This is a genomic window from Amycolatopsis sp. NPDC104775, from assembly GCF_055583325.1.
In genome coordinates, this window is sequence record NZ_JBVJOE010000002.1 from 738955 (window position 1) to 793182 (window position 54228).

The 54228-nt window shown below is 69.0% G+C and carries 55 protein-coding genes (2 of these 55 cut by a window edge); 28 read left to right on the forward strand and 27 right to left on the reverse strand.

Annotation, left to right across the window (positions count from 1 at the left end):
- Together trxA and ACZ63D_RS12340 are read left to right on the forward strand one after the other, a co-directional pair.
- Window positions 1–183, forward strand: partial view of a thioredoxin gene (gene trxA, locus ACZ63D_RS12335; protein ID WP_465354350.1) — the 3' portion only. The gene continues 126 nt to the left of window position 1, outside the view; only the last 183 of its 309 coding nucleotides appear in the window; the start codon falls outside the window, past its left edge; its stop codon occupies window positions 181–183.
- Between the two features lie 82 nt (window positions 184–265).
- Window positions 266–898 carry a DUF998 domain-containing protein gene (locus ACZ63D_RS12340; protein ID WP_465354351.1) on the forward strand — a complete coding sequence of 211 codons (633 nt, stop codon included), beginning with the start codon at window positions 266–268 and terminating at the stop codon, window positions 896–898.
- Here the strand turns inward: ACZ63D_RS12340 and ACZ63D_RS12345 are convergent.
- Window positions 880–2010 carry an MAB_1171c family putative transporter gene (locus tag ACZ63D_RS12345; protein ID WP_465354352.1) on the reverse strand — a complete coding sequence of 377 codons (1131 nt, stop codon included), beginning with the start codon at window positions 2008–2010 and terminating at the stop codon, window positions 880–882. The genes ACZ63D_RS12340 and ACZ63D_RS12345 overlap by 19 nt on opposite strands.
- Window positions 2011–2263: 253 nt before the next feature.
- Here ACZ63D_RS12345 and ACZ63D_RS12350 point away from each other — a divergent pair, with 253 nt between their 5' ends.
- Window positions 2264–3205 carry an NAD-dependent epimerase/dehydratase family protein gene (locus tag ACZ63D_RS12350; RefSeq protein WP_465354353.1) on the forward strand — a complete coding sequence of 314 codons (942 nt, stop codon included), beginning with the start codon at window positions 2264–2266 and terminating at the stop codon, window positions 3203–3205.
- 106 nt (window positions 3206–3311) lie between these two features.
- The gene (locus ACZ63D_RS12355) at window positions 3312–6725 is read left to right on the forward strand and encodes an aminotransferase class I/II-fold pyridoxal phosphate-dependent enzyme (RefSeq protein WP_465354354.1); all 3414 of its coding nucleotides are present in this window, start codon (window positions 3312–3314) and stop codon (window positions 6723–6725) included.
- A gap of 264 nt (window positions 6726–6989) precedes the next feature.
- Here the strand turns inward: ACZ63D_RS12355 and ACZ63D_RS12360 are convergent, their stop codons facing one another.
- The 4 genes from ACZ63D_RS12360 to ACZ63D_RS12375 all read right to left on the reverse strand — a co-directional run bounded on the left by ACZ63D_RS12360 (window position 6990) and on the right by ACZ63D_RS12375 (window position 9866).
- Window positions 6990–7532: a toxin gene (locus ACZ63D_RS12360; RefSeq protein WP_465354355.1), complete on the reverse strand. Its 543-nt coding sequence runs from the start codon at window positions 7530–7532 to the stop codon at window positions 6990–6992.
- On the reverse strand, window positions 7529–7978 hold the full coding sequence (locus tag ACZ63D_RS12365; protein ID WP_465354356.1) for a helix-turn-helix domain-containing protein: 450 nt from the start codon (window positions 7976–7978) through the stop codon (window positions 7529–7531). The genes ACZ63D_RS12360 and ACZ63D_RS12365 overlap by 4 nt, the downstream gene beginning before the upstream one ends.
- Before the next feature lie 367 nt (window positions 7979–8345).
- Window positions 8346–8900 carry an Rv1733c family protein gene (locus ACZ63D_RS12370; protein WP_465354357.1) on the reverse strand — a complete coding sequence of 185 codons (555 nt, stop codon included), beginning with the start codon at window positions 8898–8900 and terminating at the stop codon, window positions 8346–8348.
- A 543-nt stretch (window positions 8901–9443) separates the two neighbouring features.
- Window positions 9444–9866, reverse strand: coding sequence for a hypothetical protein (locus ACZ63D_RS12375; protein WP_465354358.1), 423 nt, complete (start codon window positions 9864–9866; stop codon window positions 9444–9446).
- Window positions 9867–10172: 306 nt separating this feature from the next.
- On the opposite strand from ACZ63D_RS12375, the gene ACZ63D_RS12380 reads away from it, so the two are divergent.
- A complete protein-coding gene (locus tag ACZ63D_RS12380; RefSeq protein WP_465354359.1) occupies window positions 10173–10778 on the forward strand; it encodes a GNAT family N-acetyltransferase in 606 nt (201 codons plus the stop codon).
- A complete protein-coding gene (locus tag ACZ63D_RS12385) occupies window positions 10711–11226 on the forward strand; it encodes a TetR/AcrR family transcriptional regulator (protein ID WP_465354360.1) in 516 nt (171 codons plus the stop codon). Before ACZ63D_RS12380 ends, ACZ63D_RS12385 begins: the two co-directional genes overlap by 68 nt.
- Here the strand turns inward: ACZ63D_RS12385 and ACZ63D_RS12390 are convergent.
- Together ACZ63D_RS12390 and ACZ63D_RS12395 are read right to left on the reverse strand one after the other, a co-directional pair.
- On the reverse strand, window positions 11223–11957 hold the full coding sequence (locus tag ACZ63D_RS12390) for an enoyl-CoA hydratase-related protein (protein WP_465354361.1): 735 nt from the start codon (window positions 11955–11957) through the stop codon (window positions 11223–11225). The genes ACZ63D_RS12385 and ACZ63D_RS12390 overlap by 4 nt on opposite strands.
- Entirely contained in the window at window positions 11958–13154 is a 1197-nt protein-coding gene (locus ACZ63D_RS12395) for a cysteine desulfurase-like protein (protein ID WP_465354758.1), read from the reverse strand.
- A 93-nt stretch (window positions 13155–13247) separates the two neighbouring features.
- Between ACZ63D_RS12395 and ACZ63D_RS12400 the strand changes: the two genes are divergently transcribed.
- Complete coding sequence (locus ACZ63D_RS12400) at window positions 13248–13880, forward strand: peptide deformylase (RefSeq protein ID WP_465354362.1); 633 nt, start codon at window positions 13248–13250, stop codon at window positions 13878–13880.
- An 87-nt stretch (window positions 13881–13967) separates the two neighbouring features.
- Complete coding sequence (locus ACZ63D_RS12405; RefSeq protein WP_465354363.1) at window positions 13968–14792, forward strand: isocitrate lyase/PEP mutase family protein; 825 nt, start codon at window positions 13968–13970, stop codon at window positions 14790–14792.
- A gap of 718 nt (window positions 14793–15510) precedes the next feature.
- Here the strand turns inward: ACZ63D_RS12405 and ACZ63D_RS12410 are convergent.
- The 3 genes from ACZ63D_RS12410 to ACZ63D_RS12420 are packed head-to-tail and all read right to left on the reverse strand — an operon-like array spanning window position 15511 to window position 18601.
- Window positions 15511–16002, reverse strand: coding sequence for a methylated-DNA--[protein]-cysteine S-methyltransferase (locus ACZ63D_RS12410; protein ID WP_465354364.1), 492 nt, complete (start codon window positions 16000–16002; stop codon window positions 15511–15513).
- Window positions 15999–17477, reverse strand: a complete 1479-nt coding sequence (locus ACZ63D_RS12415) for an AlkA N-terminal domain-containing protein (RefSeq protein ID WP_465354365.1) — start codon at window positions 17475–17477, stop codon at window positions 15999–16001. The genes ACZ63D_RS12410 and ACZ63D_RS12415 overlap by 4 nt, the downstream gene beginning before the upstream one ends.
- Window positions 17478–17527: 50 nt before the next feature.
- Window positions 17528–18601, reverse strand: a complete 1074-nt coding sequence (locus ACZ63D_RS12420) for a VanZ family protein (RefSeq protein WP_465354366.1) — start codon at window positions 18599–18601, stop codon at window positions 17528–17530.
- A 71-nt stretch (window positions 18602–18672) separates the two neighbouring features.
- Here ACZ63D_RS12420 and ACZ63D_RS12425 point away from each other — a divergent pair, with 71 nt between their 5' ends.
- Window positions 18673–19092 (forward strand): DUF5709 domain-containing protein, encoded by a 420-nt coding sequence (locus ACZ63D_RS12425; protein ID WP_465354367.1) that lies wholly within the window; start codon window positions 18673–18675, stop codon window positions 19090–19092.
- A 28-nt stretch (window positions 19093–19120) separates the two neighbouring features.
- Here the strand turns inward: ACZ63D_RS12425 and ACZ63D_RS12430 are convergent, their stop codons facing one another.
- On the reverse strand, window positions 19121–20005 hold the full coding sequence (locus ACZ63D_RS12430) for a DUF3800 domain-containing protein (RefSeq protein WP_465354368.1): 885 nt from the start codon (window positions 20003–20005) through the stop codon (window positions 19121–19123).
- 128 nt (window positions 20006–20133) lie between these two features.
- On the opposite strand from ACZ63D_RS12430, the gene ACZ63D_RS12435 reads away from it, so the two are divergent.
- The 3 genes from ACZ63D_RS12435 to ACZ63D_RS12445 all read left to right on the forward strand — a co-directional run bounded on the left by ACZ63D_RS12435 (window position 20134) and on the right by ACZ63D_RS12445 (window position 22524).
- Entirely contained in the window at window positions 20134–20370 is a 237-nt protein-coding gene (locus tag ACZ63D_RS12435) for a hypothetical protein (RefSeq protein WP_101438212.1), read from the forward strand.
- A 910-nt stretch (window positions 20371–21280) separates the two neighbouring features.
- Entirely contained in the window at window positions 21281–21820 is a 540-nt protein-coding gene (locus ACZ63D_RS12440) for a sigma-70 family RNA polymerase sigma factor (protein ID WP_465354369.1), read from the forward strand.
- Window positions 21817–22524, forward strand: coding sequence for an anti-sigma factor family protein (locus ACZ63D_RS12445; RefSeq protein ID WP_465354370.1), 708 nt, complete (start codon window positions 21817–21819; stop codon window positions 22522–22524). The genes ACZ63D_RS12440 and ACZ63D_RS12445 overlap by 4 nt, the downstream gene beginning before the upstream one ends.
- A 212-nt stretch (window positions 22525–22736) precedes the next feature.
- Here the strand turns inward: ACZ63D_RS12445 and ACZ63D_RS12450 are convergent, their stop codons facing one another.
- Window positions 22737–23420 carry an alpha/beta hydrolase family protein gene (locus tag ACZ63D_RS12450; RefSeq protein WP_465354371.1) on the reverse strand — a complete coding sequence of 228 codons (684 nt, stop codon included), beginning with the start codon at window positions 23418–23420 and terminating at the stop codon, window positions 22737–22739.
- A 4-nt stretch (window positions 23421–23424) separates the two neighbouring features.
- On the reverse strand, window positions 23425–24855 hold the full coding sequence (locus ACZ63D_RS12455) for a xylulokinase (protein ID WP_465354372.1): 1431 nt from the start codon (window positions 24853–24855) through the stop codon (window positions 23425–23427).
- 36 nt (window positions 24856–24891) lie between these two features.
- Between ACZ63D_RS12455 and ACZ63D_RS12460 the strand changes: the two genes are divergently transcribed.
- Together ACZ63D_RS12460 and ACZ63D_RS12465 are read left to right on the forward strand one after the other, a co-directional pair.
- Complete coding sequence (locus ACZ63D_RS12460) at window positions 24892–25713, forward strand: class I SAM-dependent methyltransferase (RefSeq protein ID WP_465354373.1); 822 nt, start codon at window positions 24892–24894, stop codon at window positions 25711–25713.
- A complete protein-coding gene (locus ACZ63D_RS12465; protein ID WP_465354374.1) occupies window positions 25710–26546 on the forward strand; it encodes a class I SAM-dependent methyltransferase in 837 nt (278 codons plus the stop codon). Before ACZ63D_RS12460 ends, ACZ63D_RS12465 begins: the two co-directional genes overlap by 4 nt.
- Here ACZ63D_RS12465 and ACZ63D_RS12470 read toward each other — a convergent pair.
- The 4 genes from ACZ63D_RS12470 to pdxR all read right to left on the reverse strand — a co-directional run bounded on the left by ACZ63D_RS12470 (window position 26518) and on the right by pdxR (window position 30462).
- On the reverse strand, window positions 26518–28053 hold the full coding sequence (locus tag ACZ63D_RS12470) for an FAD-dependent monooxygenase (protein WP_465354375.1): 1536 nt from the start codon (window positions 28051–28053) through the stop codon (window positions 26518–26520). The genes ACZ63D_RS12465 and ACZ63D_RS12470 overlap by 29 nt on opposite strands.
- An 18-nt stretch (window positions 28054–28071) precedes the next feature.
- Window positions 28072–28680: a TetR/AcrR family transcriptional regulator gene (locus ACZ63D_RS12475; protein ID WP_465354376.1), complete on the reverse strand. Its 609-nt coding sequence runs from the start codon at window positions 28678–28680 to the stop codon at window positions 28072–28074.
- A gap of 117 nt (window positions 28681–28797) precedes the next feature.
- The gene (locus tag ACZ63D_RS12480; RefSeq protein WP_465354377.1) at window positions 28798–28974 is read right to left on the reverse strand and encodes a CsbD family protein; all 177 of its coding nucleotides are present in this window, start codon (window positions 28972–28974) and stop codon (window positions 28798–28800) included.
- 90 nt (window positions 28975–29064) lie between these two features.
- The gene (gene pdxR, locus ACZ63D_RS12485) at window positions 29065–30462 is read right to left on the reverse strand and encodes a MocR-like pyridoxine biosynthesis transcription factor PdxR (RefSeq protein WP_465354378.1); all 1398 of its coding nucleotides are present in this window, start codon (window positions 30460–30462) and stop codon (window positions 29065–29067) included.
- Window positions 30463–30508: 46 nt separating this feature from the next.
- Here pdxR and ACZ63D_RS12490 point away from each other — a divergent pair, with 46 nt between their 5' ends.
- From ACZ63D_RS12490 to ACZ63D_RS12510, 5 genes are all read left to right on the forward strand, one after another.
- A complete protein-coding gene (locus tag ACZ63D_RS12490) occupies window positions 30509–30994 on the forward strand; it encodes a carboxymuconolactone decarboxylase family protein (RefSeq protein ID WP_465354379.1) in 486 nt (161 codons plus the stop codon).
- Window positions 30995–31349: 355 nt separating this feature from the next.
- Window positions 31350–32543 carry a non-hydrolyzing UDP-N-acetylglucosamine 2-epimerase gene (gene wecB / locus ACZ63D_RS12495; RefSeq protein ID WP_465354380.1) on the forward strand — a complete coding sequence of 398 codons (1194 nt, stop codon included), beginning with the start codon at window positions 31350–31352 and terminating at the stop codon, window positions 32541–32543.
- Window positions 32540–34222: a DUF2334 domain-containing protein gene (locus ACZ63D_RS12500; protein ID WP_465354381.1), complete on the forward strand. Its 1683-nt coding sequence runs from the start codon at window positions 32540–32542 to the stop codon at window positions 34220–34222. Before wecB ends, ACZ63D_RS12500 begins: the two co-directional genes overlap by 4 nt.
- 22 nt (window positions 34223–34244) lie before the next feature.
- Window positions 34245–34418 (forward strand): hypothetical protein, encoded by a 174-nt coding sequence (locus tag ACZ63D_RS12505; RefSeq protein WP_465354382.1) that lies wholly within the window; start codon window positions 34245–34247, stop codon window positions 34416–34418.
- A complete protein-coding gene (locus ACZ63D_RS12510) occupies window positions 34415–35683 on the forward strand; it encodes a glycosyltransferase family 2 protein (protein ID WP_465354383.1) in 1269 nt (422 codons plus the stop codon). Before ACZ63D_RS12505 ends, ACZ63D_RS12510 begins: the two co-directional genes overlap by 4 nt.
- A 6-nt stretch (window positions 35684–35689) precedes the next feature.
- Here ACZ63D_RS12510 and ACZ63D_RS12515 read toward each other — a convergent pair whose 3' ends face one another.
- Genes ACZ63D_RS12515 through pdhA form a run of 3 tightly spaced genes read right to left on the reverse strand, consistent with a single transcriptional unit; the run spans window position 35690 to window position 39065 of the window.
- The gene (locus ACZ63D_RS12515) at window positions 35690–36934 is read right to left on the reverse strand and encodes a dihydrolipoamide acetyltransferase family protein (protein WP_465354384.1); all 1245 of its coding nucleotides are present in this window, start codon (window positions 36932–36934) and stop codon (window positions 35690–35692) included.
- The gene (locus ACZ63D_RS12520) at window positions 36934–37968 is read right to left on the reverse strand and encodes an alpha-ketoacid dehydrogenase subunit beta (protein WP_465354385.1); all 1035 of its coding nucleotides are present in this window, start codon (window positions 37966–37968) and stop codon (window positions 36934–36936) included. The genes ACZ63D_RS12515 and ACZ63D_RS12520 overlap by 1 nt, the downstream gene beginning before the upstream one ends.
- Window positions 37965–39065 (reverse strand): pyruvate dehydrogenase (acetyl-transferring) E1 component subunit alpha, encoded by a 1101-nt coding sequence (gene pdhA, locus ACZ63D_RS12525; RefSeq protein ID WP_465354386.1) that lies wholly within the window; start codon window positions 39063–39065, stop codon window positions 37965–37967. Before pdhA ends, ACZ63D_RS12520 begins: the two co-directional genes overlap by 4 nt.
- A gap of 140 nt (window positions 39066–39205) precedes the next feature.
- Here pdhA and ACZ63D_RS12530 point away from each other — a divergent pair, with 140 nt between their 5' ends.
- Window positions 39206–39658 (forward strand): Lrp/AsnC family transcriptional regulator, encoded by a 453-nt coding sequence (locus ACZ63D_RS12530; RefSeq protein WP_199786023.1) that lies wholly within the window; start codon window positions 39206–39208, stop codon window positions 39656–39658.
- Between the two features lie 7 nt (window positions 39659–39665).
- On the opposite strand, the gene ACZ63D_RS12535 is transcribed toward ACZ63D_RS12530, so the two are convergent.
- Together ACZ63D_RS12535 and ACZ63D_RS12540 are read right to left on the reverse strand one after the other, a co-directional pair.
- Window positions 39666–40154 carry a GNAT family N-acetyltransferase gene (locus ACZ63D_RS12535; RefSeq protein ID WP_465354387.1) on the reverse strand — a complete coding sequence of 163 codons (489 nt, stop codon included), beginning with the start codon at window positions 40152–40154 and terminating at the stop codon, window positions 39666–39668.
- 42 nt (window positions 40155–40196) lie between these two features.
- Window positions 40197–40919 (reverse strand): VOC family protein, encoded by a 723-nt coding sequence (locus ACZ63D_RS12540; protein WP_465354388.1) that lies wholly within the window; start codon window positions 40917–40919, stop codon window positions 40197–40199.
- Window positions 40920–41067: 148 nt separating this feature from the next.
- Here ACZ63D_RS12540 and ACZ63D_RS12545 point away from each other — a divergent pair, with 148 nt between their 5' ends.
- Window positions 41068–41754: a GNAT family N-acetyltransferase gene (locus ACZ63D_RS12545; protein WP_465354389.1), complete on the forward strand. Its 687-nt coding sequence runs from the start codon at window positions 41068–41070 to the stop codon at window positions 41752–41754.
- Between the two features lie 163 nt (window positions 41755–41917).
- Here the strand turns inward: ACZ63D_RS12545 and ACZ63D_RS12550 are convergent, their stop codons facing one another.
- Window positions 41918–42580 carry an alpha/beta hydrolase gene (locus tag ACZ63D_RS12550; protein ID WP_465354390.1) on the reverse strand — a complete coding sequence of 221 codons (663 nt, stop codon included), beginning with the start codon at window positions 42578–42580 and terminating at the stop codon, window positions 41918–41920.
- Between the two features lie 157 nt (window positions 42581–42737).
- Here ACZ63D_RS12550 and ACZ63D_RS12555 point away from each other — a divergent pair, with 157 nt between their 5' ends.
- Genes ACZ63D_RS12555 through ACZ63D_RS12565 form a run of 3 tightly spaced genes read left to right on the forward strand, consistent with a single transcriptional unit; the run spans window position 42738 to window position 46127 of the window.
- The gene (locus ACZ63D_RS12555; protein ID WP_465354391.1) at window positions 42738–43508 is read left to right on the forward strand and encodes a thioesterase II family protein; all 771 of its coding nucleotides are present in this window, start codon (window positions 42738–42740) and stop codon (window positions 43506–43508) included.
- A complete protein-coding gene (locus ACZ63D_RS12560) occupies window positions 43501–45069 on the forward strand; it encodes an acyl-CoA carboxylase subunit beta (RefSeq protein WP_465354392.1) in 1569 nt (522 codons plus the stop codon). Before ACZ63D_RS12555 ends, ACZ63D_RS12560 begins: the two co-directional genes overlap by 8 nt.
- Before the next feature lie 38 nt (window positions 45070–45107).
- Window positions 45108–46127, forward strand: a complete 1020-nt coding sequence (locus ACZ63D_RS12565) for an acyl-CoA carboxylase epsilon subunit (RefSeq protein ID WP_465354393.1) — start codon at window positions 45108–45110, stop codon at window positions 46125–46127.
- A gap of 282 nt (window positions 46128–46409) precedes the next feature.
- On the opposite strand, the gene ACZ63D_RS12570 is transcribed toward ACZ63D_RS12565, so the two are convergent.
- Genes ACZ63D_RS12570 through ACZ63D_RS12580 form a run of 3 tightly spaced genes read right to left on the reverse strand, consistent with a single transcriptional unit; the run spans window position 46410 to window position 49455 of the window.
- Complete coding sequence (locus ACZ63D_RS12570; RefSeq protein ID WP_465354394.1) at window positions 46410–47063, reverse strand: response regulator transcription factor; 654 nt, start codon at window positions 47061–47063, stop codon at window positions 46410–46412.
- 23 nt (window positions 47064–47086) lie between these two features.
- Window positions 47087–48202 carry a sensor histidine kinase gene (locus ACZ63D_RS12575; RefSeq protein WP_465354395.1) on the reverse strand — a complete coding sequence of 372 codons (1116 nt, stop codon included), beginning with the start codon at window positions 48200–48202 and terminating at the stop codon, window positions 47087–47089.
- A complete protein-coding gene (locus ACZ63D_RS12580; RefSeq protein ID WP_465354396.1) occupies window positions 48193–49455 on the reverse strand; it encodes a nucleotide disphospho-sugar-binding domain-containing protein in 1263 nt (420 codons plus the stop codon). Before ACZ63D_RS12580 ends, ACZ63D_RS12575 begins: the two co-directional genes overlap by 10 nt.
- Before the next feature lie 233 nt (window positions 49456–49688).
- On the opposite strand from ACZ63D_RS12580, the gene ACZ63D_RS12585 reads away from it, so the two are divergent.
- Window positions 49689–50621 (forward strand): proline iminopeptidase-family hydrolase, encoded by a 933-nt coding sequence (locus ACZ63D_RS12585; RefSeq protein ID WP_465354397.1) that lies wholly within the window; start codon window positions 49689–49691, stop codon window positions 50619–50621.
- Window positions 50614–51573 carry an ACP S-malonyltransferase gene (locus tag ACZ63D_RS12590; protein ID WP_465354398.1) on the forward strand — a complete coding sequence of 320 codons (960 nt, stop codon included), beginning with the start codon at window positions 50614–50616 and terminating at the stop codon, window positions 51571–51573. Before ACZ63D_RS12585 ends, ACZ63D_RS12590 begins: the two co-directional genes overlap by 8 nt.
- On the opposite strand, the gene ACZ63D_RS12595 is transcribed toward ACZ63D_RS12590, so the two are convergent.
- Window positions 51566–51811 carry a phosphopantetheine-binding protein gene (locus ACZ63D_RS12595; RefSeq protein WP_465354399.1) on the reverse strand — a complete coding sequence of 82 codons (246 nt, stop codon included), beginning with the start codon at window positions 51809–51811 and terminating at the stop codon, window positions 51566–51568. The two genes, ACZ63D_RS12590 and ACZ63D_RS12595, sit on opposite strands and share 8 nt — an antisense overlap.
- A gap of 131 nt (window positions 51812–51942) precedes the next feature.
- Here ACZ63D_RS12595 and ACZ63D_RS12600 point away from each other — a divergent pair, with 131 nt between their 5' ends.
- On the forward strand, window positions 51943–53433 hold the full coding sequence (locus tag ACZ63D_RS12600) for an AMP-binding protein (protein ID WP_465354400.1): 1491 nt from the start codon (window positions 51943–51945) through the stop codon (window positions 53431–53433).
- Between the two features lie 187 nt (window positions 53434–53620).
- Window positions 53621–54228, forward strand: the 5' end (the start) of a protein-coding gene (locus ACZ63D_RS12605; protein WP_465354401.1) for an AMP-binding protein. The gene runs 862 nt beyond the window's last position; 608 of the gene's 1470 nt are visible here — the first part of the coding sequence; the start codon lies at window positions 53621–53623; its stop codon lies beyond the right edge, outside the window.

Below are 54228 nucleotides of genomic sequence, written 5' to 3' on the forward strand. Positions count from 1 at the left end.
GAACGGCCCGGCCTCACCGTGCGCGAACTCAACACCGACGAGAATCCCGAAACCATGCGCACTTACCAGGTGATGGCGCTGCCGACGCTGATGCTGTTCCGCGACGGCGCCCCGGTGGCGTCGTTCGTCGGCGCCCGGCCGAAGGCGAAACTGCTCGCCGAACTGGACAACCTGCTGGGCTGAAACGGTGGCCTTCGCCGTTTGCCCGGTGGGCGGGTGACGGAGCAGGTACAAAGAGTGCACGACTTTTCGGGAAGGCCGTGCCATGACCGCTTTCGTGCGCTCTTACCTGTTCCTTCGCCGCGCCATCGGGGTGCTCGGGATCCTGCTGCCGATCGTCGTGATCGTCGGCAAGGAACTGCTCGAAGGCGGCGGCTTGCTCGGCTCGCTCAGCGGCTATTACTACAGCGATCTCCGGAACGTCTTCGTCGGCACGCTGTGCGCGATCGGCGTCTTCCTGATCGCTTATCGCGGTTACGGCCGAGTCGACGACATCGCGGCCAACGTCGCGGCGGTGGCCGGCATCGGGGTCGCGCTGTTTCCGACTCAGCCGGTCTCGCCGACCCCCACCGAGCACGCGATCGGCGTCGCGCACCTGGTCTTCGCCGCGATTTTCTTCCTCACCCTCGCGTTCTTCTGCCTTTTCCTGTTCACCAAGGACGACGGCGCGCCGACCAAGCGCAAACGTTCGCGCAATGTCGTTTACCGGGTCTGCGGCATCGTGATGCTCGCGTGCCTGGCGCTGATCGTGGTCAACGGCCTGTTTTTCAGCGCCGCCACCGCGGCTTTGCATCCGACGCTCTGGCTGGAGTCGCTCGCGGTGTTCGCGTTCGGTTTCGCCTGGCTGACCAAGGGCCAGACATTGCTGGCCGACCAGCCTCAGCCGAGCTTGGCGTAGGCCTCCGAGACCTGGGTGAGCCAGGCGACCTCGGCGGCGAACGTCTTCGCGTCGTGGTCGTCGAACGCGCCGTTGTCCTGGCTTTCCGCCGGGGCGACGCCGGACGTCTTCGCCTCCAGCGCCTGGCGGATCTTGCGGGCCTCGGCCATCGCCTGATCGCCGTCCGGGGCGTCGGCGCGATCCATGTACGGCCGCAGCGCGCGCCAGCCGTCACGGATTTCGATCACCCGCCGGTGCAGCCGGTAGTGCAGATCCGACCAGCGCCGGTCGGTGTCGCCCGCGGCAGGCGGTTCGAGCGCGATGCCCGGCGAGGATTCGTACAGCGAATGCCACAACGGATAAAGCGCGCGATAAGACCGGTAATTGCGCTGCCATCGCGCGACCGACGAGACGTGCTCGCCCCACGACGGCATGGTCAGCCCGAACGACACGATCACGATGCCCAGCGCGCTGAACACCGACGGCGTGATCGCCCACGCGCCGAGATGCCAGCCGAGCGCCGGGCTCACGATGTTCACCGCGCGGGTGGCGCAGTAGCAGAACAGCACCACCGCGCCGACCGCGAGCGTGCGCAGCGTCCGGCGCAGCCACACCCTCGACGTGCTCCGGGCGTACGGCAGGCATTGCAGGTAGATCGTCACGCACGGCACGGCCTGCGAAATGATGAACAGCAGCAGGTACGTGAGGATGACCGGATCGCTGCTGCCCACCGCGAAGGCGGTGCCCGGAGTGCCCGGTTTGTTGCCGATGAAGAACAGCACGGTCAGCACGACGAACAGCACCGCGCCGGAAACGATCCACGCCCGGATCCTGGTGCGGATCTCCGCAGGCGGATTCGCCCACAGCATGAGCAGCAGTTGCGCGCTGATGCAGTAGGCGACCGCGGCCAGGTGCAAGATCAAGATCGCCAGGTTGGGGATCCCGAACAGCGAGCCGATGCTGAGCGAGAGCGCGCCGAGGGTGAAGGTGACGCACTGCAGGATCAGCGTCGTCATCAGCACGATGTAGGCCGGGTCGCGCCACGAGCGGCGCATCGAGAAAAGCTTGTACAGCAGGGCCGCGTACGAAGAGACCGCCGACAGCGAGAATAAGATGATCTTGAGAGTGTTCACTCGCGCCCCCGGAACGCCTTCAGTGCCCGGCGGGCGGAACGGTGTGCGCGGCACTCTTGGCGGAATCGTTCACGATCGGCGACCATACACCACCGCAAGTGCCGGAACTAGGGCCGGAAAACTGGTTCTGGCCTGGGCGAATTCCGGATGGATTCCCGGTGCGGCCGCCGTGGCCGGCCGCCCGTGCGGTGAATGGCGGATGGCCGGGTCGTGAACTGCCGGAACGGGCCGCACTCGTCGCTAGGGTGTCGCCATGGGTTTTCAGGTGGTGATCGGGTACGGACCGGCGGGTGCGGCCACTGCCGCGCTGCTGGCCGGGCAGGGCGAACGGGTCCGGGTGATCGGCCGTTCGTCCCGGGAGAACGAGCCGGGGCTTGAGCACGTCGCGCTCGACGCCGCCGACCAGGCCGCGCTCGTCGAGGCGACCAGGGGCGCGACAGCGATCTACAGCTGCGCGAGTCCGCCTTATCATCGGTGGGCGACCGATTGGCCGCCGCTGCAGGCCTCGATCTGCGCCGCGGCCGAGGCCAATGGCGCGCTGCTGGTGTCGCTGGGGAATTTGTACGGTTATGGACCGGTCGACGGTCCGCTCACCGAGAATCTGCCGCTCGCGGCCACCGGAACCAAGGGCCGGATCCGGGCATTGCTCTCCGAACAACTGCACGCATTGCACGACGAGGGCCGCATTCGCGCGGTCGAGGTGCGCGCTTCTGATTTCTTCGGTCCCGGAGTGACCGAAGGCGGGCATCTCGCCGCCCGGGTCGTGCCGAACGTGCTGCGGGGACGGAAGGTCCAGGTGCTCGGCGATCCGGACGCGCCGCACAGCTGGACCTACATTCCGGATGTCGCGCGCACGCTGGTCGCGGCCGCCCGGGAAGAAAAGGCGTGGGGCAAGACGTGGCACGTGCCGACTGGTCCGCCGAGGTCCGCTCGGGTGATGGTGGCGCTGTTGTGCGAAGCCGCCGGAGTGCCGCCAGTGCCTGTGCAACGCCTTTCCCCGATGTTACTCAGAGCGGCCGGGCTCGTTTCGCCGATGGTGCGCGAGCTGGCGGAGGTCCGCTACCAGTTCGACCGCCCGTACGTGCTCGATTCCCGTGCCGCACAGGAGTTTTTCGGTATCGCGCCGACCGCGGAAAAAGATCAAATCGCCGCCACCGTGGCCTGGTGGCGTGATCGACCGGCTACCGTGGGTTGATATTCTGTGCATTCCTCCGCATGATGCCCAATACTCTTGAAAAACCGGGTAGGAACGGGCAATCTCGGTGTCGACTGGGTGGGAATCGGCACGAGGAAGTCATGCCATGGGGTCTGCGGGATCTGGGTGGGAAGAATCCGAAAATAGCCAGGACATCGCCGTTGTCGGAATGGGATGCCGTTTTCCGGGGGCGCGCAACGTCAACGAGTACTGGGATCTGCTGAGCGAGCCCAAACCGCAGTTTCGGCGAGTGCTGGATTCGCGGTGGCGGCGCGAGGCGTTCTACCGCGACGATTTCCGGGACAGCACCGCGGTCTACTCCGACCGCATGGCGCTGCTGGAGGACGTCGGGGACTTCGACGCCGGGCACTACAAGATCCCGCCGCGGCGGGCCAAATCGCTCGACCCGCAGCACCGGCTGCTGGTCGACCTGACCCGCGAAGCGCTGCAGGACGCGGGATGGGAAGCCGAGGGCTTCGACCGCGACGACACGTCGGTGATCATGTCGCTCAGCGACAGCGGTTACCGCGACATGAGCACGCTGCACCTGCGGCTGAAACAGCTGATCGGCGGCGAGTTCGGCCGGGCGGGGGATCCGGCGATGGCGGAGGCGGCGTCCGCGGTCAGCGGCCTGCACGCCACCGCGATGGCCGGGCTGCTGCTGAACATGGGGCCGAGCTCGATCAGCAACGTCTTCGACCTGCACGGCGAGAGCTACGCGCTCGATTCGGCCTGCTCCGGCGGGCTGACCGCGGTGGCGAACGCGGTCTTCGCGCTGCGGGCGGGCCGCTGCCGGATCGCCGTCGCCGGCGGCGCGCAGCTGGTGCTGACCCCGGACCTGTTCGTGGGGCTGTGCCGGATCGGCGCGATCTCGCGCACCGGCGAATGCCGTCCGTTCGACCGCCGGGCCGACGGATTCGTGCTCGGCGAGGGGGCCGGTGTCCTGGTGCTGCGCCCGCTCGCGGACGCCCGCGCGGCGGGAGACCGGGTGTACGCAGTGATCCGCGGCGTCGGGCTGTCCAACGACGGCACGGTCAAGGGCGGCATGATGCCGCAGGAATCCGGCCAACTGCTGGCGTTGCGGCGGGCTTACCGGGACGCGGGCGTCGATCCGGCCTCGGTCGGTTTCCTGGAAGCGCACGGCACCGCGACCGCGGTCGGCGACGACGTGGAAATCAGCGCGCTGACCGAACTGCGCGGCGGCGCGGAAAACCCGGCGTATCTCGGTGCGGCGAAGTCGGTGGTCGGGCATTCCCTTGGCACGGCGGGAATCGCCGGATTGATCAAGTCCATTTTGTCCGTCCACAAGGGACAAATTCTGCCGCAGCCGGATTTCGAACCCGCGGATCATCTGCCGCTGCGGGACGCCGGGCTCCAGGTAGCCGGTCAGCTCACGCCGTGGGAGAGCGACGGTCCGCGCCGGGCCGGGGTGAGCGCGTTCGGCTTCGGCGGCTCGAACGTGCACGTGGTCCTCGAGGAAGCCGCGCAGGAAACGCCGCCCGCCGAGACGCCGCGGTTGCTGCTGCTGACCGCGCGGGACCGGGCCGGGCTGGCTCGGCATGCCCGCGAGGTGGCCGAGACGCTCTGCCGCGAGAATCCGCCGCTGGCCGCCGTCGCGGGCACACTCGCCCGCCGGACGCTCTTCCCGGAGCGGCTCGCGGTGGCCGCGGCCGACGTCGCCGACGCGATTTCCAAACTCGTCACCGCGTCGGTCGCGCTCGAATCCGGGCAAGGCGGCGAGCTGGTTCCGGGCGTATTCGCCGGTGTCGTGTCACCGGGAGACGAGCCGGTCGAGGACGGCCCGCCCGCCAAGCTGGCCCCGCGTGCGGTGACCGGTGCCGGGCTGCGACCGGTGGCGGACGGCCTGCCGCTCTGCACCCTTCCGCCGAGTCCGCTCAGTCCGCGCCGGCATTGGGTGGTCGACGACGCGAAGCTCGCCAAAGCGCAGACGTTGGAGCCGCTAGGTGCTGCTCCGGCGGTGGTCGAGGAGGTGCAGGAGTCGACGTCCGCGCGGGATGTGCTGGCGGTCGTGCTGGAAGAAGTCGCGCGGACGACGGCGTTTCCGGTCAGCGAGCTGTATGCCGGGCAGTTGCTCGTGGACGATCTCGGGTTCGACTCGCTGATGCTCACCGAGCTGGAGGGCCGGTTGCGCAAGCGGTTCCCGGGCTTGCCGCTGGAGGTCGAGCAGTCGGGTGCGCTGACGGTGGGGGCGGTGGCCGGGATGCTCGCTCCCGCGACGGCTTCGGCGTCTGCCGCTGTTCCCGTTCCGGTCGCTCCGGCTCCGGCCGCTCCGGTCCCGTCGTGGGATCCGGCGAGCGCGGCGATCGAGGAGTTCCCGGAGGCGGCGGCGATCGAGGCGCGGCTGAAAGAGTTCGACGATCTCGGGGTGCCGAATCCGTACTTCCGCAAGCATCAAGGGCGGATGGACGCTACGACTTCGGTGTCCGGGCGGGAGTATTTGTCCTTCTCCAGCTACAACTATCTCGGGCTGGCCGGGCATCCGGCGGTGACCGCGGCGGTGCACGAGGCTGTCGAGCGGTACGGAACTTCGGTGTCCGGCAGCCGATTGCTTGCCGGGGATCGGGATCTGTCGCGCGATTTGGAGACGGAGCTCGCCGCGTTCCTCGGGGTCGAGGACAGTCTGGTGCTGGTGAGCGGGCACGCCACGAATGTCGGAGCGATCGGTCATCTGGTGGGACCAGGTGACCTGATCGTGCACGATTCGCTGGCGCACGACAGCATTCTGCAAGGATGTGCGCTGTCCGGCGCTACGCGGCAGCCGTTTCCACACAACGACACCGCGCGGCTGGAGGATGTGCTGCGCCGGTCTCGGTCCCGGTTTCGGCGGGTGCTGATCGTGGTCGAGGGCGTGTACAGCATGGACGGTGACGTCGCGGATTTGCCAGCGCTGATTGAGCTTAAGCGGCGCTATGGGGCGTTGCTGATGGTTGACGAGGCGCACAGCATCGGGACGATGGGGCCGCGGGGGGCTGGGGTGGGGGACCACTTCGCGGTGGATCGCTCCGGGGTTGATGTGTGGATGGGGACGCTGTCGAAGTCGCTCGCCGGGTGCGGAGGGTATCTGGCCGGGTCGGCTCGGGTGGTGCGGTGGTTGCGGTATTCGCTGCCGGGGTTCGTTTACAGCGTGGGGATTACTCCGGCCAACGCGGCGGCTTCCCTTGCCGCGTTGCGGGTTTTGCGGGAGGAACCGGAGAGATTGGTGCGGTTGCGGGAGAATTCCCGGTTGTTCCTGGAGATGGCTACCGAGGTCGGGGTGCCGACTGGGTCCGCTGGGGATACGCCGATCGTGCCTTGTGTGGTGGGGAGTTCCGCGGTGGCGTTGAGGCTGGCTACGGCGTTGTATGAGCGGGGGGTGGTGGTGGATCCGATTCTGTATCCGGCGGTGGAGGAGGAGCTGGCTCGGTTGAGGTTCTTCATCACCAGCGAGCACCGGGCGGATCAGTTGCGGTACGCGGTGGGGGTTTTGGGGGCGGAGTTGGGGCGGTTGGGGGAGGGGTGATCGGCTCGTCGCCCCTGGGGGGCGACATTGCGGGGTCTTCGTGCGTGGGGCACCCCGAAGCCCGAGTGTGCTGACGGTTCGGGGGTGGTTGCCAAGGCGGGAAAGATGCCTTGACAACCACCCCCGAACCGCAGAGAAGGCTTCGTATCGGGGTGCAGGGCCAGGGCTGGGTGCCTGGGTTTCGCGGGGTGGCTCGGCTGCGGTTTCGCGGGTGGGTGCCCGGGGCTGTGCGGGTTCCCCTAACGGACCGGGGTCTCGCGGGGGCTAGAGCAGCGATCGCTCGATCCGGTCCATCGGTTTCTCCCCTGCTTCGGGAGTTTCGGCGATCGGCTTCGACGGCGTGCCCATGCGTTCGGACAGCAGGAAGGCGATGATCTCGGCTTCCTGTTCCTGTGCGTCGTCGTAGGTGGCGCGCATCAGCATGTCCCGGACGATGTCCGGGTCCAGGTTGGGGAACAGCGAGCGGGCGCTCTCGTCGTCAAGGAGACCCGAGCCGCGATGGCAGCAGATGATGTGACCCAGCTCGTGCAAGATGATGTGCTCCTGGTGCGCCCCGGTGGTGTTGGCGTCGAAGAAGATCAGGTCTTCGCCTCGCGCGGCTACCCACATGCCGCACGGGTGCGACGCGGGCATCGGCAGCGGCACGAGGGTGATCGGCCGTTCGCGGATCTCGCCGAGGCGCGCGCAGAGGGCGGCCAGGTCGTATTTCGGCGGGAGGCCCAGTTCGGCGATCCGCTGGGCGCCTTCGTCGCGCATCCGCCGCAGCTGCTCGCGCCGCTGCGGGGCTTCGGACGGGGTGCCGGTCACCGTGCCGCTTCGTCCGTGACTGGGGGCAGCCCCTGCATTTTGCGGTATTGATCCATGATCGTGGTGATCGCCTGGAGGTTTTCCTCGCGCATGCCCGCCGCGCGCATCGCGACCGCTCGGACGCCTGCCTGGCGCATCGCCTCCACGGCCGCGAGTTCGGACAATACCGACCCGGCGATCTCGTCGTCGAAGAAGTACGCGACGGAGACTCCGAAGAATTTCGCCAGCGCGGCCAGCAGCTCCTGGGACGGGTTGGTCCGTTTGCCGGTGCGCAGCTGAGACAAGTACACCGCGCCGACCTTCAGCTCCGGCGTGGCCCGTTTGAGTTCGGCTGCCACCTCGGCGTTCGTCCAGTGCCTGCCCTGCGGGCGCACGGTGCGGAAGAGGTCGTCGAGTCTGGAGGCCAGGGTGGGCCGGTCATCCGCCGGATGAGTGTCTTCGGACATGCTGCTACGCCCCTCCAGTTGCAGCTGATTGCTCTCAGCTAAGGCGACTATCTCAGATTAGCTCACAGTTGACAATCGCCGGAGGGCTCCACAAGACTGTGCCTCAACGAGATAGCTGGTGGCTAACTCGCCACATTCCGGGCACAGCGGCAGGCGTAGTACCGGCCCGGGGCGACGCTGGGGGTGTCGCCCCGCTCGGTCCGCCGAGACCGGGCCCGGAGGCAGCAGAAGCGTCAGCGAACTGCCTCCGGGCCCGGCGCATTATGCCTGACCTCCGCAGATGCCGGTGCTGGAAGAACGTGCGGAACTTCCGGTCTCCGGGCTGGTGGTTCAGCGCCGGAGGACGTCCAGCGAGCGCCGGAGCAGGTCAGCGAACCGCTTCGGGTCCGGCGAACTGCGCCCATTCGGCGGCCCACCGCGCCGCGCGCTGGTGGTCGAGCACCCGCCGTGCCACCCAGAACGCGCCGCCCAGCACCGCGACCGCGCACAGCCAGCAGAAGGCCGCGACGAGCACGCCGTTGGTGACCGCGTCCGCGTGCGTCAGCGGGGCGGTGGTCTGTTTGCCGGAGTCGTCGAGCCAGATCTCGGTGGTCGAGCCCTCGGTCGCGGAAGCGCTCGGCACCGTGATGATCCCGGTGCGCTGCACGCCGTTCGGCGGCTTCCAGACCGCGTTCACGCGCGCGGTGTTGGCGATCGGCGCGCTGTCGCCGACGGAAGCGGCCGGCTGCGTGGCCGTCGTGAGCACCGTGGCGGTGACCTGGTGCCGCGACTGCAGCTGCGCGTCCGACGCGGCGGTCTCCGCGGCGATGTCCTTGCTGCCGATCATCATCGCGAAGGGAATGGCGATGAGCGCCAGCAGCGTGACGATCCCGGCGAGCACGCCTTCGATCCGGTCCGACCGTCGCACGAGCGGGTTGCGCACGGCGCCGAGCCGGCGGAGCAATCGTTTACCAAGGTGTGGTGGTCTGCCTGCCCGAGTCCTGTTCCGCATGCCGTACATGGTCCTCTTTCGCGCGCGCGAGCGCTGTGTCCCGCACAACGTTTTTCGCGTTTTTCCTGGGGATCCAGTGTGTTTCTGCTTACCTCCGGGCCTCGGGTTTACCCGTGTGGGTGACGACGACCGGCGGTTCGGGTCGCGACGGCGCGGCTCTCGCCCGGTCCTGAGTGCGAGTGGTCCAGGCCAATGTCTCACCGGCCCGGTACGCGTTGGCGGGATTGGTCTTTCGCCGGGTTGCCGCGCGGATGGGTTGCGGTACCCAAGGTTCGGCGACGCGGGCGTTCGGCGGATCGTCTGGTTCGCACGGTTCGCGTTGGCGGGTAAGCGATCTCGTGTCCTTGCGCGCTGGGTGCCTGATGTTCGCGGGCGCGCAACCTCGGGTTTCCGGCGCGGACGCCCGGGCAAGCTCATCTGCCCGGGCTGTCACCGAACACAAACCGTGGAGTTCTCCCAATAGCCGGGAACCGTTCAGTCGACCAATCGAATGGTCTCCGTGGAACTGTACGAACGCCGCCGGGTGATCCCGTGTTCGGCGACGATTCCGAGTTGGATACTGCGATCGGCGGGCGCCCAGTAGCCCGTGCGCACGAAATAGCCGTCCATTGTGCAGAGCCGGTTCGCGCTCTTGCGGGAACTGATCGCTTCCCAGCCCCATTGCCGTCCGGACTCCTCGACGCCGTTGCGCCGCACGTACAGCCGCGGGTTCCCGATCTCCCGGCAGTACGCGCTGCCGTCCGCGATGTAGAGCACGCCGTCGACCTTGTAGAACCGCTTGCCGTCCAGCAGGCTCACCTGCCCGGACAGGGTGAAGTGCACCCTGCCGCCATTGTCCCCGTCCATCGTCCAGTCGAGACAGAATTCCTTCGTCGGAACCTCGAGCGACTGGGTCATGGCCGTTTCTCCTTTGCTCTCCTGGCCGGAGCGTCCAGGAAAATATAAGGAAGAAACAGGATCCGGGAAGGTTTCGGTAACCGTTTTCACCCAAAGAGGCCTGGCGACCACGCATCGTGGTCGAGCCCCGATTAATCGGTGGAATTACCGCCGATGGGGTATCGCGCACACGAACAGTGAATTTCCTCTGCCCGAAACCGGTGGCCGCCAGCGGGCCCGGGACCGGCGGGCGACCCGGGCCATGTCGGCAGCGTGACAACTGCCATGACACTTGTCATAGCCCTCGCCGTGTGCGACCCTCGGGTTATGACGACTGTCATGACCGCCGTGCGACCGGCCACCGCCGGTTCCGTGGCCGATCTCGTCCGTGCCTGCTCGCCGGAATCGCTGAGCCGCCGCTTCACTCTCGGCGGCCTGATCGAACCGGACGCGGTGCTGGCCCGGTACCAGCGCTTCCTGCTTGCCGGCACCGCCCTCGTCGCGGAGTTTTCCGGCGAACCCGCGGGGCTGCTCAACGCGGTCGCCGAGGACGATCACCGCGTCGAGCTGGGGCTTCTCGTCGCCGACCGGTGGCAGCGGCGCGGCATCGGCAGCGGTCTGGTCGGGTTGGCCGCCGAGCAGTGGCGAGGCTGGACGCTGCACGCCACCGTGCAGGAGGGCAATGTCGCTGCGGAAGGATTGCTGCGGGCGTGCGGCTTCCGCTTCGTCCCGGGATACGGCGACGAAAACGAGTACGAGCTGACGGTCACGGAGGAGACGCTCGATGACGGATCGGCCGGCGCGCGACCGGATGGTCTTCAGCGCTGCGCAGTTGCTGCGTACGCAGGGCTTGAGCGGCACCGGCATGCGCGAGGTAGTAGCGCATGCCGGAGCGCCGCGGGGGTCGCTGCAGCACTACTTCCCGGGCGGTAAGGAACAGCTGTTCGGCGAAGCCATCGACTGGGCGGGCCGCTACACCGCGCGCCGCGTGACGCGCGCGATGGACTCCTTGACGGACCCGACGCCGTCCGCGCTCTTCGCCGCGATTGTCGAGTACTGGCGCGCAGAGTTCCTTGAGATCGGTTACGCCGGCGGCTGTCCGTTGGTGGCGACAGTCACCGACACGGCGGCGTCGAGCGAACCGTTGCGCGAGCGCGCGAACGACGCGTTCGTGCAGTGGCGGAAGCCCATCGTGTCCGCGCTGGAGCAGATGGGTGTACCGGCGGCGCGTGCTGTTTCGCTGTCAGTGTTGATGATTAGTGCGCTCGAAGGGGCCGTGGTGTTAGCGCGGGTCGAGCGCTCAGTGACGCCCCTCGACACCATCGTCGACGAGCTAGGTCCAGTTCTCGACGCCGCGGTGGACAAGCGTCGTCGCCGCTAACGCCTGTCAAGCTTCGCGCGCAACGTGGCGACAGTGTCCGGGTCGTGCAGCAGTTCGGCGAAGTGCGCGGACTCCGACTCCATTCGTTCTTCGACGCTCTCGTCGGTGCGGTCGTGCAACAGCGCGCGCGTCGCTGTCAACGCGCGCACTGATCGCGCGGCGAGGGTCGTGACGCGTTCCGAGACTCGCTTGCGGAGCGCTGTCTCGTCAGGGAGCACTTCGTTGACCAACCCGAGTTGCGCCGCCTCGGCCGCGGACAGGCGTTCTCCGAACAGCAGCAGTTCCGTCGCCCGCTGTGGACCGACTCGGCGCGGCAATGCGTAACTGCTGCCGAACTCCGGCACTAGGCCCAACGGTACGAACGGGAACTGCAAGTAGCTGCGTTCCGTGGCGTAGACGAGGTCGCAGTGCAGCAGCAGGGTCGCGCCGATGCCGACAGCCGGACCGTCGACCGATGCGACCACTACTGCCTGCGTCGCGAGTAACGCCTCTTGAAAGACCCGCGCGGGCGTCTTCGTACTGTCACCGGCTTTGTGCGCGAGGAAGTCACCGAGGTCGTTGCCTGCGGTGAACGCACCGCCCGCTCCGCTTAGTACTGCTATCGGCGTGCGGACGGCGTCGAAGGCGTCCGCGAGGGCGACGTACATCGCCTTCGTGAGCGCGTTCCGCTTCTCGGGCCGGTTGATGGTGATGGTGGTGACCTGTCCGTCGACGGTCGTCTCGATGCTCATTCACAGCTCCGCGACAGCAGCGAGCAGCAGGTCCACTTCCGCCGCAGTCGTATATGGCGCGATGCCAGCGCGTACGGCACCAGTGTCGCCAAGACCAAGATGCCTTGCGCACTCGATGGCGTAGAACGTTGAAGCAGGTGCGTTGATCCCGCGCGCACCGAGACCTTCGTACACCTCCTGCGGGGTCAAGCCGGTGACTGAGAACAACACTGTGGGGGTACGGCGACGCGTCGGCGAGCCGTAACGCACGACGCGCGGCAGTGCGGAGAGCCCGTCCTCCAAACGCTGCAGCAGTGCGTCCTCGTGCGCTTCGAGGGCCGTCAGCGACGTACGCAAACGTTCGCGGCGACTGCCTTCGCTTGGCACGAGTCCGGCGAGGAAGTCGATAGCCGCGGTAGTGCCCGCGAGAAGTTCGTACGGCAACGTACCCAGCTCGAAACGCTCTGGAACAGCGTTGCTCGACGGCAGGAGCTTGTCCGGCTGCAGTGTCTCCAGAAGATCCGGCGCGGCCGCGAGAAGACCGAGGTGCGGTCCGAGGAATTTGTACGGCGAGCAGGCGTAGAAGTCTGCACCCAGAGCGGCGATGTCGACTGGCGCGTGCGGCGTCAGATGCACGCCATCCACATAGCTCAGCGCGCCTGCTTCGCGTACCGCGGCGGTAATCGCCGGAATATCCGGGCGCGTGCCCAGGAGATTCGACGCCGCGGTGACCGCGACCAGGCGCGTCCGGTCAGTGAGCAGCGACGTGACCGCTGACGTCGGCAACTCGCCTGTCTCGGAGTCGAAGTCCGCCCAGCGAACAGTCGCGCCGCGGGCTTCCGCGGCCTGCACCCACGGCCGGACGTTGGCGTCGTGGTCCAGGCGAGTCACCACGACCTCGTCGTCCGGGCCCCAGTTCTTCGCGAGCGTGCGGGAGAAGTCGTAGGTCACCTGGGTCATGCTGCGACCGAACACGATCCCCTCCGGGCGCGCGCCGAGCAGGTCAGCGACAGCTTGCCGGGCTTCGCGCACGACGCCGTCCGCGCGACGTTCCGCCGCGGTGACGGTGCCGCGATTCGAGATCGCGGAGCAGAGAGTCGAGGACACTGCGTCGCCGACCACGTCCGGGACCTGGGAGCCGCCGGGTCCGTCGAAGTGGGCAGCGCCGTTCTCGAGCGAGGGGAAGTGTTTGCGGATCGCGTTCACGTCATAGGCCACGGCTGCCAGCTTGCCTGATCCCCGGGCGAGTGTCGTGCTCCGCGCGGGTGCGATCATGCCGCTGTCCCATTGCCCTTGGAGAGGGGTTCGCCAGTGCTCGCCGAACAGGTGGAGAAGCTGCTCGCCCAGCCGTTGCCGTGGCCGATCGTGCAGGCAGGCGACCCCGTGCTGCGCGCCGCCGCGCGCCCGTACGAGGGCGAACTGAGCGAGGACATGCTGTCCGCGCTGATCGAGGGGATGAAGGAGACCATGCGGGCCGCGCCCGGTGTCGGCCTCGCTGCACCGCAGATCGGCCTGTCGGTCCGGATCGCGGTCGTCGAGGATAGTGCCCGCGAACGTCCCGGGGTCGCCGAATCCACCCTCGCCACCCGCGGGATCGTCCCGCTGCCGTTCCGCGTGCTGGTGAACCCTGTCTACACCCGAGTGGGCGACGAAACCGCCGCGTTCTTCGAGGGCTGCCTCAGCGTGCGCGGCTGGCAGGCCGTCGTCGCGCGAGCCCTGCGGATCCGGCTTCGCGGCACCGACGAAACCGGTGCGGCCCTGGACGAGGAATTGTCCGGCTGGCCAGCACGAATCGTGCAACACGAGACGGATCACCTGCACGGCGTCCTGTACCTGGACCGAGCCGAACTGCGCTCGCTGTCCACCCACGAGGCCGTCGCGCGCCGGTGGACCCAGCCGACCCCCGCCGAAGCCGCCCGCGAACTGGGCTTCGACCTCCCCTGACGCCTTCGGCTCCGGTTTTTGTCGGTGCCCGCTGATACGTTCCTCCGCAGTCGCCCCGACCGGGGCCCGCCACTGGGGAGGAACCTCGTGAACTCGTTGCAAGACAAGGCAAAGCTCTTCCGCGACCTGCACTCGGCGGACGTCCTCGTGCTGCCGAACGCCTGGGACGCGGGCAGCGCGGTCGCCATCGAACGCGCCGGCGCACCGGCGATCGCCACCACCAGCGGAGGCGTCTCCTGGGCACTGGCCCGAGGCGACGGCCAGCATCTTTCCCGCGCGGAGATGCTGGCGGTCATCGCTCAGATCGCCGCAGCCGTGGAAGTCCCCGTCACCGCCGACGTAGAAGGCGGGTACGGCCTGGCCCCGTCGGCCGTCGCGGAAACCGTGACCGGCGTAGTCGAGGCCGGAGCGGTAGGCGTGAACCTGGAAGACTCCCGCGCCGGAACCGCCACCCTGTTCACCCCGGACGAACAGGCAGAACGCTTCACCGCGGCCCGAGCCGCCGCTGCCACGGCCGGCCTCTCGGAGCTGTGGCTCAACGCCAGGACGGACGTGTACCTCTTCGGAATCGGTGAGCCCAGCGGCCGTTTCGACGACGTGCTCACCCGAGCCCGCGTCTACGCCGACGCGGGAGCGGACAGCATCTTCGTCCCGGGCTTGGTGGACGTCGAAGTACTGGCGGAACTGGCAAAGTCCTCGCCGATCCCGGTGAGCGCCATGGCAGGCCCAGGCGCACCCCCGGTCGCGGACTTGGCCGCGGCTGGGGTGCGCCGGGTGAGCGTCGGAACGGCGATCGCCCAAGCGGCTTACTCCCTGGCCCACCACGCAGCGGCCGAGGTGCTGAAGCAGGGGACCTACGGGGAGGTGACCGGCGCACTGGACTTCGGAACGGTGAACGGCTGGTTCAGCTGAGCCCGGCTACGGCGGGGAGGGGGAGGCTGGCCTCGGGGTTGACCTGAGTGGGTTCGCTTGGGTGGGTGCCGACTTGAGCCGATGCGCTTGGCTCGGGTCAGGCCCGAGTGGGTGCGCTTGGCTCAGGGCCGACTCGAGCCGGTGCGCTTGAATCGGGACCGTCCGAGCCGGTCGGCTTTGATCGGTGCCGACCCGAGTGGGTGCGCGTGGGTCGGTGCCGAGTTGAGTCGGTGCGCTTGGATTGGGGCCGATTCGAGCCGGTCGGCTTTGATCGGTGCCGACCCGAGTGGACGCGCGTGGGTCGGTGCCGAGTCGAGGCGGTGCGCTTCGATCGGGACCGACCCGAGCCAGTCCGCTTTGATCGGTGCTGAGTCGTTTGGACGCGCGTGGGTTGGTGCTGATCCGAGCGGGTCCGTTTTGATCGGTGCCAACCCGAGCGGGTGCGCGTGGGTCGGTGTCGACCTGAGCCAGTCCGCCTCGATCGGTGCCAACCCGAGCCGGTCCACCCGGATTGGGCCGAGTCGGCTTGCGGAAGTTCGCTCGGCTCGCCTTGAGCTGCCTCAAGGGAGTCCGCTCGGCGTAGCACTAAACCCGAGCGCATTCAGCCCGTGCGGCCCGAGCAGCCCCGAGGGGTCGGCCCGAGCAACCCGAGGGAGCTGGCGTGGCACGATCCGCGCGAACCCGACGACGCCGCTGCGGGTAGCCCAACCGCCCCCGCTCACCCCACAACCACTCGCCCGCTCCGCTCCAACTCCAGCAACCTCCGCTTGCACTCCACCCCAGCCGCGTAGCCGGTCAGTGATCCGTCGCTGCCCAGCACCCGGTGGCACGGCACCACGATGCCGATCGGGTTCCGGCCGTTCGCCAGGCCGACCGCGCGGGATGCCGTCGGGCGGCCGATCGATTCAGCCAGCTCTCGATAGGTCGTCGTCTCGCCGTAGGGGATCCGCAGGAGCGCTCGCCACACCGTCTCTTGGAAAGGAGTGCCGCTGAAAGCTAACGGTAGATCGAACTCCACCCGGTCACCGGCGAAGTACTCGTTCAGCTGACGGGTCGCCTCGGCGAAGGGGCGGTCGTCCCGGTCGCCGAATGCGGCGCGGGGTGGGCGGTATTGCTCGTCGCCGATGTACAGGCCGGCCAGGCCGCCGTCGCGGGCCAGGAGGGTCAGGGGGCCTTCTGGGCTGTCGATGACGGTGTGCACCACGGTCATGCCGACTCCGCGGGAATCCGGTTGATCGGGTGGTCGCCGGTCGCCCAGAGGTGCTGGACCGCGTACGCGCGCCAGGGCTGCCACCGGCTGGCGTGCGCGATCAGGGCGGCTGGACTCGTTGGCAGACCTAGGGTTTCGGCGGCGATCTTGACGCCCAAGTCGGTCGCGACGAAGGCGTCCGGATCGCCGAGGGCGCGCATGGCGATGCTCTCGACCGTCCACGGGCCGAAGCCGGGCAGAGCGGCCAGTTGCGCGCGGGCTTGGACCCAATCGCCGCCTGCGGTCAGGTCGACCTCGCCGGAGACCAGGGCCGACACTAGGCCGAGCAGGGTCGCGCGGCGGGACTTCGGCATCGCCAGCGTTTCCGGGTCCAGGTTTGCCAAGGCCTCGGGCGACGGGAACAGGTGCGTCAGGCCGCCTTCCCGGTCCTCGATCGGGGTGCCGTGTGCCAAGACCAAGCGTGCCGCGTGGGTACGGGCGGCGGCGGTCGAGACCTGCTGGCCGAGGACGGCTCGTACGGCGAACTCGGCGGCGTCGGTCGTGCGCGGGACGCGCCTGCCGGGGGCGGTCGCGACCAAAGGGGCGAGTAGTGGGTCCGCGGCGAGTTGTTCGTCGACGGCTACTGGGTCGGCGTCCAGGTCCAGGAGCCAGCGGCAGCGGCTGATCGCGGCGGCTAGGTCGCGCAGGTCGGTCAGGCTCAGGCGGCACGCGACGTGGTCCGGCTCCGGGCGGAGCGACACCACGCCGTGGCCGTGCGGCAGGCGCAGGGTCCGGCGGTAAGCGCCGTCGCGCCATTCTTCGACGCCTGGGACTGCGGTGGCGATCAGGTGCCCGAACAGGTTGTCCGGACACAGCGGCCGACGGAACGGGAGTCGCAGCGACAGCACGCCCGGCGACTTGGTTCGCTTGCCGCCGCGGACGCGTGAGCGCAACTCGCTCGGCGTCAGGGCGAAAACGGCGCGCACGGTTTCGTTGAACGTCCGGATGCTGGAGAACCCCGCGGCGTGCGCGATATCGCTCATCGGCATCGCGGTGGTTTCGATCAGCAACCGGGCGGTCTCGGCGCGCTGGGCCCGGGCGAGCGCGAGCGGGCCAGCGCCTAGTTCGGCCTGCACTTGGCGTTCCACCTGCCGGACGCTGTACCCGAGCCTCGCGGCCAGTCCTTGCACGCCCTCCCGGTCGACGACCCCGTCGCCGATCAGGCGCATCGCGCGCGCCACCATGTCAGCGCGCTCGTTCCACAGGGGCGAACCGGGCGACGCGTCCGGACGGCAGCGTTTGCAGGCACGGAATCCGGCGGCCTGCGCGGCCGCCGCGCTCGGGTAGAAGCGCATGTTCTCGACCTTGGGCGGCACCACCGGGCAACTCGGCCGGCAGTAGATCCGCGTGGTCAGCACAGCGGTGAAGAACCACCCGTCGAACCGGTCGTCCTTCGACTGCACCGCGCGGACACAGCGTTCGGTCTCCTCGTACACGCCGACCAGTCTGCCCCGCCGCGCGCGCGAAACCTCGCGAAAAAACGACATCACCCTGGCGGGGCAACCGGCTCCCGCGCCACCGCCCGCGTGTCGACGACGGACAACCCGCACACCAGTCCAGTCAAGCCCCGGTGTCCTCGCGTGAAGGCCATGAACACCAGATGCGCCACCAGCCACAGCGACGTCCACCCGGAGTTCAGCCCGACCAGGATGAAGTAACCGCCCGACCCGATCAGGAACCGGACGATCGACTGCAGCACCGACGGCGGCCGCCCGTCCGCGCGTACGACCGTCAGCAGAACCGCACGCTGACCAGGCGTCGCACCGTTTCCCGCGAGCGGTACGAGCAACAGCAGTACCGCCGTGGGCACCCATCGGCCGAGGACGTCGTCGATCAGCGTGTTGTTCTGCAGCGTGCCCTTCGTGACGTACTGCACGCCGAGCGCGATCATGCTCAGCACGACGCCCACCAGCGTGACCGAGATCAGGTCGAGCACCATGCCCAGCAGCCGTCGCCGGGCGAGGACTGGACGCGGTTCGTCGGCCGGACGCAGCCGTCCAGACCGGCGCAGCACGGGCGCGAGCAGTGCGCCGATCCCAGCGCCGACGGTGTTGGCCAGCAGGTCGCCGGTGTCGAAAAGCCGGTACGGGCATTCCATCAGGAACCACACGCCGGTCAGTTGGGTCGTCTCGATGGCAAGCGACGCGAAGAACCCGCTGACGATGGCGAAACCGATGCTCCGCCCGAACAATCGCCGCAGGAACACGCCCCACGGCACGAAGAACGCGACGTTGAACAACACTTGGCGCAGCGCCGGATTATCCAGCAACCCGGTGTTGAACCGCCGCATGTCTTCCAGGAACTGGAGCGGATTCCACACCGGGTGCCGCAGCGCTTCATGCGTCGCGCAGTACGCCGCGTCGACGTCCGGCAGTGGCAGCAGCGTGTAGGTGACCAGCGCGAAGCAGTAGACGAGGAACGCGGGCGCGGCGATCGCGCGCAGCAGGCCGAGTTCGCCGCGTTTGCGGTAGCTGATCGCCACATACGGCACCACCAGAACGAACGCCAGACCGAATCCGGCGAACACGGCGATCAGCGTCGGGCCACTCCACTGAGTCATCGTTCCTCCACCCCGGGTGAGCGCACAGGTTAGCTGGCGGCAGTAGCCTGGGCACGCGGAAAGGAGGAGCAGTGGACGACGACATCGAAGACAACGCCGATACCGGCCTGCTGGATCCCGAGGACACCCTGGAGGACGGAGATCCTTACGACGAGGGCTATTCGCCGCCGGAACGTCCACTCGCGACTCGCGACTGGGGCACCACCGCCGCCGAAGAAGCCGCCGGGGAAAGCTGGGAGGGCAGGCTGGCCCGCGAACTCCCGGACGTCCGCGCGACCGAAGGCGACGGCTTGGCCGACGCCGAAGACACCGACGGCGAACTCGTCGACGACGAGGTCGGCGACTTCCGCGCGGGCCGCTTGGTGGCCTCCAACGCGGGCTTCGGCCCCGACACCGAGGCCGAGCTGTATGCCTCGGACATCGGCATCGACGGCGGCGCGGCGTCGGCGGAGGAAGCCGCGGTGCACGTCGTCAATCCGCAGGAGTGGTGACGCCGCTGCGTTAAGCCAGCCGGGCTGCTCAGTCCGCCGGATCCCCGATCCAGACTGACGCCGGAAGCACGTACGGCCGCAGCAGTTTGACCAGTTCCGCGTCCCCGCCGCCGTGCAGGGTTTCCTCGGTCAGCCGCCGCGCGACTCCGGCCAGGAAATCGGCGACCTGGACCCGCGGTTCGGACTTCGAGTCGACGAACCGCCAGCGCGGTACCGGATCGAGCAGTTGGGCGAGCCGGGCGGGGGTGAGGGACGGCTGCTCGTCGTGGATGACGGATTCCGGACGCCAGAACGCGACCGTGTCGGCGAGGGCGGGCAGCAACGGGTCGAGCGGCGAGGCCAGCGCCGGGTCGGCGAGGAGTTCGTCGCGCAGGGCCGTCAGCTGGGGGCGGGCCGAGACCAGATCGCCGAGGACGTCCGTCTGGGCGAAGAACTCGGCAGGGGTGGTCGCGGGAAGGCGGCGGTTCGAGGTGCGCAGCAGTCCGGTGAACGAGCGCAGGAATTCGGTCCAGCGACGGGTGCCGTGAAGCCGTGGGCCGTCTTGGTGCAAGGCGCGGGCACGGGCGTCCGGACGGTGCCGCAGGCATTGCGGGTAGGGAGTCCGGTCGACCAGCAGGTCGACGATTTTGCCCGCCAGGAATAAGGCTTTGTCGACGAGCAGGACGCTGGCGGCGTCGGCGAGCGGTTCGGTGAGCAGCCACTCCAGGGCGGCGCGGTTCTTGGCGCGCAGCAGGTGGTTGGCTTTGTATTCGAGCGCGGGCGAACCGATGAGTTCCCGCAGCCGCGCGACACATTCCGCAGCGGCCTCCGGCTCCAGCCGGACGGCGGCATGCGCGAAGACCGCGGTGTTCGCGCCGATCAGGTTCACGCCCTCCGCGCCGGACTCGTCGCACGCGATGGTCGGCGGCCGCACAGGGTTCGATCCTGCCAGGTCCGCGGGCCGAGGGCGACCCCATTTCTCCGGGGGACCCCTCAGGCGGATTCCCGGATGTGCTCACGGCCCCGGACGTTTCACCATGAAGGGGACGGAGGGAGCCGGTCATGGTGCTCGTCGAGGAGGACGTACACGCACTGGACGACGTCCGGCGCGGGCTGGTGGTGGTCCACAACGGATTCGCCGGGGAGTGCTACCTGTGGTCGGTCGGCGGACGGGTCCCGCTGTGGGAAACGCAGGCGATGGACCGGCTGCGCCGCCGGGGACTGGTGAGAATCGCCCGCCGCCGGGGGGCCCCGGCGAGCCCGGTGGTGCTGACGGATCTCGGGGCGGCGGCTGCTTGAGTCCTTTGTGGACTCACGCTTTGGCGGCACGGGATTTCTCGCTGCGCACGGGGTGATCGGTCGCGGGGGCTGATCGCGGTCTCTCGAACCGGAGATCCGCAAGCGATATCCGGAAGTCAGCTTTGATTCGCGTGAAGACAGCGCGCAGCCTGCCCGCGCTGCGCGTCGAGTGCCGCGGGCCGGAGTTCCGGACCGCGACTGTTCGGGAAGTCGCGAGGCGGCACTTCGAGCTGGCGCGCGAAAGCCCGGAACCGGATGGAAATGCCCCTGGATGCCCCGGAGCCGCCGGGAGGGCGGTGTGCGCAGCGCTCCCGGCGGCTCCAGGGCGGTCGGGCGGCCGGGGCGGTGATCCCAGTGCACGGCACCGGCGTGCGCCGACCTGGTGAGCAAGCCTTCCGGCTGGATCAGTTGCGAACTTAGCCCAGGTCCGGGGGCTGTGAGCGGTGCGTTCCCCGATCGTGTCGGCGGAACCACGCTGGTGGGCGGGTATCGATCGGGGCATCGTGACCTGCGCCGATGGGACGCCGGGCGGGCCGGGCCGGGACAGGCGGCCGCCCGGGTGGCCGAAGGAGTGCGACTTGGGCCGGGAGCGATCCGGCTCGGCAGGGTGGGGACAGGCGGCCGCCCGGGCGGGCGAAGGAGGGCACCCCGGGGTGGAAGCGATTCGGCCCGGGGGTCGGGACAAGCGGCCACCCAGGTGGCCGAAGGCGCGCGACTCGGGCCGGAACCGATCCGGCCCGGCGGGGTCGGGACGAGCGGCCGAAGGCGCGCGACTCGGACCGGAAGCGATCCGGACCGGCAGGGTCGGGACAGGCGGCCGCCCGGGCGGCCGAAGGTGCCCGACCCGGGCCGGAAGCGATCCGGCCCGGCGGCGGGACAACCGGCCCCGATCGGGAGGATGATGCGGGGCATGGCCGGGTTCAGGGCCCGTCACCGGCGGGCGGTTGCGGACGAGGCGCTGGTCCGCGCGCTTTTCGAGGAACACGGGCGGGCGATGCTCGCCTACGCCACCCGGCTGCTCGGCGACCGGGCGGCGGCGGAGGATGTGGTGCAGGACGCGCTCGTCCGCGCGTGGCGCAGTCCGGACAGCCTGGTCAACGGGCGCGGGTCGGTGCGCGGCTGGCTGCTGACCGTGGTGCGGAACCTGGTGATCGACCGGTTCCGGGCGAAGGAGGCGCGGCCGCGGGAGGTGGCCGAGTCGCCGGCGGGCGACCCGGTCGAGCGGGACCACGCCGATCAGGTCGTCGACTCGATGGTGGTGCTCGCCGCGCTGGACGGGCTTTCCCCGGAGCATCGCGAGGTGCTCGAGCAGATGTATCTGCAGGGGCGCAGCGTCGCGGAGGCGGCCGAGCGGCTCGGGATTCCGCCGGGCACGGTGAAGTCCCGCTCGTATTACGGATTGCGGGCGTTGCGGGAAGAGTTCCGGCGAGCGGAAGGAGTGGCCGGATGAACACTGCCGACGAGCACGTCGACCTGGCGGGGTACCTGACCGGTCAGCTCGCGTCGGGCGAGCAACGCGACGTCGAGGCGCATCTGGACGGCTGCGAGCGGTGCCGGGCCGAGGCCGCGTCCCTGCGGGAGGTGCAGAGTTTCCTCGGCGAGCTGCCGCCGGAGGCGTTGCTGGAGGGGCCGCCGGTGGGCGCGGACCTGCTGCTTCAGCGGACCGTGGGGCAGGTTCGCGCGGAGTCGCGCGCGCGGGCCGGGCGGGGACGGTCGATGGCGATCGCCGCGGCGGTCGTGGTGGCTGCGGCCGCGTTGGGCGTTGGAGTGCTGGTGGGGCGCGGTTCGTCCGGGCCCGCGGTGGCGGTTCCGACTACGCCGCCTCCGACGGCCAGCGCGGTTCCGGGCACGAAGGTCGTTTCCGGCGTGGATGCCAGCGGGCAGACCCGGCTGACCGCGAGCATCGTGCCGCAGGCCGGATGGGTGCGCGTGGACGGTTCGGTGACGGGCATCCCGGCGGGGCAGAAATGCCTGCTCGTGGTTCTCGGGAAGAACGGCGAACGCCAGGTCGCGGGCGGCTGGCTGGTGTCGGAGCGGGCGGCGCGGGACGGCGCGAACCTCTACGGCACGGCGGTCGTCGACCCGGCGCAGGTGGCGGCGGTGGTCATCGAGAACACCGCCGGGCACCGGTTCGTCGAGGCGGACGTCGGCTGAACTCGATTGCGATGGCTGGTCGGGTGGAGTTGGCTGGCGGCAGGGCTCGCAGGTCGGCTGAACCGTGCGCGGGCGGTTGGTCAGGCCGATGCGGCTGACGCATGTCAGCTGAACTCGATTGCGACGGCTGGCGGGGTGGAGTTGGCGGCGGGGCTCGCACGTGGGCTGAACCGTGCGCGGGCGGCTGCCCGGGCGGAGGCGGCTGACGGACGTCAGCTGAACCGCCGGTCCAGCCATTCGCGGACGTGCTGCCACGGCTCGTCCGCGGGGTCGATCAGGCGGAAGTGGTCGACGCCGGTAAGCTCGACGTAGTCCACGTCGTCACCGGCCTTCTTCGCCGCGGCGACGTAATCACGGCTGTGCGCCGCTGGAACTCGGACGTCGGCGTCGCCCTGGACGACGAGTTGCGGGCAGCCGATCGGGAGTTGGCGGATGGGGGACGCCGCGGGGTCATCGCCGGTCAGGAACAACCCGGCCGCTCCTTCGCCCAGTTCTTCGGCCCGGGCGCGCGGGACGTCGGTGATCGGGGCCAGCGCCACGACACCGGAGAGCCCGCCGCCGGCCAGGAGTGCCAGGTGGCCGCCCGCGGAGTGGCCGATCGCGACGGTCGGCAGCGCGGCCGGACGGTCGACGGCGGCGATCGCGGCCAGCACATCGTCCAGGGTTTGCGGCCAGCCGCCGGTGTCGCCGTCGATGCGCCGGTATTCCACGTTCGCCACGGACCAGCCCGCAGCGACGAGGTCGGCTGCCATCGGGTCGAGCTGGTGCAGGTCGTGCCGCGCGCGCCACCAGCCGCCGTGCAGCAGGATCGCGGTGCCTCGCCCGCCCGGGGTCCCGTGGAGTTCGACGAACTGGCTGGGCTCGCTGCCGTAGCGGAGGGTTTCCATGCTGGTCATTAGATCACCATCGCGCCAGCCGTTCGTGCACTCTCGCCAGCCCTTCGTGCGCCGCTCGATACGCCTCGTACAGGCCAGTCAGGTCGGTCTCGGGGGCGAAGGTTCGCTCCACCGCGACGGTCGAGGCGGCGGCGGTTTCGACGTCCGGATGGCGTCCCGCGCCGACTGCGCCAAGCAGCGCGGCGCCAAGTGCGGCGCTGTCGTGCACGCGCAGGCGTTCGACGGGGCGGGACAGTGCGTCGGCGTGGAGTTGGGTCCAGAGGTCGCTGCGGGCGCCGCCGCCGGAGAACGTCACTGACGGGAGGGGCTCGCCGCAGGCTTCTTCGACGGTTTCCAGCACGTGTCGCGCGGAGAACGCGACTCCGGTGAGCACGGCTCGCGACAGGTCCGCGGTGCTGGTGGACGAGGTCAGCCCGAGGAAACTGCCGCGCAGGTCCGGATCCCACAGCGGCGCGCGTTCGCCTTGCAGGTGCGGCAGGAACACCACGCCGGGTGCGCCTTCGGCGGCGGAAGCGAACACCTCCGGCACGGACAGCCCGGACGCCCGGCTCCACCAGCGCACCGCGTCGCCCGCTGCTTGAGTCGGCCCGGCGTGCACAACCAGATCGCCGCGAGGCGGGAAGGTGACCAGGCCGCGGACCGATTCGTGCCGGTGCGAGGCGGCCGCGACGACCAGCGACGTGCCGCAGGTGACCATCGCGCGGCCCGGTTCTGTGGTGCGGGTGCCGAAAACGGCTCCGAACGCGTCCATGGTCCCGACGACGACCGGAGCGTCGCCCAGTACGGCCGCGTGTCCGAGAGGTTTCTCGGGAGCGAGCAGTTCCGGCAGGCGGTCGCCGAGTCCGTCCACGAGCGCGACCGCTTCGGGCAGATAGCCGGACGCGCCCGCGATGCGCACGCCGGACAGCAGGTCGGTCGCGACCCGTCCGGTGAGCCGGGCGCCGATGAAGTCCTTGGGGCTCAGCATCCATCGGGCACGGGACCAGAGCTCCGGTCGCTCGCGCGCGAACCACGCGGCCCGGGCGGCGGCGAAGGACGCGTCGAGCACGATCGGTCCGCCCCAGATGCGTTTTTTGTCGTCGTCGGTGAAGCGCGCGTCGAGTTCCGCGGCGATCTCGGCGCAGCGCTGGTCCTGCCAGATGATCGCCGGGGTGAGCGGCCGCAGGTCTTCGCCGACGAGCAGATGGGTGTTGACCTGGCTGACGATCCCGGCCGCGCGCACCGCGCCGGCGGGGAGTCCGGAAAGGACCGTGCGGAGCGCGGTTTCCGTTGCGCGCCACCAGTCCTCCGGGACCTGCTCGGCCCAGCCGGGCCGCGGCCGCGCGATCGGGTAGGGCGCCGAATGCGCCGCGAGTTCCCGGCCGTCCGGCGCGAACGCCGCGACTTTCACCGCGGTCGTGCCGACGTCGATGCCGAGCAGAGCTTCTTCGTCCATGCCTCAGGGGTACCAGGGTTTCGCTACCGTCGGGGCATGACCTCTGCCGCGGAGAATTACCTGCGCGAGTACCACGATCGCAAACCGGACGCGATGTCCGTGCTGATCGAGTCCGGCCGGGTGACCGGGGACGGGCGGACGAGTTACGAGGTGCTGGCCGATCGGGTCGCGCCCGCTCGCCGGGTTCTTGACCTCGGCTGCGGCGATGGCGCGCTGCTGGCCGTTTCAGCCCGGAACGGGGCGGAAAAGCTGGCTGGCGTCGATCTGTCTTCCGGTCAGTTGTCCCTCGCCCGGCAACGGCCCGAACTGGCCAATGCGGAGCTTCATCACGGGCGGGCGCAGGAGTTGCCGTTCGAGGACGACAGCTTCGACGCGGTCGTGTCGCACATGGCCTTCATGCTCATGGACAACCCTGAGGAAGTCGCCGCCGAGATCGCGCGGGTGCTGGTTCCGCGCGGAACCTTCGCGGTCGTCGTCGGCGGTCCCGAATCGACCGGTGCGACGCCGGTGTTCCTCGAATTGGCCCGGCCGTTGTTCCGGGAGGTGCCGGAGGAACGGCGGGCCACCTACACCGCGGAGCGGCGCACGTCGAACCGCGAGGGGATCGACGAGGTTCTCGCTCCGGCCGGGTTCGCGCCGGTTTCCTGGGAGCCGTACGAGATCGACCTGACCGCCGCGCCGGACGAGGTGTGGACGTTGTGCTGTGAATCGTATTACTCGACCGACACCCTCGACGACGCTCAGCTGTCCCGGCTGCGCTCGGCCTTCCTCGCCGAAACCGAGCAGCTGCGAACCGCGGACGGACGGCTTCCGGCGGGGCTTTGCGTCAACCTGGCCAAAACCGAGCTGCTGACATGACCGTTCGCGCTACCGTCACGGGCATGATGACGCCCGCCGAAGAGTTCCTGCGCGATTTTCACGACCGGAACCCGGCAGCCGCGTCCGAACTGGCCGAGCGGGGCCGGGTCGGCGGACGCTCGGTGTACGAGGCGTTCGCCGACCACGTGGGCCAGCCGGGCAGCGTGCTCGACCTCGGCTGCGGAGACGGCGCGCTGCTGTCCGTGCTCGCCGGCCGCGGTGCCGGAAAGCTCGCCGGCATCGACCTTTCCGCCAAGCAGCTGGAGCTCGCGCGCGGCCGGGCCGGACTCGCCGACGCGGACCTGCGGCCAGGCCGCGCGCAGGAGCTGCTGTTCGAGGACGACAGCTTCGACGCGGTGGTGTCGCACATGGCCCTGATGCTCATGTCCGACGTCGAGAAGGTGATCGCCGAGACCGCGCGCGTGCTGCGGCCCGGCGGCACCTTCGTGATCGGCGTGGGCGGCGGCGGAACCGACGCGCTCGAGGTGTTCCTGAAAGTTGCCCGGCCGCTCTTCGCGGTGGTGGCCGAGGACCGCCAGGTGCCGATCTCCGGCGATCCGCGCAGCCGCACCCGCGAAGGCCTGGACGCGTTGCTCCGCCCGGCCGGGTTCGCGCCGGTCGGCTGGCACCAGCTGCACGTGGACCTGTCCGGTCCGCTGGACGAGGTCTGGCGGACCTGCCAGGACACCTACTACCAGGTGGACGTCCTGGACGAGACCCAGCTGATGGGGCTGCGGACCGCGTTCAAGGTGGCGTCCCGGTCGATGGCGGCCCCGGACGGCACGTTGCCGGCTGGGGTGCGCGTCAACGTGGCGACGACACGGCTGACCTGACCGGTGCGCCGAACCACTGCGTGAGGGCGGTCCGGAGCACCTCGGCGTCCGGTTCGGCGTCAGTGGAGGACCAGGCGACGTAACCGTCTGGGCGGATGAGCAGCGCGGTTGGCGCCTCGCCCGTCGCCGTGGCGGACACGGTGGTCACGCGATCGTGCCACGGCTCCGCCACGTCGGCGAGCAAGGCACCGGGCGTCAAGTCCAGCAGTACCGGGCGCGCGGCCTGGTACGCGGCGTTCAGCGGACCCGCATCGGCGAGCGGCAGATCAGGAGCCCAGTAGCCGCTGCCCGGATCGGTGCCGTAGCGGATGTCCGCGCCGGACATCAGGTCGGCGACGTGCTGGCGCGTACCCGGATAGGCCAGCAGTTCGGCGAAGAATTCGCGCAGCGCGGTGACTTCCGGCCCGGGCGCGACGAGCGCGCTCTGCGCCTGGGTGTGCATCACGACCCGCTCGCTCACCGGGCGGCGTTCGGCCTCATAGCTGTCGAGCAGGCCCGGCGGAGCCCAGCCGCGCAACTGCGCGGCAAGCTTCCAGGCGAGATTCGCCGCGTCCTGCAGGCCGAGGTTGAGCCCGGGCCCGCCGAGCGCGGAATGCACGTGGGCCGCGTCGCCGACCAGCAACACCCGCCCTCGCCGGTAAGTCTCGGCGATCCGGGTGTTGCCGCCGGACAGCCTGCGCAGCAGGAACGGACCGGGGCCGGACGGCGGTTCGAGCGGCAGTTCGACCCCGAGCACCCGCTGCACGCTCGCGCGCAGTTCCGCCATGGTCAGTGGTTCGTCCTCGGCGAAATCGGCGGCACCGCTGTGTTCGGTGACCGACAGCATCGGGTTCGCCGGGTCGAACGGGGTGAAGACGAACAGCCCGGTTTCCGTCCGATGGTGCTGGAACGGCGGAATGACGCCGGTTGCCAGTTTCAGCCCGCCGCTCGCGGGATCGACGAACGACTGCGGAAGCCGCACGTTCGCGCTGCGGGACACGCTTTCGTCCCACGTGACGCCGGGAAAGCCGATCCCGGCGAGCTTGCGCACCGTGCTGCGTCCGCCGTCCGCGCCAACGAGGTAGTCGGCAGTGATTTCGTACGGCCCGTCCGGCCCCCGCACCTGCACGAGCACCGATGACTCGTCCTGCGTGAAGCCGGTGACTTCGTGCCCACGGCGGATCTCGGCCCCGAGCGTGGTGGCCTGCTCGGCGAAGATCGGCTCCATTTCATGCTGTGGCCGGGACAGCAGATACATCGGATTTCTTGGCAGGTCGGCGAATTCGACCGGGAACGCGCCGAAGATGAACCGCGGTGCTGGCGTCGGTTCGGGTGTGCCGGCGAGTTTCTTGAACAGCCCGCGCCGGTGCAGCAGCGGCACGACCTGGCCGACGAGACCGTTGGCGCGGCGCACGCCGTCAGGTTCGGCGAGTCGCTCCAGGACAAGCGGGCGGACCCCGGCGAGGCAAAGTTCGGCGGCGAGCATCAGGCCGTTCGGCCCAGCGCCCGCGATGACGACGGCGGACATGGGGATCTCCTTGCGGGATCAGGGAAGCACCTCGGCGAGAGTGTCGAAGGCCCGGTGCACGATGGTGGCCATTTCCGCGGGTGGATCGGCGCGCAGCCATTCCTGGATGACTGCGCGCAGCACGCCCCCGGCGGTGGTGGCGATGAGCTGGACCCGGAGGTCGTGGACGTCGGAGCCGAGGCGTTCGGCGATCGCTTCGGCCAGTGCTTCTTCCGCGGCGACGCTGGCTTTGAGGAATTCGCCCGCCAGCGCTGGTTCCTTGATCATGACCTGGACCCCGGCCGTCCATTGTGGATCCGTCGAGCTGCCGGGGGAAGTGCCTCGGTCGGCGTCGAGCTGCGCTAGCGACGCTTCCCGCAGCGCGGTCCACAGCGGCTCCGACGCCGGGCGCGCGCGGAGGTGATCAGCGATCCCACGAGCCCGGTCCTGGTGCCGCGCGACGATCGCTTCGGCTTTGCTGGAGAAGTAGTTGTTGACGGTGCGCGGCGAAACTCCCGCCTCGCGGGCGATGTCCTCGATGGTCACGTTCGACAGACCGCGCTCGACTGTGAGCCGGATCGCCGCCCAGGAGATGTCGACCCGGGTCTCTTGGCGGCGGCGGTCTCGCAAGTTCGGTCGCTCGGTCATGAGACCACCATAGCGCAGTACTTGCGTGTCGCGCAAAGTTTGCGTGTCGCGCAAGTTTGGCGGCAAGGAAAAGGCCCGGGGCGAGATGCCCCGGGCCTCCCGACGACGCGCGTCCGGTTAGTCCTTAGCGCCCTTGAAGGCGTCCTTCACCTTCTCGGCAGCCTGCTTGAGGTTGCCCTTGCCCTGTTCCGCCTTGCCTTCGGCCTGCCACTGCTCGTTGTCCGTGGCGTTGCCGACGGCTTCCTTCGCGCGACCCTTAAGTTCTTCGGCCTTGTTTTCGGCTTTGTCGTTCATGGTGGGTCCTCCCTTCTGGTGCCTCGTGCTTCGGCTACCCGCTCTGTCGCGCGGCAAACTCGCGGGCCCCGATGAGGTCTGCCCGACCGGCTAGGGCAGCACCCGGCACAGCGCCGCCAGCGCGCCCGACCACGCGCTGGCCGACGGGGTGCTGTAGCCGATCACCAGCGCGTCCCGGTCCGCGGGCGCGTCGGGATGCCGGAACGCGCCGATTCCGTGCACTGCCAGCCCCTGCCACGCGGACCCTTGCACCACCGCGTTTTCCTCGCCGGACGGGACGTCGACAAGCACTTGCAAGCCAGCGGACAATCCGGTCACCCGCGTGTTCGGCGCGTGCTCGGCCAGCGCCGCGACAAGCTGGTCGCGGCGGCGGCGGTAGTGCAGCCGCATCGCGCGGATGTGCCGGTCGTAACTGCCCGAAGTGATGAATTCGGCCATGGTGAGCTGGTCGAGCACGCCGGAGAACGGATCGCGGTCGCCTTTGGCCTCGGCGGCCGCCCTGGCGATGCGCGGCGGCAGCGCCATCCAGCCCAGCCGCAGGCCCGGCGCGAGCGCTTTGCTTGTGGTGCCAAGGTAAATCACGTGCTCCGGGTCGAGTCCCTGCATCGCGCCGACCGGGCTCCGGTCGTAACGGAACTCGCCGTCGTAGTCGTCCTCCAGCACCAGGCCGCCGGTCCGGCGCGCCCAGTCCACCACCGCGGCGCGGCGGTCGGGGTGGAGCGCGACGCCGGTCGGGAACTGGTGCGACGGCGTCAGCAGCACCGCGCCGACGTCGGGAAGGTCGTTGAGGCGTTCGACCATCGCGCCGTCGGCGTCCACGGGCAGCCGCGGAGTGTCCAGGCCAACCTTGGCGAGATGCGCTCGATGCACCTGCAGGCCGTACGACTCCACGGCGACTGCGCGGGTTTCGCGTTGCTTCAGCACTTCGGCGAGGACGATGAGACTGTGTGACGTACCGGTACAGATCATGATCTGGTCCGGATGCGCGCGTACGCCGCGCGTACGGGCGAGGTACGCGGCTACGGCCTCTCGTAGCTCGGGACGGCCGTACGGGCCGCCGTAGTCGAATGCGTGGGCAGGTGCGTCCGAGAGAGCGCGGCGCGCGGCTTTCAGCCAGTCCGCGCGAGGGAACGCCGAGAGATCCGGATGACCGGGGCGTAGGTCGTGCACGATCTGGTGTCGCGACGCGGGCTTCGGCACGGCGGGCGCAGGCGCGGTTTCGGCGCGCGGGGCAACTCGGGTTGCGGCACCTTGCCGTGCGGTGAGCCAGCCTTCGGCGACGAGTTCCGCATACGCTTGCGCCACGGTGTTTCGGGCGATCCCGAGATCCGCGCCGAGCGTGCGGCTGGACGGCAGTTTCGAGCCGGGGGCGAGCCGTCCGGTGCGAATGGCGTCCCGCAAGGCTTCCATCAAACCGTCGCGCAGGCGTGGCCCGCGCAGGTCGAGGTGCAGGTCTTCACTCAGCGAACTGGCCCACTCCGCGCGCACGGAAATGGACCATAACAGAGTGCCACTCGCTCGTAGGGTCGAAACTATGACCACTACCGAACGACTTCCGGTGCAACCGCCCCGCCTCACGATGGCGGAGCTGGCACCCGAGGCCTATAAGGCGATGATCCGTCTCGACGCCGCGACCCGCCGCGGCCTCGACCCAGCGCTGCGGCAGCTGGTGCTGATCCGGGCGTCGCAGATCAACCACTGCGCCTTCTGCATCGACATGCACTCGAAGGACGCGCTGGCCGCCGGCGAGACGACCGAGCGGATCATCCAGCTCTCCGCGTGGCACGAGTCGAAGCACTTCTACACCGCGAAGGAGGTCGCCGCGCTGGAGCTGACCGAAGCAGTCACCGTGCTCACGGACGGCTTCGTGCCCGACGAGGTCTTCGCGCTCGCCGCCGAACACTTCGAGGAAGCCGAGCTGGCTCAGCTGATCGCGACGATCACGGTGATCAACGCGTGGAACCGGTTCGCGGTCACGACGCGAATGGTGCCCGGCGAATACGTGCCGGGGAAGCACTGATCTAGTGGTCTGGACCACTAGGCGCGCGATCGTGCCGCCGGGTTGACCGGGGACGGGAAAAAGGGCATCCGGGGGTTCTGGGTGCCCTTTTCCGCGATTGGTGACTTAACTGCTCTAGGTTATTTACGGAGAGTGTTCGCGGAGTCTGGTGGAAGCGGGTTCAGTGAAGTAAGCAGCTGCTTAAAAGCGCGGTAGAGGGGCGTTTGGTGTCTTCTTGACGGCTTGTGACGGCGACTACCCACGGTGATTTTTACCCGTGCGGGTGAGGTCGATCCCGGAAGCCGTAGTTAGCGTGGTCGGCACGATCCAGAACTTTTCCCGATCGTGTCCGCTTTCGCCGAAATGGAGTTCCGTGATGACCCGGGGTGCCGCACCGGTGGTCTGGCTGATCGCCGGCACCCGGCCGGAGGCCATCAAAATGGCGCCGGTCGTGCAAGAGATGCGCCGGTCCGGACGGCTGGACCCGGTGCTCGTCGCGACCGGGCAGCATCCGGAGCTGGTCGACCAGGTGCTCGCCGCGTTCTCGCTGACCCCGGACCTGCGGTTGACGCTCGACCGGGTCGACGGCGGGCAGCCCGAGTTGTTCTCGCAGCTCGTCACCGGCCTCGACGCGCTCGCCGCGCAACGTCCGCCCGCGGCGGTACTCGTGCAGGGCGACACCACGTCCACTGTGGCCGGTGCGCTGGTCGCGTTCTGGCGCAAGATTCCCGTGGTGCACCTGGAAGCCGGACTGCGCTCGTTCGATCTGCACTCGCCGTTTCCGGAGGAGCTGAACCGGCGGCTCGTCAGCCAGGCCGCGAGCCTGCACCTCGCTCCGACTCCGCTGGCCGCGGAGAACCTGCGCGCCGAAAACATCGACGACAGCGTTCTGCTCATCACGGGAAACACTGTGGTGGACGCGATTTCCCGGGTGACGGACCGGGCAGTGTCCTTTTCCGACAGTGCGGTCGCCGACGTGGTCGAGTCGGCGACGCGGGGCGAGTGCCGGTTGGTGCTGGTGACGGCGCATCGCCGGGAGTCCTGGGGTGAGCCGCTGACTCGCATTCTGTCCGCTGTGGACACTCTGCTGGCGCGGCATCCGGACGTTCGCGTGGTGCTGCCGATGCACCCGAATCCGGCCGTGCAGGAGGCGGTGCTGGAAGCGCTGGCTGGCCATCCGCGCGTAGTGCTGACGCCGGCATTGCCTTATGAACAGACTGCGGCGGCGATCGCGGCCAGCTCCCTGGTGCTGTCCGATTCCGGTGGTATCCAAGAGGAAGCGCCGACGTTCAAGGTGCCGGTGCTGGTGCTGCGGGACACGACGGAACGGATGGAGGCAGTCAACGCTGGCTGCGCGATGCTCGTCGGCACGGACGCCGACCTCATTGTGGACACCGCGTCGAGGCTGTTGGCCGATCCGGCGCTGCGAGCCGAGATGAACGCGCGCACCAATCCGTTCGGTGACGGCCGGGCCGCGGAGCGCACCGAGCAAGCGGTGGCGTGGCTGCTCGGCCTGGCCGCTGAGGCACCGGAACCATTCGAGCCAGAATTGGCTGAGGTCAGGCAGTGAACTCACGGTTCCCTGCGTGGTTGCGGCTCGGGATCATTGTCGCCGCGGTGGTCAGCTTGGTGGGCGGGATCGTCGTGGTGGTCTCGGACGAGGGCTCCGGTTCCGAAGCGGCCTCTCCGGCCCAACCGGTTCTGCGGCAACCGAAAATCGGCCTGGCCGGTCCCGGCGGGCGTGACGACCGGCGTACTTTGGTGTTGTTCGACGACGGGCGCCGGTTGCGGCCGAGCCCGCCCGCGACGCAGGTCGCCGAGGAGGCGCAGGCCAACGCGATCCAGACGGCGAACCTGGTTTCCCGTTCCACCGCTTGGCGAATGCTGCCCGCCGCCGACTATCGCAGCGGTGAGCTGAACGAATACCAGGCGGTCGTTTACGTCGGCACGGTCTATGACGCGCAGCTTCCGCCCGCGTTGCTGGCCGACGTGAGCCGGACCCGGCTGCCGGTGGTGTGGATCGGCAGCAATATCTGGCAGCTGTTCGACCACACGCCGACGCTTGCCGGGAAGTGGGGGTGGACGTGGGCTCCGTTCCGGGAGGACGAAGTCACGACAGTGTCCTATCGGGACACTGAACTGCGGCGTGATCCTCATGCCGGGGCTGATGTCGTGGGAGTGCGGGTGACCTCGCCGAAGGCGAAGGTGCTGGCGCAGGCGAAGTCCGCGGATGAAGTGGTGTCGCCGTGGGCGGTCCACAGTGGATCTTTCACCTATCTCGCCGAAGTACCGTATTCTTACGTCGGCGCGGGTGACCGTTATCTGGCGGCCGCGGACATTCTGCTCGGCGTGCTCGCGCCGGACGCGCCGGAACGACGACGAGCGCTAGTGCGGATCGAGGACATCGGCCCACGTACGCCGCCTGCGGAAGTCCGGGCGATCACCGACTACCTCAGCGGGCGCGGGGTGCCGTTCTCGTTGGCGGTGTATCCGTATTACGTGGATCCACGCGGTGCGGCGAATGGAGGCAAGCCGACCTTCGCACGGTTGGTGGACAGCCCGGAACTTGTTGCGGCACTGCGGGATGCGGTCGCGCGCGGCGGGACCTTGGTGATGCACGGCTACAGCCACCAGTACGGCGAGACGGCCAACCCGTACTCGGGAACCAGCGCTGCGGACTACGAGTTCTACCGCGCGACCGTCGACCACCAGGACAATGTGCGGCTCAGCGGTCCGGTGCCGGAGGATTCGCCGGAGTGGTTCCGCGGCCGCATCGCGACCGGTCTGGGCGAGTTCGACCGGGTCGGGCTGCCGCGGCCGGACGCGTTCGAGTTCCCGCATTACGGCGGGTCCGCAGTGGACTACCAAGAGGCGGGCCGGATCTTCCCGATGCGGTACGACCGGGGCAGCTATTACGCCGGACAGTGCGACGGCGGCCGATGTGGCCGGACCGATGTGTCCTATCGCGAGGTTTACGGCCAGTTCTTCCCGTATCCGGTCCGCGATGTCTACGGGACTGTCGTGGTGCCGGAGAACGTCGGCAACGTCGCGCCGGCCAAGTTCAATCAGCACGACGCCCGCACCGCCGACGACATCCTGGCCGACGCGAAAACCCACCGCGTGGTGACCGACAGCGTCGTCAGTTTTTACTATCACTCGTTTCTTGGCATTGGCGACCTTCGGCGGATAGTCGAAGGCATTGCGGGGCTCGGCTATCGCTTCGTGTCCCCGGCCGCTGTCGCTGCTTGAGTTTCTTCTGGAAGGAAAAGAAATGTCTGTCACCCGGGTCGCTCCTGCGGTCGTGTCCGCCGCCGCGATCGGTGTCGCGCCGTTCCACGGGGTGTGGTGGTTCGTGTTGTCCCTGGTTGGATTCGTCGCGATGGCGTTGACGGTTCGTTCGGTCCGGTTGCGCGCTAACGGCTCCCGGGGTCGGCACGCGGCATGACGCAGCCGTGGTGGTTCGTACTGCTGCTGTGCTGGTGGCCGGTGCACAACCTGGTGCTGGCGGCCTTCGCCTGGCGTGCGCCGCGGCCCGCAGCGGAACGCTCGGCGCGCCCGTTGCTGTTCTGGATTGTTATTCCGGCGCTGAACGAGGAACGCGTTATCGCCAATACAGTGCGGAACGCGTTACGGCTGGGCAGTCCGGAAACTCCCGTGCGGGTGCTGGTCATCGATGACGGCTCGGACGACGCCACGCCAGAGATTGTCGCGGGAATTGCTGATGACCGGCTGCACGTGCTGCGGCGTGACTTGCCCCAGGCGCGGCAGGGCAAAGGCGAGGCGCTTAACGCTGGCTATCGCTACATCGATGCCATCTCGGTGCGAGAAGGAACCGTGTCGCAGACTGTCGTCGGCATCATCGACGGCGACGGGCGCGGCAGCGCGGGGCTGCTCACTGAGGTCGCGGCGATGCTGCGCAGCCGCGGTGTCGGTGCGGTGCAATGCCGGGTGCGGATCCACAATAGACACCGGTTGCTGGCGTTGTTGCAGGACTTGGAGTTCGGGGCGATCGCGGACGCTTCGCAATCACTGCGGGATGTCCTCGGCAGTGTCGGGATGGGCGGCAATGGGCAGTTCACGCGACTGTCGGTGCTGCGCAAGTTCGGGCCGTCGCCGTGGAGCGACTGTTTGGTCGAGGACCTTGAACTGGGGCTGCGGCTGCACTTGGCTGGGGTGCGGATCCGGTACACGCAGCGGGCTTGGGTGACCCAGCAGGGCTTGGAGGACACGCGCCGCCTCCTGCGGCAGCGGACTCGCTGGGCGCAGGGGAATCTCCAGTGCTCACGGCATTTGCGCAGTCTCGCGACTTCTCGGTTCATCGCGGGGACAGGGTTGTTCGACTTCCTGGTCTACCTCGTCGTGCCGTGGCTGACTGTTCCGCTGTCGCTGTTCGCCGCGGCGCTGCTGGTGATCGTTCCGGTGGCGTTGCTGACCGGAAACACGTTCGGCGGTCTGGTCGCGGAGACCGGGAACCTGTCGCAGGCGGTGGCGCTGTGGCTGGCCGCTTTGCTGCTGCCCGGAATCATGTGGGCGATCGTCTACTTTGTCCGGTTGCGGGATGAACCCTTGCGCCGGGCGTTGCTGGCCGGGTTGTGTTATCCCGCGTTCTTGCTGCTCGGTGTGCTAGCGACGTGGCGGGCCGTGTTCCGGATCTTGTTGAAGCGCAACGTGTGGGCGAAAACGGAAAGGCTGGCGGAGTTGCCAGCCTGACCGTCCTCACAGCGTGCGCAGCAGCCGTACCGGGTTCTCGATGCAGTCGGCGACGAAGCGGAGGAATCCGCCTGCCGTGCCGCCGTCGCAGACCCGGTGGTCGAACGCCAGCGTCAGCTCGGTGATCTTGCGTGCGGTGACCTGACCGTCCACGATCCACGGCCGGTCGATGACCCGGCCAACGCCGAGGATCGCCACCTCCGGGTAGTTGATGATGGCGGCGGAACCGTCTACTCCGAACACGCCGTAGTTGTTCACCGTGAACGTTCCGCCGGTGAGATCGGCCGGACCGAGCCGTCCGGCGCGCGCCTGCTCGGTGCGCTCGGCGAGGGCGGCGGACAGGTCTTCCAGGGTGTGCTGGTGCGCGTTCTGGACGACCGGGACGACCAGGCCTCGGTCGGTCTGCGCGGCGAAACCGAGGTGCACGGCGGACGGGATGACGATCTCGTCGCCTTCTAGATGCGCGTTCAGCTCGGGGAAACGGCGCAGACCCGCGACGGCGAACCGGCCGATGAGCGCGAGCAGGCTGATCTTCGGGGCGTGCGGATCGCTGTTGAGCGCGGTGCGCAGTTGCAGCAGTTCGGTCGCGTCGACATCCACCCAGACGGTTGCCTCGGGGATCTCGCGGCGAGAGCGAGCGAGTTTGTCGGCGACGGTTTTGCGCAGGCCGCGCAAGGGGATTCGTTGCTCGTCCGGGGTTGCCGCCAGGGCTGCCGGGTTCTCGGTGGCGGCGATCGCGCGTTCTACGTCGGCGCGGCTCACGATGCCGTCGGTACCGGTGCCAGTGAGGGCGTGAAGGTCCACTCCGGACTCGCGGGCGAGGCGTCGGACGAGCGGAGACACTACACGGACTCGGTCCGAAGTGGACTTTGGTGTTGGGGCCGGTGCGGTGATAGCGGGTGCCTTGCTGCCGCGTGGCCGCCTGGTGCGCCGGGTGCGTGCTTGGCTGGTGCCGTAACCGATCAGGACATTTCCGCTGCCTTCCGGGGTCACCACGCCGGGTTCGGTGAAGTCCGCGGCACTGTCCACAGTGATCAACGGGCTGCCGACAGTCAGCACTTCGCCTGCCTTGCCGTGCAGCGTCGCGACTCGGCCCGCGAACGGCACCGGAACCTCGACGCTCGCCTTGGCGGTCTCGACCTCCACCACGGTCTGGTCGACGGTGACGGTATCGCCGACCGAGACGTGCCACGCGACGATTTCCGCCTCGGTCAGGCCTTCGCCGAGGTCGGGCAGCTTGAAGACGGCCATCACTTCTCCCCGTCGAGCGGTGCCGCGTCGTCCCACTGGAGGCGTTCGATCGCGTCCAGGATCCGGTCGACGCCCGGCAGGTGGTGCTGTTCCAGATTCGGTGCGGGATAAGGAATGTCGAACCCGGCGACGCGCAGTACCGGGGCTTCCAGGTAATGGAAACAGTTCTCGGACAGCTGCGCGGCGACCTCGGCGCCATAACCGCAGAATCGGCTCGCCTCATGCACCACGACCGCGCGGCCGGTGCGGCGCACGGACGCGGCGACCGTTTCCAGGTCGAACGGCGCGAGGCTCCGCAGATCGATTACCTCGGCGTCGTAGCCTTCTTCGGCGGCGGCTTCGGCAGCTTCGAGCGTGGTGCCGAGAGCGCCGCCGTAGGAAATCAGGGTGACGTCGGTGCCTTCGCGGCGGATCACCGCTTTGTCGAGGCCGGGCGAACGGTGTTGCGGGTCAACGGTTCCCTTTTCCCAATACCGGCGCTTGGGTTCGAGGAAAATGACCGGGTCCGGGCTGTCGATCGCTTCACGCAGCAGGGTGTAGGCGTCGTCCGGCGTGGCCGGGGTGACGACGCGCAGGCCGGCCGTGTGCGTGTAGTAGACCTCGGACGAGTCGCAGTGATGCTCGACGCCGCCGATGCCGCCGCCGTAGGGCACCCGGATCACGACAGGCAGTTCGACCTGGCCCTTGGTGCGGTTGCGGAGTTTGGCGAGGTGACTGGTGATCTGTTCGAACGCGGGGTAGGCGAACGCGTCGAATTGCATCTCGATCACCGGGCGCAGGCCGTTCATCGCCATCCCGATCGCGGTGCCGACGATGCCGGACTCGGCGAGCGGCGAGTCGAAGACACGGGCGTCGCCGAAGCGTGCGGCGAGTCCGTCGGTGACGCGGAAGACGCCGCCGAGGGTGCCGACGTCCTCGCCGAAGATGAGCACGCGCTCGTCCTCGGCGAGTGCGTCGGCGAGGGCGCGGTTGAGCGCCCCGGCGAGGGACAGTGTCGTGGGGAGGGACAGTGTCGTGTCGAGAGTGGCGGTCATGCCTGGTCCTCGGTGTTCTCGTGCGCCAGTTCGGCGGCCTGCTGGCGCAACGCGGCGGTCGGCTCGGCGTAGACGTGCCGGAAGAGATCCGCCGGGTCGAGCTCAGTGTCGACGTTCATCCGTTCACGCAACGCGGCTGCTTCCTCTTCGGCGCGCGCGTCAATTCCTTGCTGCACCGTGTCATCGAGAAGGCCACGGTCGGTGAGGTACTGCTTGAGACGGCTGATCGGGTCGCGAGTGAGCCACTGTTCGACTTCGGCCTTCTCGCGGTAGCGCGTTGCGTCGTCGGCGTTGGTGTGCGATTCCATGCGATAGGTGACCGCTTCGATGAGCGTCGGTCCTTCACCCGCCGCGGCGCGCGCGACAGCCTGCTCGACGACAGCGTGTACGGCGGCAGCGTCGTTGCCGTCAACGAGTACGGACGGCATGCCGTAGCCGACACCCTTGTACGCGAGCGAAGGCGCAGCAGTCTGCTTCTCGAGCGGGACGCTGATGGCGTAGCCGTTGTTCTGTACGAGGAAGACCACCGGTGCCTTCCAGACAGCGGCGAAGTTCAGCGCTTCGTGCGTGTCGCCCTCGCTGGTGGCACCGTCGCCCACGAGAACGAGCGAGACCGTGTCCTCGCCCTTCACACGTGCAGCGTGCGCGAAGCCGACCGCGTGCAGCGTGTTGGTGGCGAGCGGCGTGCACTGCGGAGCGACGTTGGCACGGTACGGGTCGTAACCGCAGTGCCAGTCGCCGCGCAGCAGCGTCAGCACCTCGACCGGGTCGACGCCGCGCGCGACGACAGCCATCGAGTCGCGGTAGGTGGGGAAAAGCCAGTCCTGCGGGCGAAGCGCGAGGATCGAGCCGATCTCGGCGGCCTCCTGCCCGCGTGCCGACGGGTACACCGCCAGCCGGCCCTGTTTGGTGAGCGCGGTGGCCTGGGTGTCGAAGCGGCGTCCGGAAACCATGCCGCGGTAGAGGCGCAGGAGGACGTCGTCCGCGGGCATCGCGAGCGCCGGATCGGACACAGGCGTGCCGTCGGCGCTCACGAGGCCGAGCGGCTCGTCGCTGGGCAGGAAACAGGACGCGGCAGGGCGTTCCGTGGTGGTCACCGACAGCTCCCATCGACAAAGACGAGTAGGCCCTGATATTCGCCGCCGGGTGATCAGGGATCCAGACTTGACAGGGAACTGTGGAATGATGGCCTGGTTGATGGGTCTTGGTTGGACGATTGGCTTGCGAGGTGGCGCGGATGTCCCAGCCCGGTGGACAAATGGCAGCGGCGCTGGACGAGGTCGACCTGAAACTGATCGCCGAGCTGAAGAAAGACGGCCGCGCCTCGATGCGCGCACTCGCCGAACGCGCACACATTTCGCGGGCCGGTTGCTACACGCGGGTGGAGCGGCTGCACCGCGAGGGAGTGATCACGGGGTACGCGGCCGTCACCGATCCGCGCCGGATGGGACAGGGCCTCGCGGCGTACGTGTACTTGAAGGTCACGCAAAACTCGTGGCGCACGGTGAGCGCGGAACTCAAGCACATCCCGGAAATCGAACACGGCGGACTGGTGTCCGGGGACAACGACCTGATCCTGTTCGTGCGGACCCGCGACGCGGACAGCCTGCGGGACTTGGTGTTCGAACGGTTGCAGAACATGCCAGACGTGCTCTCGACGCACACCGTGCTGGTCTTCGACGAGCTGTGAGCCTCGGTCAGGACGCTTTGACCAGGTAGACCGCGAGCCGGAGCACCCCGGCCGGTTCGAACGGCATCGGCGCGCGGCGGTATCCGGCGCGTTCGTAAAGGGCGATATTGCGTTCGCTGGACGCGCCGGTGAAGAGGACGTACTGCTTCGTCTCCGGCGGCGCCTGGCGCTCGGCGTGCTCGAGAAGGACCCGCCCGAGGCCGCGTCCCGCCAGGTCCGGCGCGACCATCAAGCGGCCGATCTCCCAGCAGCCGTCCTCGACGGTGCGGGCGCGGACCGCGCCGACCAGCCGGTGTCCCAGCCGGACGACCCAGCTGTGCCAGGTCGTGATCGCCTCGCGCACCTCGGCGAGGTCCTCCGTCAGCGCGGGATGCTCCAGGGTGTTGTTGAGCAGCGCTTCCTGGACCCAGCAGCACCGCTGGAGCACCATCAGCTCCGCGGCGTCGTCCGGGGTCGCGGGGAGCAGGGTCGCGCCGGGGAGGGTTTCGAGATCCACCGGTCCGTTTCTATCACCGGATTCCTGGCGACGGAGCCGGGTTCAGGAGCCCAGGACGAACTCCGCGCCGAACGGGTCGCGGATGGTCACCATGCGTCCGTACGGGCTGTCCTGCGCTTCGACGATCTCCCCGCCGTGGTCGACTGCTCGTGTCCCTGCCGCGTCGGCGTCAGTGACGAGGAACAGGGTGCCCCACGCCGGTGCCACGGCGGACGGGTCGCCGAGGACGCCGCCGATTTCGTGACCGTCGGGACGGCGGAGGAAGGTGAAGTCGACGCCGGGCAGGTCGGCGTTGCCGTCGAGGGTGAAGGCGAAGACCTCGCGGTAGAAGTCGCGCGCCGGGTCGGGTGTTGGGGTGACGAGGTCATTGCGCAGCAGCGTGCCGGGTTCGTTGACGAGCCGCGCGCCGGGGAGCTCGCGGCCTTGCCAGAGCCCGAACCGCGCTCCGGTCGGGTCTTCCGCGAGGGCGACGCGGGCGTGGTCTTCGCGGTCGTGGGGTGGGTCGAGGACCTTGCCGCCTGCGGAGGTGACGGCTTTGGCAGTGCTGCCGCAGTCGTCGGTCGCGAACCAGACGGTCCAGGCCGGGCGGGAGTTACTCGCTTGGCGAAGGCCAGCGACGGGGAGATCGCGCAGCAGGCAGTGGTCGCCGTCGAAGGTCCAGCCGAGGACGGCACCGTAGAAGCGTCGCGCGCGGTCCAGGTTCGGCACGGCGAGCTCGATCCAGGTCGGGGTGCCGAGCGGCTGGTTGCGATCGATAGTGGTCATCAGGGTCCCTTCGTCGGTGGTGGCGACGCTAGGGCGGATCGCGGACAGGCTCGGTCCTCGGATGCTCAGCATGTGGGAGATAGTGGCCGGATCCGCTCCGGGGCACGCATTCTCGAGGAGATACCCCGGATCGGAATGGCAGGCGAGAATGAGCACGTCCCCGCTCGAAAACCCCGCTTGGGCCGCGTTGAGCGGCCCGCAGGCCGCGTTCGCGGAGCAGAAGGGACAGGTGCTGCGGTACGCGGTGGACGTCTCTCCCTTCATCGCCGTGCCGGATCAGCCGGACGAGCACGTCTGGCACGATCTCGCCGACCTTGTCGGACCGGGTGAAACGGCGCTGGTGGTCGGCAAGGTCGGGACGCCGCCGCCCGCGGGTTGGACGGTGGAGGCCGAGTTGACCGCGGTGCAGATGGACGGTTCGGCCATCCCCGCGGTCGCCGATCCGGAGGCGGTGCGGCTGACCGAGGCGGACGTGCCGGAGATGCTCGACCTGGTGTCCCGGACGAAGCCGGGCCCGTTTCTGCCCAGGACGATCGCGCTGGGCGACTACCTGGGCATCCGCCGCGACGGGGCGCTGGTGGCGATGGCGGGCGAGCGGATGCGTCTTCCCGGGTGGACGGAGATCAGCGCGGTGTGCACGGAACCGGCGTTCCAGGGGCAAGGGCTGGCGGCGCGGCTGGTTTTGGCGGTGGCCGCGGGGATCCGCGAGCGCGGGGAGCGGCCGTTTCTCCACGCCGCGGAGACGAACACCGGCGCGATCCGGTTGTACGAGAAACTGGGGTTCCGGCTCGCCCGGACGATCCGGTTCGGCAGCTACCGGGCTCCTTTGCGGTAATCGGCGGTTCCGGCGAGGATTTCGGCCAGACCGGTCGGCCGGAGCAGCGGGTCGACGTGGCCGACTGGCAGGGAGTGCACGTCGAAGGGGCGGTCCGGGGTTAGGGCATCGGCCTCTTCGATGAAGTGGTCTTGCAGTGCTAGCGGCAGGCTCGCGTCCGCGGTCAGCCGGACGTAGCTGTGCGGGACCCGGCCCCAGGCTGCCGGATTGACCAGGTCGGTGCCGGCGTCTCGGGATTCGTCCGGGTCGAGGGTGGACAGGAACGCGACGTCGGCTCCGTGCCGTCGGCGGTCCAGGCCCGTTTCAGCGCTGCGAGGTGGGCGGGATCGGTAGTGCGCCAGTTCATTCGGACGGCACCCAGGCGGTGCGGGTCGCCGACCGCGATGGAGCCGGTGTCGGCCAGCGCGGGCGCTCTGAACGCTGGGGTAGCGAGGTAATCGGCTGCGGTGCCGGTGACGCAACACCAGGCCGAGACGTAGACGGTGCGAGCGAGCAGGTCTGGCACGGCGTTGGCGACGCTCGTGACAGTGAAGCCGCCCCGGCTGTGGCCAACCAGCGTGACGGGACCGTATTCACGTACGCGGCGGACCAAATCGATGACGTGCGCGACGTTGTCGGCATGCGTGCTGCCCGCCATCGGCGACGGTTCTCCCGCCAAGGCTGCGAGGTCTTGGGCCTGGTAGGCGGCGGAGAAGCCAGCGGTGCCGTGGCCGGGGAGGTCGACGGCCAGGCTGCGGTGGCCGAGCAACGCTAGTTCGCGTTGAAGCGCGGTGAAGCAGCGGCTGGTGGCGTGGGAGCCGGGAATGAGGACGAACGTCGGCTGCATGCGAAGGTCCTTTCGGTCGCGGAGGCACAGTGTCCATTGTGGAGCTGGGGAAAGTTAGGGGTCGTTGCGCCCGGTGGGCGCGGTTACCGTGGGTCGGCGAAGAAAGATCCGTGGCCGGGTCGTCCCGGCGCAGACGTCGGAAAGGCGGTGGGACGACATGACAGGTAGCGAGAATTCCGACGAGGACAGCTGGTTTCGCCGCTTCCACACGTCGCCCGAGGCGAAGGCAAGGCTGGTGTGCCTGCCGCACGCCGGGGGTTCGGCTCCGTTCTACTTCCCGGTTTCGCGGGCGCTGACGCCGGACATCGAGGTGCTGGCGGTGCAGTATCCGGGCCGCCAGGACCGGCGGCACGAACCGTTCCTGACCACCATCGATGCGCTGGCCGACCGGATCGCCGACCTGCTGCGCGGCCGCGACGATCTGCCGCTCGCACTGTTCGGGCACAGCATGGGCGCGATGATCGCCTTCGAGGTGACCCGTCGGCTGGAGGCCGCGGGCACCGCGGTGGACACGCTGTTCGTCTCCGGCCGCCGGGCGCCGTCGCGGCACCGGGACGAGAACGTGCACACCCGCACCGACGAGGGCGTGATCGACGAACTGCGCCGGCTGAGCGGCACCGAAATGGACTTGCTCGGCGACGACGACGTAGTGCGGATGATCCTTCCGGTGGTGCGCAACGACTATCGCGCGGTGGAGACTTACCGGTACCAGCCGGGCTCGCCGCTCGCGGCCCCGGTGGTCGCGTTCACCGGCACCGCCGACCCGGTCGCCTCGGTCGACGAGGTCCGCTCGTGGAGCGACCACACTTCGGCGGGCTTCGAGCTGGTCCCGCTCGCCGGCGGGCATTTCTTCCTGACCCGCCACCAGGACGTGATTCTCCGGTATCTGACCGATCGGCTTGTCGACAAGGGGCGGGCACATGTCTGAGGCACTCGCGGCCGGATTCGACAGCAGACTCGAGGAATTGCGGGAAATCAAGGAGGCCGCGCGCCGCGGTCCCGACGACGCCGCGACCGCCCGGCAGCACGACCGCGGCAAGCTGACCGCGCACGAGCGCATCGAACTGCTTCTCGACCCGGGTTCGTTCACCGAGATCGAGTCCTTGCGCCGGCACCGCGCGACAGCCTTCGGCCTCGAACACCGGAAACCGTACTCGGACGGCGTGGTGTGCGGCTGGGGGACGGTCTACGGGCGCACGGTTTTCGTGTACGCCCACGACTTCCGCATTTTCGGCGGCGCGCTCGGCGAGGCGCACGCGCAGAAAATCCACAAGGTGATGGACCTTGCCGCCGTGGCCGGTGCGCCGCTGGTGTCGCTCAACGACGGAGCCGGGGCCCGGATTCAGGAGGGCGTGACGGCTCTCGCCGGATACGGCGGGATTTTCCAGCGCAACACCCGGTCTTCGGGAGTGATTCCGCAGATCTCGGTGATGCTCGGCCCGTGCGCCGGCGGTGCGGCGTACTCGCCCGCGTTGACAGATTTCGTGTTCATGGTGCGGGGAACCTCGCAGATGTTCATCACCGGCCCGGACGTGGTGCACGCGGTGACCGGCGAGGAGATCACCCAGAACGGCCTTGGCGGCGCGGACGTGCACGCCTCGACGTCGGGCGTCGCCGCGTTTGTTTACGACGACGAACCCAGCTGCCTGGAGGACGTGCGGTACCTGATTTCGCTGCTGCCGTCCAACAACAACGAGGTCCCGCCGGTGGAGCCGACGGCTGATCCGCCGGACCGCCGTACGGACAAGCTGCTCGAGGTGGTGCCGACCGACTCGGCCCGCGCGTACGACATGTGCGCGGTGATCGAGGAAATCGTCGACGACGGCGAATTCCTCCAGGTGCACGCCGGATGGGCGACGAACGTGGTGTGCGCACTGGCCCGGCTCGACGGGCACGTGGTCGGGATCGTGGCGAACCAGCCGGCGACGCTCGCCGGAGTCCTCGACATCGAGGCGAGCGAGAAGGCCGCGCGGTTCGTGCAAACCTGCGACGCGTTCAATATCCCGCTGGTGACGCTGGTCGACGTGCCGGGTTTCCTGCCCGGGGTGGACCAGGAACACGGCGGCATCATCCGGCACGGCGCGAAGCTGCTGTACTCCTACTGCAACGCCACGGTGCCGCGGGTGCAGATGATCCTGCGCAAGGCCTACGGCGGCGCGTACATCGTGATGGACTCGCGATCGATCGGCGCGGACGTTTCGCTCGCGTGGCCGACGAACGAGATCGCGGTGATGGGCGCCGAGGGCGCGGCGAACGTGATCTTCCGGCGCGAGATCAACGCGGCCGACGACCCGGAGGCGGTGCGGCGGCAGAAGATCAAGGAGTACAAGACCGAGCTGATGCACCCGTACTACGCGGCCGAACGCGGGCTTGTCGACGACGTGATCGAGCCCGGCCAGACGCGCGAGATGCTGATCCGGTCGCTGGCCATGCTGCGGGCCAAGCACGCCGACGTTCCGGCGCGCAAGCACGGGAACCCGCCGATGTGATGGGGGTCCGGGTTGCGCGGCGAGGGACGGGGGATGTGATGGGTTCGGCTGGGGTGGCGACGGGTTCGGGGCCGGGGGCTCTGGGCGCGGGTGGCGGGTCGAGTGCGTCGTGCGAGGCGCGGGACGGCTCCGCTGATTCGAAACAGGCCGGGTCACCCGGTGGAGGGCGTGTTCCGGACGGAGCGTCTGCGGCCGCAGCCGCGTCGGGATTGCTTTCCCCGGTTGAGGAGTCTGCTGTGGCGGTTCCGAGTGTGGGGGTTCTGGGCGCGAGCGGCGAGCCGAGTGTGTCGTGCGAGGCGCGAGGTGGCTCTGCTGGTTCGGAGCATGCAGAGACGCCCGGTGGAGGGCGTGTTCCGGACGGAGCGTCTGCAACCGCACTCGCGTCGGGTTTGCTTTCCCCGGTTGAGGGATCTGCTGTGGTGGTGCCGCTTCCGGGTGCGGGGGTTCCGGGCGCGAGCGACGAGCCGAGTGCGTCGTGCGAGGCGCGGGACGGCTCCGCTGGTTCGAAACAGGCCGGAAAGCCCGGTGGAGGGCGTGCTGGAAAAGCGACGTCCGCAGTCGCGGCTGAGTTGCTGTCCGCTGGGGATGACTCGGTTGAGCTCGTGCCGGGTCCGGGGCTGGAGGTTCCGGTCGCGGGTGGCGAGCCGGGTGCGTCGTGCGAGGTGTGGGACGACTCCGCTGGTTCGAAGTCGCCCAGGACGCGCGAGGAAGGGGCTGACGGGGAGAGAACGTCCGCAGTCGTAGTTGGGGCGGGGTTGCTTTCCGTAGAGCAAGAATCGGCTGGGACATCGCTTGGCCCAGATGCGAGAGGGAAGAATCTCTCCGCAACGCAAGGAAATCCGGCTGATCCAGAGTCATCCCAGGAGCGTGCTGCGGAGGTAGCGCCCGCAATACGTGTGGTGCGAGGGAATCCGGACGACGTGGAGCTGGCTGCCCTCCTGGTGGCGTTGGCCGCTCTCGGCCAGGCCTCGGCGGCTGGGCGCGAGGAAATTGCTGTGCCGTCACCTCGGCGACCGTCGACAACCTTCGTTCCGGCGACGAGCTGGCGGGCGCGCTAGAGTCGTCCGGCGAGGGCGATGAGCGGGCTCCACGCAGGGCGATGCGGGCCTTCCGCAGCACGGCGTCCGCGACCGTGCGGAACACCGGTCTTCGAGAACGCCAGCCAGGGCGAAGCGCCGCTCTCCACAAGGTCAGCGGCGATCGGTGGCGAGGGGCAGAGTCCTTGCGCCACAGGAGAAAAACGACTTCGTCCACAACGGACGACACGGGAACGGGTCCAAGATCCATATCCCCAAGCTACCGCCGCCGGTCGAACATCTGCACGGTATCGATCCGGTGAATCAGGCGTGGACCGCGGTGCTGTCCAGGTACGTCAGCACGGCGCGGATCCGGCGGTTCTGGTCCTTGCTGGCTTCCAGGCCGAGCTTCGCGAAGATGTTGCTGATGTGGTTTTCCACCGCTCCCTGGGTCACCACCAAAGCCTTGGCGATGGCGGTGTTCGACAGGCCCTGCGCCATCTGCGCCAGCACCTCGGTCTCCCGGGCGGTCAACGCCTCCAACGGGTCCCGGCTGCGGGAAAGCATCTGTGCGACCACGTCCGGGTCGATGGCCGATCCGCCGCCGGCTACGCGGCGGACTGCTTCCAGGAAGTCCGCTACGTCGGCGACTCGTTCTTTCAGCAGGTAGCCGACGCCGGACGTGCCTTCCGCGATCAGGTCTACCGCATAGCTTCCTTCGACATATTGCGACACCACCAGCACCGGGAGGCCGGGGATTTCCTTGCGGGCGGCCAAAGCCGCGCGGAGGCCCTCGTCGGTGAAGGTCGGGGGCATCCGGACGTCGGCGATCACCAGGTCGGGGCGGTGGTCGCGGATGGCGACCAGCAGGTCGTCGCCGTTGTCGACCGCGGCGGCGGTTTCGATGCCGACGTCCGCGAGCAGGCTTTGCACCCCGGCGCGCAACAGTACCGAGTCTTCCGCGATCACGACGCGCATTTTCTTCGCCTCCACAACAGGATTCACCAGCGGACGGGCAGATCGGCCCGCACGACGGTGGGGCCGCCGGCGGGGCTGACGACGGTGAGCACGCCGTCGATCGTGGCGGCGCGGTCGGCCAGTCCGGCCAGGCCGCCGCCGGGGCGCATCGAAGCGCCGCCGTGGCCGTTGTCGGTGATCTCGACGACCACGGTGTCGGCGTCGCGAGTCACTCGCACGGACGCCCGGTCGGCGCCGGAATGTTTGGTCACGTTGGTGAGCGTTTCGCTCACGATGAAGTACGTCGTCGTTTCGACAGGTGCGGGAGGACGGGGTTCTACGGTAACCTCGACCTCAATAGGGATAGGCATTCTTGCGGTAAGAGAAGACAACGCCGCGTCCAGGCCGCGATCCTGGAGCACCGGCGGGTAGATGCCGCGCGCCAGGTCGCGCAACTCCGAAACGGCGAGTTTGGCGTCGGCGTGCGCGGCTCCGATGAGTTCGCGGACCGCGGTCGGGTCGTCGAGGTCGAGTTTGAGCTGGGCGCGGCCCAGGCTCATCGCGACGGACACCAGCCGCTGCTGCGCGCCGTCGTGCAGGTCTCGTTCGATCCGGCGCCGTTCGGCCTCGACCGCGTCGACTCCGCGTGCTCGCGAGTTCTGCAGCTGCTGCGTGCGCGCTTCCAGTTGCGCGGTGCGGTTCGGGCCGAGGAACGACGTCGCCAGCTCGCCGTGCATCGTCCCGATGCGCGGCGCCACGAAAATCCCGAAAGGAGGTACCGCGATGGACACGACGCCCGCCACGAATTCCACGATGCCCAAAGGAAAAGCGATGAGCACGAACGCGAACTCGCGCCAGGTGGCGGTGTCGAGCAGCCGCGCCTGCCACACGGCGAGCATGCCGGGACCCGCCGGACGGCGGCGGACGGGTTCGGCGATGGCCATGCCGAGCATCTGGTGCGCCCAGCGTCGTTCGAACGCGCAGTACGAAAGCATCAGCGAGGTCGCGACCAGCAGGATCGGAATGCCGATCCACAGCATCGTCGTGGCGACGCCGACCACCATGGTCACCAGGATCAGCACGAACGCGGCGAGCCGGATCGGGAGGCTCAGCACGAGAAACCCGATCGTCCGCATGGTCGGCGGCCGCGTCACGGGCATCGCGCGATCCGTTCCAGCTCCGGTACGAGGTCGTCGAGGGTGGGCGTCGCCAGCATCTCGTCGCGCACCTCGAGCGCGCATTCCCGGAAGGACGGTTCCTCCAGCAACCGGCGCACTCCGGTCCGGACGCTCGCGGGCGTCACGTCCTCGAGGTCCACCAGCAACCCGTTGCCGCGCTTCACCTGAGCCACCGCGGAGCCGCGTTCGCTCCACGTGGTGCCCGGGATGACCAGCTGCGGGACGCCGTTCACGACCGCGTTGCCGATTGTCGCGCCGCCGCCCTGGTGCACGATCGCCGAGCACGAGGCGAGAAGTTCGTTCATCGGCACGAAGTCGACCGCGCGGACGTTGTCCGGGATCGCGCGCACGGAGGCGAGTTGTTCCGCGTTGAGCGTGGCGATCACTTCGATGTCGAGGTCGGCGAGCCCGTCCAGCAGGTCCCCGACGGAGGTCTCCTCGACGCCGAGGGTCTGCCGGTTGGAGATGCCGAGGGTGAGCATCACTCGCGGCCGCTCCGGCCGCTCCAGCACCCACGAAGGGATCGCCATCGGCTTGTTCTGCGGCACGAACCGGGCCGGGAGGTAGTCGACGTCCACGCCGTCGTAACGCAGATACGACGGATGGCAGTCGATGGTCCGCACGCCGTAGCGGAGGGTTTCGTCGTAGTCGGCTCCGAACCGGCCGACCTGGGCGGACATCCACGTCACGAACGAGTCCGGCGAGCTGTCCTCCGGGTGGCTGGCTCTGAGGTCGCGGTACTGCGCGCCGATGCGGGCGGTCTGGTCGGCGGCGTACATCATCCGCAGGTGCGGCACCCCCATGGCGTGCGCGACGATCGGCGCGGCGTAGATCAGCGGGTCCCACACCACGAGGTCCGGCTGCCACTGCCGGGCGAACCGGATGAGTTCGTCGAGCAGCAGCTCCGGCGTGGTCCAGCGGAACACGTCGACCCAATGCTCGTAGACGTTGCGCACGTACTCCTCGGTGTAGCGCTCGGGACGGCTTTCCGAGAGCCGGAATTCGCCGTGCATCGCGTTGTTGCCTTCGACCTGCTGCTGCCGGTGGCGGGCGATGTCGAGTTCGTCGCCGAACCACATGGCGTCCAGCCCGGTTTCGGTGAACGGCGCGACCTCGCGCGGGTTGCGCTGCCCGACGAAGCGGACCTCGTGCCCGGCCGCGGCCAGCGCCCAGCCCACCGGAGCCATGCTGTAAACGTGCGTCCTCGTCGGGAAGACCATCAGCATCACGCGCATCGCGGCAGCTCCGGGTTCGTAGTCACGGGAGAACAAGGGAAACGGTAGGGCCGCCTCCCCGCCGCGCCCACCCGGTAGGGGACCCCTGAATCCGGCACGGCGAAAGAGGATTTGGCTCGGCTTTAGATGCCCCTTAGGGGCTGGTGGCGCGCGGGCCCCGGCGGATAGACAGGTATCCGGATCCGGCCGCGCTGCGCCGGAGAAGGACGAGGGAGGCGAATGAGGTGATGAGCATGGCAGTGGCGCCCACCGCGAAAGGCTGGGTTCCTTTCGGCGAGCACCGCACCTGGTACCGGGTCACCGGGCACCCGGGGGGAGCGGCCCCCGCCGTGGTCGTGGTGCACGGCGGGCCGGGCAGCACGCACGACTACCTGCTGAGCCTGGCCGAACTCGCCGAGGCCGGATTCCCGGTCGTGCACTACGACCAGCTCGGCAGCGGCGGGTCCACCCGGCTGCCGGACGCCGATCCCGGGTTCTGGAACCCGGAGCTGTTCGGCGACGAGCTGGACAACCTGGTGCACCGGCTGGGCATCGAGGACAATTACGTCCTTTATGGACAGTCGTGGGGCGGCCTGGTCGTCGCGCGGCACGCCGCCGAGCGCCCGGACGGCCTGAGTGGGCTGGTGATCGCCAACTCGCCGGCGTCCTATGAGCTGTGGCGCAGCGAGATGGACCGGCTGCGCGCGCTGCTGCCGCCCGGCGTCGACGAAGGACTGCGGGCGCACGAAGCCGCCGGAACGACGGACACGCAGGAGTACTTCGACCTCATGCGCGTCTTCTACGACCGGCACGTCTGCCGCGTGCTGCCCTGGCCGCCCGACTATGTCGCCTCGTTCATGGAGATGGCCGACAACAACACTGTCTACTCGGTGATGAACGGCCCCAGCGAGTTCACCGTCACCGGCACGCTCGCGGACTATTCGGTGATCGACCGCCTCGACGACATCGAGGTGCCGACCCTGCTCATCTCCGGCGCGCACGACGAGGCCACCCCGGCCACCGTGCAGCCGTACTACGACCGCATTCACGACGTGCGCTGGGAGATCCTCCCGGAATCGAGCCACGTCCCGCATCTCGAGGAACCGGAGCGGTTCCGCGAAATCCTGCTGGGATTCCTGCAGGAAGTCCATTCCCCCGCCGAAAGAGAGGTCGCCAGTCATGGATGAGGCCAGCCAGGCCGGATCGGCGGTCGTGTTCCCCGGGATGAGCCCGTGCCGGTTCGTCGACTTCGGCAAGTTCCTGCTCATCAACCCGTTCGCGCGCAGGCTCATCAAGGACGCCGACGACCGGCTGGGCTACTCGCTGGTCGACCGCTTCCGCGAGGCCGAGGGCGACTACTCCGAGTACGCCCAGGTCGGGTTCATGCTCACCTGCGTCGCGCTCGCCGAATGGGCCGAACAGGAGTACGGGATGAGCCCGGACTACTGCACCGGCCCGAGTTTCGGCGAGAAACCGGCCAGCGTCTACGCCGGTTCGCTGACCTTCCCGGACGCGGTGTGGATGACCGCGAAGCTCGCGCAATGCCTCGACGAGTTCTTCGCGACCGAGCACACCGACGTCGTCACGCACTCGTTCGTCCGCACTCCGGAAGAGAAACTGCGCGACGCGCTGACCGAACTCGACGGCCGCGGCGAATGGTCGGACATCTCCTGCTACATCGACCACGACTTCTACATGGTCTCGGTGCGGGAGCGGAACCTCGACTGGCTCAAGCAGACCGTGCGGGGGATAGGCGGGCTGTCGCTGTACACGATGCGTCCTCCGCTGCATTCGCGCGCGTTCGGCGCGTTGCGGCGCAAGGCCGAGGACGAGGTGCTCGGCGGCCTCGACTTCCATGATCCCCTCCTTCCGATCATCGCTGACCAGGACGGTTCGGTGCTGCGGTCCGGCGAGCAGGTCCGCACGATGCTGCTGGACAGCATCGTCGAGCCGCTGCGCTGGCCGGACGTCGTCTCGTCGCTCGAACAGCTCGGCGTGCGCAAGCTGTGGGTGGCCGGGCCGGACACGCTGTTCGGCCGCGTCCGGGCCACCACCAGCCGGTTCGAGGTGACCACGGTGAACCCGCGGCTCGCGCTGCAGCCGCGGCGGCGCGGCGCGGGTCCCTCGCGGGTCAGCTAGCCGGCTGCAGCTGCGACAGCGTCGTCCAGAGGCGTCCGGGGTTCTCGAACGTCTCCAGGTTCAGCGCGTCGTCGGAGAACCGGACGTTGTACTTCTCCTCCAGCACGGCCAGCAGTTCCACCGTGGCGAGCGAGTCGAGGCCGTACTCCCTGAGCGGGGTCTCGGCGGTCAGCGCCTCGTCGGCGGGAAGGAACGGCAGGTACGGGCGGAGGGCTTCGTCGAAAGAGCTGTCCCACATGGCTACTCCGGTGGCTGGGTCGGGCACTTCACCAGGCAGGGAAACCGACCGCCCGGTTCGGTTTTGAACCTTACCCCGCGCCGCCGTTCCCGAGCGACGCGTCGGCACCCCTATTCACGCGGAGGACCAGGATGGACACGACGATCACCTCGGGACTGCACTCGCGGTTTCTGCGCGGGCTGGCCCGTTCGGAGTCCCGGCCGGCGGTCAGCGTCGGCGGGGAGACGCTGACCTATGGCGAGCTGCACGAGCGGGCGTTGCTGTGGGGTGGCGCGCTGGCCGAGTCCGGCGCCCGCACGGTAGGGGTGCTGGCCGGGAAGGGAGTGACCGCCTACGCCGGGATTCTGGCCGGGCTGTACGCGGGGGCGACGGTCGTCCCGCTGCGGCCGGACTTCCCGGCGGCCCGGACCGCGCAGATGGTCGAGGCCGCGGAGGTGGACGCGATCATCGCCGACGAACGCGGTTTGACCATCGCTCCATCGGTGAAGACGCTGCTGGCCCCGGAAGTCACCAAGTTGCGGCCGCACCAGGCACTGACCGCACCGAAGGACGTGCGCCCGGAGGACTCCGCGTACGTGCTCTTCACGTCGGGCTCCACCGGACGGCCGAAGGGCGTCCGGATCGGCCACGGCTCCACCGAGCATTACTTCGGCCTGCTCGACGCGCGGTACGACTTCACGCCGGACGACGTCTTCTCCCAGACGTTCGACCTGAACTTCGACTGCGCGATGTTCGACCTCTTCTGCGCGTGGGGCGCGGGCGCGGAAGCGGTGGTCCTGCCAGGCGCGGCGTACCGGAACGTGCCGGCGTTCGTGGCGGAGCGCGGCCTCACCGTGTGGTTCTCCACGCCGAGCGCGATCGACCTCGTGCGCCGCACCGGACGGCTGACCCCGGGTGCGATGCCCGGCCTGCGGTGGAGCTTCTTCGCCGGGGAAGCGCTGACGGTCCGCGACACCGCGGACTGGCGGGCGGCGGCGGGCAATGCGGTCACCGAGAACCTCTACGGCCCCACCGAGCTGACCATCACCGTCGCCGGGTACCGCTGGAACGACGAGGAAACCCCGCGGATCGCGGTGAACGGCGTGGTCCCGATCGGCGCGGTGCACGAGGGGCATGAATACCTGCTCATCGACGAGAACGAGGCTGGGGAGGGCGAACTCGCCATCGCCGGGCCGCAGCTGACGCCGGGCTACCTCGACCCGGCCGACGAGAAGGGCCGGTTCCTCGATCGCGACGGGCAGCGGTTCTACCGCACCGGCGACCGGGTGCGTCGCCTCGGCGGCGACGACCTGGCGTATCTGGGGCGGCTCGATTCGCAGGTGCAGGTGCTCGGCTGGCGCGTGGAGCTGACCGAGGTGGAGCACGCGCTGCAGGAGTGCGGGGTGCAGGCGGTGGCGCTGGGTGTCGCCGGGGACAGCGGGACCGAGCTGTTCGTCTTCTACACCGGGCCGCGACGGCCGGTGATCGAGCTGGTGCGGGCGTTGCGGGCGGTGCTGCCGGAGGGCGTGATCCCGCGGCGGTACGAGCACGTCGAGGAGTTCCCGTTGAATTCCAACCGCAAGATCGACCGGAAGACGCTCGCCGCGCGGGCTGCCGAGCTGCTGAGCCCGGTCCCCGCCTGAAGCGTTCGTGAAGGGCTCATCGAGGGAATCAGCTTCCCTCGAGGAGCCCTTCACGCTTTCCGGCGGGAGGGGCAGAGTGCCAGCTAGGGGCCGTTAGGGGTGTGGATCACCGCCTGGTCGCGGATAGTTTTCCGGACGTCGGGGGCTATCCCGCGCAGGCACGGTGATTCTACGAATCCTTTCGGGAGTGGCAGTCGTGAACGAATCCGGTTCTCTCGTCCATGCCCTGCTCGACGCGGCGGTGGCCAGTGCGCCGGACGCCGCCGCGGTGCGCGACCGGGCGGGGGTGTGGACGTATGCCGAGCTGGCCGCTTGGAGTCACGCGGTGGAGGCGGTCCTCGCGCGGCGCGGGGTGGGGCGCGGCGATCGCGTGGTGGTGCAGCTGCCGACGGACCGGGCGCTGGTCGCGCTCTTCCACGGTACCTCGCGCCGGGGCGCGGTGTTCGTGCCGATCAACCCGGCGATGAAGCAGTTCCACTTCGACTCCGTCGTCGAGAACGCCGAACCGGTGCTGATCGTTCAGCCGCCCGAATTCGCTCCACTGTGGACGGAAGTCGAGGAAGCCTACCGCGCGCGGACCCGCGTCGAGCCGACGGACGTCGACCTGGACGACGTCGCGGTGCTCGTGTACACCTCCGGCAGCACGGCCGCGCCCAAGGGCGTCATCGGGCCGCACCGGCAGGTCACCTTCGCGGCGAGTGCGATCCAGGCGGTGCTCGGCTACCGCCAGGACGACGTCGTTTTCTGCCGGTTCCCGATGTCCTGGGACTACGGCCTGTACAAAGTCCTCCTTTC

Excerpts from the sequence above, each read along its gene's own strand:
- ACZ63D_RS12340 (WP_465354351.1), top strand. The coding sequence starts at position 266 with ATGACCGCTTTCGTGCGCTCTTACCTGTTCCTTCGCCGCGCCATCGGG.
- ACZ63D_RS12350 (WP_465354353.1), top strand. The coding sequence starts at position 2,264 with ATGGGTTTTCAGGTGGTGATCGGGTACGGACCGGCGGGTGCGGCCACT.
- ACZ63D_RS12355 (WP_465354354.1), top strand. The coding sequence starts at position 3,312 with ATGGGGTCTGCGGGATCTGGGTGGGAAGAATCCGAAAATAGCCAGGAC.
- ACZ63D_RS12365 (WP_465354356.1), bottom strand. The coding sequence starts at position 7,978 with ATGTCCGAAGACACTCATCCGGCGGATGACCGGCCCACCCTGGCCTCC.
- ACZ63D_RS12375 (WP_465354358.1), bottom strand. The coding sequence starts at position 9,866 with ATGACCCAGTCGCTCGAGGTTCCGACGAAGGAATTCTGTCTCGACTGG.
- ACZ63D_RS12380 (WP_465354359.1), top strand. The coding sequence starts at position 10,173 with ATGACGACTGTCATGACCGCCGTGCGACCGGCCACCGCCGGTTCCGTG.
- ACZ63D_RS12385 (WP_465354360.1), top strand. The coding sequence starts at position 10,711 with ATGCGCGAGGTAGTAGCGCATGCCGGAGCGCCGCGGGGGTCGCTGCAG.
- ACZ63D_RS12390 (WP_465354361.1), bottom strand. The coding sequence starts at position 11,957 with ATGAGCATCGAGACGACCGTCGACGGACAGGTCACCACCATCACCATC.
- ACZ63D_RS12410 (WP_465354364.1), bottom strand. The coding sequence starts at position 16,002 with ATGACCGTGGTGCACACCGTCATCGACAGCCCAGAAGGCCCCCTGACC.
- ACZ63D_RS12420 (WP_465354366.1), bottom strand. The coding sequence starts at position 18,601 with ATGACTCAGTGGAGTGGCCCGACGCTGATCGCCGTGTTCGCCGGATTC.
- ACZ63D_RS12435 (WP_101438212.1), top strand. The coding sequence starts at position 20,134 with ATGGTGCTCGTCGAGGAGGACGTACACGCACTGGACGACGTCCGGCGC.
- ACZ63D_RS12440 (WP_465354369.1), top strand. The coding sequence starts at position 21,281 with ATGGCCGGGTTCAGGGCCCGTCACCGGCGGGCGGTTGCGGACGAGGCG.
- ACZ63D_RS12445 (WP_465354370.1), top strand. The coding sequence starts at position 21,817 with ATGAACACTGCCGACGAGCACGTCGACCTGGCGGGGTACCTGACCGGT.
- ACZ63D_RS12450 (WP_465354371.1), bottom strand. The coding sequence starts at position 23,420 with ATGACCAGCATGGAAACCCTCCGCTACGGCAGCGAGCCCAGCCAGTTC.
- ACZ63D_RS12455 (WP_465354372.1), bottom strand. The coding sequence starts at position 24,855 with ATGGACGAAGAAGCTCTGCTCGGCATCGACGTCGGCACGACCGCGGTG.
- ACZ63D_RS12460 (WP_465354373.1), top strand. The coding sequence starts at position 24,892 with ATGACCTCTGCCGCGGAGAATTACCTGCGCGAGTACCACGATCGCAAA.
- ACZ63D_RS12465 (WP_465354374.1), top strand. The coding sequence starts at position 25,710 with ATGACCGTTCGCGCTACCGTCACGGGCATGATGACGCCCGCCGAAGAG.
- ACZ63D_RS12470 (WP_465354375.1), bottom strand. The coding sequence starts at position 28,053 with ATGTCCGCCGTCGTCATCGCGGGCGCTGGGCCGAACGGCCTGATGCTC.
- ACZ63D_RS12475 (WP_465354376.1), bottom strand. The coding sequence starts at position 28,680 with ATGACCGAGCGACCGAACTTGCGAGACCGCCGCCGCCAAGAGACCCGG.
- ACZ63D_RS12480 (WP_465354377.1), bottom strand. The coding sequence starts at position 28,974 with ATGAACGACAAAGCCGAAAACAAGGCCGAAGAACTTAAGGGTCGCGCG.
- ACZ63D_RS12490 (WP_465354379.1), top strand. The coding sequence starts at position 30,509 with ATGACCACTACCGAACGACTTCCGGTGCAACCGCCCCGCCTCACGATG.
- wecB (WP_465354380.1), top strand. The coding sequence starts at position 31,350 with ATGACCCGGGGTGCCGCACCGGTGGTCTGGCTGATCGCCGGCACCCGG.
- ACZ63D_RS12505 (WP_465354382.1), top strand. The coding sequence starts at position 34,245 with ATGTCTGTCACCCGGGTCGCTCCTGCGGTCGTGTCCGCCGCCGCGATC.
- ACZ63D_RS12510 (WP_465354383.1), top strand. The coding sequence starts at position 34,415 with ATGACGCAGCCGTGGTGGTTCGTACTGCTGCTGTGCTGGTGGCCGGTG.
- ACZ63D_RS12515 (WP_465354384.1), bottom strand. The coding sequence starts at position 36,934 with ATGGCCGTCTTCAAGCTGCCCGACCTCGGCGAAGGCCTGACCGAGGCG.
- ACZ63D_RS12520 (WP_465354385.1), bottom strand. The coding sequence starts at position 37,968 with ATGACCGCCACTCTCGACACGACACTGTCCCTCCCCACGACACTGTCC.
- ACZ63D_RS12530 (WP_199786023.1), top strand. The coding sequence starts at position 39,206 with ATGTCCCAGCCCGGTGGACAAATGGCAGCGGCGCTGGACGAGGTCGAC.
- ACZ63D_RS12540 (WP_465354388.1), bottom strand. The coding sequence starts at position 40,919 with ATGACCACTATCGATCGCAACCAGCCGCTCGGCACCCCGACCTGGATC.
- ACZ63D_RS12545 (WP_465354389.1), top strand. The coding sequence starts at position 41,068 with ATGAGCACGTCCCCGCTCGAAAACCCCGCTTGGGCCGCGTTGAGCGGC.
- ACZ63D_RS12550 (WP_465354390.1), bottom strand. The coding sequence starts at position 42,580 with ATGCAGCCGACGTTCGTCCTCATTCCCGGCTCCCACGCCACCAGCCGC.
- ACZ63D_RS12555 (WP_465354391.1), top strand. The coding sequence starts at position 42,738 with ATGACAGGTAGCGAGAATTCCGACGAGGACAGCTGGTTTCGCCGCTTC.
- ACZ63D_RS12560 (WP_465354392.1), top strand. The coding sequence starts at position 43,501 with ATGTCTGAGGCACTCGCGGCCGGATTCGACAGCAGACTCGAGGAATTG.
- ACZ63D_RS12565 (WP_465354393.1), top strand. The coding sequence starts at position 45,108 with ATGGGTTCGGCTGGGGTGGCGACGGGTTCGGGGCCGGGGGCTCTGGGC.
- ACZ63D_RS12570 (WP_465354394.1), bottom strand. The coding sequence starts at position 47,063 with ATGCGCGTCGTGATCGCGGAAGACTCGGTACTGTTGCGCGCCGGGGTG.
- ACZ63D_RS12575 (WP_465354395.1), bottom strand. The coding sequence starts at position 48,202 with ATGCCCGTGACGCGGCCGCCGACCATGCGGACGATCGGGTTTCTCGTG.
- ACZ63D_RS12580 (WP_465354396.1), bottom strand. The coding sequence starts at position 49,455 with ATGCGCGTGATGCTGATGGTCTTCCCGACGAGGACGCACGTTTACAGC.
- ACZ63D_RS12585 (WP_465354397.1), top strand. The coding sequence starts at position 49,689 with ATGGCAGTGGCGCCCACCGCGAAAGGCTGGGTTCCTTTCGGCGAGCAC.
- ACZ63D_RS12590 (WP_465354398.1), top strand. The coding sequence starts at position 50,614 with ATGGATGAGGCCAGCCAGGCCGGATCGGCGGTCGTGTTCCCCGGGATG.
- ACZ63D_RS12595 (WP_465354399.1), bottom strand. The coding sequence starts at position 51,811 with ATGTGGGACAGCTCTTTCGACGAAGCCCTCCGCCCGTACCTGCCGTTC.
- ACZ63D_RS12600 (WP_465354400.1), top strand. The coding sequence starts at position 51,943 with ATGGACACGACGATCACCTCGGGACTGCACTCGCGGTTTCTGCGCGGG.